Origin of the sequence: Pelatocladus sp. BLCC-F211, assembly GCF_041928655.1 — a bacterium.
GTDB lineage: Bacteria > Cyanobacteriota > Cyanobacteriia > Cyanobacteriales > Nostocaceae > Pelatocladus.
The window spans coordinates 1-57,671 of the sequence record NZ_JBHFLM010000050.1 but is presented as its reverse complement, the minus strand read 5'-3'; the positions used below and the strand labels follow the sequence as shown (position 1 = coordinate 57,671).

The 57,671-nt window shown below is 40.5% G+C and carries 47 protein-coding genes (1 of these 47 running past the window's edge); 20 read left to right on the top strand and 27 right to left on the bottom strand.

What is annotated here, in order from left to right; all coding sequences use genetic code 11:
• Positions 1-733: the beginning of a SulP family inorganic anion transporter gene (locus ACE1AT_RS05235; protein WP_374866240.1), read on the bottom strand. Its footprint begins 806 nt before the window's first position; only the first 733 of its 1,539 coding nucleotides appear in the window; the start codon lies at positions 731-733; its stop codon lies beyond the left edge, outside the window.
• A 404-nt stretch (positions 734-1,137) separates the two neighbouring features.
• Here ACE1AT_RS05235 and ACE1AT_RS05230 point away from each other — a divergent pair, with 404 nt between their 5' ends.
• From ACE1AT_RS05230 to petJ, 4 genes are all read left to right on the top strand, one after another.
• Positions 1,138-1,968, top strand: a complete 831-nt coding sequence (locus ACE1AT_RS05230) for a carbohydrate ABC transporter permease (protein WP_374866239.1) — start codon at positions 1,138-1,140, stop codon at positions 1,966-1,968.
• 538 nt (positions 1,969-2,506) lie between these two features.
• Complete coding sequence (gene psbV, locus ACE1AT_RS05225) at positions 2,507-2,998, top strand: photosystem II cytochrome c-550 (protein ID WP_374866238.1); 492 nt, start codon at positions 2,507-2,509, stop codon at positions 2,996-2,998.
• Positions 2,999-3,223: 225 nt separating this feature from the next.
• Positions 3,224-3,634, top strand: a complete 411-nt coding sequence (gene petE / locus ACE1AT_RS05220) for a plastocyanin (RefSeq protein ID WP_096675218.1) — start codon at positions 3,224-3,226, stop codon at positions 3,632-3,634.
• 386 nt (positions 3,635-4,020) lie between these two features.
• On the top strand, positions 4,021-4,365 hold the full coding sequence (gene petJ, locus ACE1AT_RS05215) for a cytochrome c6 PetJ (RefSeq protein WP_374866237.1): 345 nt from the start codon (positions 4,021-4,023) through the stop codon (positions 4,363-4,365).
• A 61-nt stretch (positions 4,366-4,426) separates the two neighbouring features.
• Here the strand turns inward: petJ and ACE1AT_RS05210 are convergent, their stop codons facing one another.
• A complete protein-coding gene (locus tag ACE1AT_RS05210; RefSeq protein WP_374866236.1) occupies positions 4,427-5,953 on the bottom strand; it encodes a hypothetical protein in 1,527 nt (508 codons plus the stop codon).
• A gap of 1,002 nt (positions 5,954-6,955) precedes the next feature.
• Between ACE1AT_RS05210 and ACE1AT_RS05205 the strand changes: the two genes are divergently transcribed.
• Together ACE1AT_RS05205 and ACE1AT_RS05200 are read left to right on the top strand one after the other, a co-directional pair.
• A complete protein-coding gene (locus ACE1AT_RS05205) occupies positions 6,956-8,995 on the top strand; it encodes a protein kinase (protein WP_374866235.1) in 2,040 nt (679 codons plus the stop codon).
• A 169-nt stretch (positions 8,996-9,164) separates the two neighbouring features.
• A complete protein-coding gene (locus ACE1AT_RS05200; RefSeq protein ID WP_374866234.1) occupies positions 9,165-10,205 on the top strand; it encodes a WD40 repeat domain-containing protein in 1,041 nt (346 codons plus the stop codon).
• A 90-nt stretch (positions 10,206-10,295) separates the two neighbouring features.
• On the opposite strand, the gene ACE1AT_RS05195 is transcribed toward ACE1AT_RS05200, so the two are convergent.
• Positions 10,296-11,639, bottom strand: a complete 1,344-nt coding sequence (locus ACE1AT_RS05195) for a peptidase (protein ID WP_374866233.1) — start codon at positions 11,637-11,639, stop codon at positions 10,296-10,298.
• A gap of 564 nt (positions 11,640-12,203) precedes the next feature.
• On the opposite strand from ACE1AT_RS05195, the gene ACE1AT_RS05190 reads away from it, so the two are divergent.
• Positions 12,204-14,276, top strand: a complete 2,073-nt coding sequence (locus ACE1AT_RS05190; RefSeq protein ID WP_374866232.1) for a protein kinase — start codon at positions 12,204-12,206, stop codon at positions 14,274-14,276.
• Positions 14,277-14,479: 203 nt separating this feature from the next.
• Here ACE1AT_RS05190 and ACE1AT_RS05185 read toward each other — a convergent pair whose 3' ends face one another.
• From ACE1AT_RS05185 to petB, 9 genes are all read right to left on the bottom strand, one after another.
• A complete protein-coding gene (locus ACE1AT_RS05185) occupies positions 14,480-14,956 on the bottom strand; it encodes a hypothetical protein (protein ID WP_374866231.1) in 477 nt (158 codons plus the stop codon).
• Positions 14,957-14,965: 9 nt separating this feature from the next.
• Positions 14,966-15,895, bottom strand: coding sequence for a hypothetical protein (locus tag ACE1AT_RS05180; protein WP_374866230.1), 930 nt, complete (start codon positions 15,893-15,895; stop codon positions 14,966-14,968).
• Between the two features lie 70 nt (positions 15,896-15,965).
• Positions 15,966-16,652, bottom strand: a complete 687-nt coding sequence (locus ACE1AT_RS05175) for a Uma2 family endonuclease (RefSeq protein WP_374866229.1) — start codon at positions 16,650-16,652, stop codon at positions 15,966-15,968.
• A 255-nt stretch (positions 16,653-16,907) separates the two neighbouring features.
• Entirely contained in the window at positions 16,908-18,137 is a 1,230-nt protein-coding gene (gene glp, locus ACE1AT_RS05170) for a gephyrin-like molybdotransferase Glp (RefSeq protein ID WP_374866228.1), read from the bottom strand.
• A 39-nt stretch (positions 18,138-18,176) separates the two neighbouring features.
• The gene (locus tag ACE1AT_RS05165; RefSeq protein WP_374866227.1) at positions 18,177-18,314 is read right to left on the bottom strand and encodes a hypothetical protein; all 138 of its coding nucleotides are present in this window, start codon (positions 18,312-18,314) and stop codon (positions 18,177-18,179) included.
• Complete coding sequence (locus ACE1AT_RS05160) at positions 18,314-18,889, bottom strand: hypothetical protein (protein ID WP_374866226.1); 576 nt, start codon at positions 18,887-18,889, stop codon at positions 18,314-18,316. Before ACE1AT_RS05160 ends, ACE1AT_RS05165 begins: the two co-directional genes overlap by 1 nt.
• Before the next feature lie 162 nt (positions 18,890-19,051).
• A complete protein-coding gene (locus ACE1AT_RS05155) occupies positions 19,052-19,495 on the bottom strand; it encodes an ATP-binding protein (RefSeq protein WP_374866225.1) in 444 nt (147 codons plus the stop codon).
• A 649-nt stretch (positions 19,496-20,144) separates the two neighbouring features.
• Positions 20,145-20,627: a cytochrome b6-f complex subunit IV gene (gene petD, locus ACE1AT_RS05150; protein WP_374866224.1), complete on the bottom strand. Its 483-nt coding sequence runs from the start codon at positions 20,625-20,627 to the stop codon at positions 20,145-20,147.
• 270 nt (positions 20,628-20,897) lie between these two features.
• Positions 20,898-21,545, bottom strand: a complete 648-nt coding sequence (petB, locus tag ACE1AT_RS05145; protein WP_374866223.1) for a cytochrome b6 — start codon at positions 21,543-21,545, stop codon at positions 20,898-20,900.
• Positions 21,546-22,317: 772 nt separating this feature from the next.
• Between petB and ctpA the strand changes: the two genes are divergently transcribed.
• On the top strand, positions 22,318-23,565 hold the full coding sequence (gene ctpA, locus ACE1AT_RS05140; protein ID WP_374866222.1) for a carboxyl-terminal processing protease CtpA: 1,248 nt from the start codon (positions 22,318-22,320) through the stop codon (positions 23,563-23,565).
• A gap of 169 nt (positions 23,566-23,734) precedes the next feature.
• Here the strand turns inward: ctpA and ACE1AT_RS05135 are convergent, their stop codons facing one another.
• On the bottom strand, positions 23,735-24,394 hold the full coding sequence (locus tag ACE1AT_RS05135) for an MBL fold metallo-hydrolase (RefSeq protein ID WP_374866221.1): 660 nt from the start codon (positions 24,392-24,394) through the stop codon (positions 23,735-23,737).
• A gap of 154 nt (positions 24,395-24,548) precedes the next feature.
• Here ACE1AT_RS05135 and ACE1AT_RS05130 point away from each other — a divergent pair, with 154 nt between their 5' ends.
• Positions 24,549-26,036 (top strand): site-2 protease family protein, encoded by a 1,488-nt coding sequence (locus ACE1AT_RS05130; RefSeq protein WP_374866220.1) that lies wholly within the window; start codon positions 24,549-24,551, stop codon positions 26,034-26,036.
• A 1-nt stretch (position 26,037) separates the two neighbouring features.
• Here ACE1AT_RS05130 and ACE1AT_RS05125 read toward each other — a convergent pair whose 3' ends face one another.
• Complete coding sequence (locus ACE1AT_RS05125; RefSeq protein WP_374866219.1) at positions 26,038-26,541, bottom strand: zinc ribbon domain-containing protein; 504 nt, start codon at positions 26,539-26,541, stop codon at positions 26,038-26,040.
• Between the two features lie 45 nt (positions 26,542-26,586).
• Here ACE1AT_RS05125 and tnpA point away from each other — a divergent pair, with 45 nt between their 5' ends.
• Positions 26,587-26,922, top strand: a complete 336-nt coding sequence (gene tnpA, locus ACE1AT_RS05120; protein ID WP_374866275.1) for an IS200/IS605 family transposase — start codon at positions 26,587-26,589, stop codon at positions 26,920-26,922.
• 123 nt (positions 26,923-27,045) lie between these two features.
• On the opposite strand, the gene ACE1AT_RS05115 is transcribed toward tnpA, so the two are convergent.
• From ACE1AT_RS05115 to ACE1AT_RS05105, 3 genes are all read right to left on the bottom strand, one after another.
• Positions 27,046-27,609, bottom strand: coding sequence for a phycobiliprotein lyase (locus ACE1AT_RS05115; protein WP_374866218.1), 564 nt, complete (start codon positions 27,607-27,609; stop codon positions 27,046-27,048).
• A 225-nt stretch (positions 27,610-27,834) separates the two neighbouring features.
• The gene (locus ACE1AT_RS05110; RefSeq protein ID WP_374866217.1) at positions 27,835-28,515 is read right to left on the bottom strand and encodes a HEAT repeat domain-containing protein; all 681 of its coding nucleotides are present in this window, start codon (positions 28,513-28,515) and stop codon (positions 27,835-27,837) included.
• Positions 28,516-28,677: 162 nt separating this feature from the next.
• Positions 28,678-30,138, bottom strand: coding sequence for an MFS transporter (locus ACE1AT_RS05105; protein ID WP_374866216.1), 1,461 nt, complete (start codon positions 30,136-30,138; stop codon positions 28,678-28,680).
• A gap of 90 nt (positions 30,139-30,228) precedes the next feature.
• Between ACE1AT_RS05105 and ACE1AT_RS05100 the strand changes: the two genes are divergently transcribed.
• Positions 30,229-30,741: a phosphoribosyltransferase gene (locus ACE1AT_RS05100; protein WP_374866215.1), complete on the top strand. Its 513-nt coding sequence runs from the start codon at positions 30,229-30,231 to the stop codon at positions 30,739-30,741.
• Between the two features lie 156 nt (positions 30,742-30,897).
• A complete protein-coding gene (locus ACE1AT_RS05095) occupies positions 30,898-31,695 on the top strand; it encodes a D-alanyl-D-alanine carboxypeptidase family protein (RefSeq protein ID WP_374866214.1) in 798 nt (265 codons plus the stop codon).
• A 94-nt stretch (positions 31,696-31,789) separates the two neighbouring features.
• On the opposite strand, the gene ACE1AT_RS05090 is transcribed toward ACE1AT_RS05095, so the two are convergent.
• The 4 genes from ACE1AT_RS05090 to ACE1AT_RS05075 all read right to left on the bottom strand — a co-directional run bounded on the left by ACE1AT_RS05090 (position 31,790) and on the right by ACE1AT_RS05075 (position 45,120).
• The gene (locus ACE1AT_RS05090) at positions 31,790-32,278 is read right to left on the bottom strand and encodes a GNAT family N-acetyltransferase (protein ID WP_374866213.1); all 489 of its coding nucleotides are present in this window, start codon (positions 32,276-32,278) and stop codon (positions 31,790-31,792) included.
• A 221-nt stretch (positions 32,279-32,499) separates the two neighbouring features.
• A complete protein-coding gene (locus ACE1AT_RS05085) occupies positions 32,500-37,992 on the bottom strand; it encodes an AAA family ATPase (protein WP_374866212.1) in 5,493 nt (1,830 codons plus the stop codon).
• A gap of 131 nt (positions 37,993-38,123) precedes the next feature.
• Positions 38,124-43,703: a translocation/assembly module TamB domain-containing protein gene (locus tag ACE1AT_RS05080; RefSeq protein WP_374866211.1), complete on the bottom strand. Its 5,580-nt coding sequence runs from the start codon at positions 43,701-43,703 to the stop codon at positions 38,124-38,126.
• A 589-nt stretch (positions 43,704-44,292) separates the two neighbouring features.
• Positions 44,293-45,120, bottom strand: coding sequence for a carbohydrate ABC transporter permease (locus ACE1AT_RS05075; protein ID WP_374866210.1), 828 nt, complete (start codon positions 45,118-45,120; stop codon positions 44,293-44,295).
• A 409-nt stretch (positions 45,121-45,529) separates the two neighbouring features.
• On the opposite strand from ACE1AT_RS05075, the gene ACE1AT_RS05070 reads away from it, so the two are divergent.
• The 5 genes from ACE1AT_RS05070 (at position 45,530) to folE (ending at position 50,821) form a co-directional block, all read left to right on the top strand.
• Positions 45,530-46,225, top strand: a complete 696-nt coding sequence (locus ACE1AT_RS05070; RefSeq protein ID WP_374866209.1) for an aldehyde oxygenase (deformylating) — start codon at positions 45,530-45,532, stop codon at positions 46,223-46,225.
• A gap of 419 nt (positions 46,226-46,644) precedes the next feature.
• Positions 46,645-47,664 (top strand): long-chain acyl-[acyl-carrier-protein] reductase, encoded by a 1,020-nt coding sequence (locus tag ACE1AT_RS05065; protein ID WP_374866208.1) that lies wholly within the window; start codon positions 46,645-46,647, stop codon positions 47,662-47,664.
• A 288-nt stretch (positions 47,665-47,952) separates the two neighbouring features.
• The gene (locus ACE1AT_RS05060; RefSeq protein ID WP_374866207.1) at positions 47,953-48,933 is read left to right on the top strand and encodes an acetyl-CoA carboxylase carboxyltransferase subunit alpha; all 981 of its coding nucleotides are present in this window, start codon (positions 47,953-47,955) and stop codon (positions 48,931-48,933) included.
• 361 nt (positions 48,934-49,294) lie between these two features.
• Complete coding sequence (locus tag ACE1AT_RS05055; protein ID WP_374866274.1) at positions 49,295-50,017, top strand: SDR family oxidoreductase; 723 nt, start codon at positions 49,295-49,297, stop codon at positions 50,015-50,017.
• Between the two features lie 96 nt (positions 50,018-50,113).
• On the top strand, positions 50,114-50,821 hold the full coding sequence (gene folE / locus ACE1AT_RS05050; protein ID WP_374866206.1) for a GTP cyclohydrolase I FolE: 708 nt from the start codon (positions 50,114-50,116) through the stop codon (positions 50,819-50,821).
• Positions 50,822-50,981: 160 nt separating this feature from the next.
• Here folE and ACE1AT_RS05045 read toward each other — a convergent pair whose 3' ends face one another.
• On the bottom strand, positions 50,982-51,611 hold the full coding sequence (locus ACE1AT_RS05045; RefSeq protein ID WP_374866205.1) for a phosphoribosylanthranilate isomerase: 630 nt from the start codon (positions 51,609-51,611) through the stop codon (positions 50,982-50,984).
• A 105-nt stretch (positions 51,612-51,716) separates the two neighbouring features.
• Between ACE1AT_RS05045 and psaK the strand changes: the two genes are divergently transcribed.
• The 3 genes from psaK (at position 51,717) to ACE1AT_RS05030 (ending at position 53,994) form a co-directional block, all read left to right on the top strand.
• Positions 51,717-51,968 carry a photosystem I reaction center subunit PsaK gene (gene psaK / locus ACE1AT_RS05040; RefSeq protein ID WP_374866204.1) on the top strand — a complete coding sequence of 84 codons (252 nt, stop codon included), beginning with the start codon at positions 51,717-51,719 and terminating at the stop codon, positions 51,966-51,968.
• 376 nt (positions 51,969-52,344) lie between these two features.
• Complete coding sequence (locus ACE1AT_RS05035; protein ID WP_374866273.1) at positions 52,345-52,623, top strand: photosystem I reaction center subunit PsaK; 279 nt, start codon at positions 52,345-52,347, stop codon at positions 52,621-52,623.
• Positions 52,624-52,785: 162 nt separating this feature from the next.
• On the top strand, positions 52,786-53,994 hold the full coding sequence (locus ACE1AT_RS05030; RefSeq protein WP_374866203.1) for a site-2 protease family protein: 1,209 nt from the start codon (positions 52,786-52,788) through the stop codon (positions 53,992-53,994).
• Positions 53,995-54,014: 20 nt separating this feature from the next.
• Here ACE1AT_RS05030 and hypB read toward each other — a convergent pair whose 3' ends face one another.
• From hypB to ACE1AT_RS05005, 5 genes are all read right to left on the bottom strand, one after another.
• Positions 54,015-54,875: a hydrogenase nickel incorporation protein HypB gene (gene hypB / locus ACE1AT_RS05025; protein ID WP_374866202.1), complete on the bottom strand. Its 861-nt coding sequence runs from the start codon at positions 54,873-54,875 to the stop codon at positions 54,015-54,017.
• Positions 54,866-55,207, bottom strand: a complete 342-nt coding sequence (hypA, locus tag ACE1AT_RS05020; protein ID WP_374866201.1) for a hydrogenase maturation nickel metallochaperone HypA — start codon at positions 55,205-55,207, stop codon at positions 54,866-54,868. Before hypA ends, hypB begins: the two co-directional genes overlap by 10 nt.
• A 106-nt stretch (positions 55,208-55,313) precedes the next feature.
• Positions 55,314-56,399, bottom strand: coding sequence for a hydrogenase expression/formation protein HypE (hypE, locus tag ACE1AT_RS05015; RefSeq protein ID WP_374866200.1), 1,086 nt, complete (start codon positions 56,397-56,399; stop codon positions 55,314-55,316).
• 125 nt (positions 56,400-56,524) lie between these two features.
• Positions 56,525-57,298 carry an SDR family NAD(P)-dependent oxidoreductase gene (locus ACE1AT_RS05010; protein ID WP_374866199.1) on the bottom strand — a complete coding sequence of 258 codons (774 nt, stop codon included), beginning with the start codon at positions 57,296-57,298 and terminating at the stop codon, positions 56,525-56,527.
• 73 nt (positions 57,299-57,371) lie between these two features.
• Positions 57,372-57,584, bottom strand: coding sequence for a 4-oxalocrotonate tautomerase family protein (locus ACE1AT_RS05005; RefSeq protein WP_374866198.1), 213 nt, complete (start codon positions 57,582-57,584; stop codon positions 57,372-57,374).
• Between the last annotated feature and the right edge of the window lie 87 nt (positions 57,585-57,671).

The window sequence follows — 57,671 nt, the reverse complement described above, 5'->3', positions numbered from 1 at the left end:
TTAGTGAGTAAGGTAGGATAATCATGAGTGTTTCTAGGGAGAAACTAACCTGGGGTATGTGTAACACAGGTAAGTTGCGTGTAATTTCTCCAATGTCTCCGACTCGACGAATATCTAAATCCATTGCGATCGCGACAATGGTCATAGCAATAATTGCTATAAGTGGTGAAGGAATGCTCTTTGTCAGACGTGGGAATAAGTAGACAATCGCCAGTGTGACAGCTACCATCACATACATTTGCCAAGGTTCCCCAGCAAATAACCTTAACTGAGCGGTAAAAATCAAAATTCCTAAAGCATTAACAAATCCAGCAATAGCAGATTGAGGAATAAAACTGAAGCATCTTTCTAACTTCAAAACCCCAATTGAAAATTGAATAATTCCTGTCAAGATGGTAGCAGCAAATAAATATTCTACTCCATGCTTTTCAACCAATTTTGTCATCAGTAACGCCATTGAGCCAGTCGCGGCTGAAATCATGCCTGGGCGTCCTCCTACTAAGGAAATGACCACTGCCATACAAAAAGATGTATAGAGTGCTACCATTGGGTTAACTTTGGCGATCGCAGCAAATGCCAAAGATTCTGGAATCAGCGCTAATGCTACTGTTACACCTGCAAGTACCTCGGTTTTAATTTTAGATATATGCAGATTACTCGTTATTTTTTTCTGTAAGAATTGAATTTTATTCCTCTGTTTTTTGTTAGCGTTTTCTCGTCGATTGAAAAGCATGTTTAACCCTGCTACTGTGGTATTGTTGTGTAGCTATTTACTGGCAAACTAAAAATTAATTGCTTCAAAAATGCAATTAATGCAGATATCTTCATCAAGTGTCTGATAGACCTGCATGAAGCTATAGAAAACAAATGCATTAGTATTAGATAAAAATCAAAACTAAGCTATTTTTACACCATTAAAGTCATATATTTCAGATATATTTGTCAAGCAATTATGATTTTGATTTCATCTTCATACTGTTATGAATATGTATAAAGTTTAGATAAAGATATTGATATTGACCGTATAAACCCTAAGAAAGTGTCTTCTCAACTCACAAACGCTATATAGTCTGTCAAACTAGTTTTGAGGGTTTGTAGTTGACCAATAACAAGTGACGACTCTCTCTAGTTAGCTTTATGAAACTTTCTTTACCAATAAGAAAGGGACTTTTGTATGTCCTGTTGACACTGTACGCTGTTATTACCATCATTCCGTTTTTGTGGGCGCTTTCGGCATCCTTTAAGCCCCTGTCTGAAATAGTTAGCAGCGAAGCAAATTTTTTGCCCAAAAACTTTACTCTTGACAATTACAAGCTAATTTTCCTGCAAGAACCACTATTTCTGCGTTGGTTATTCAATAGTGTAGTTATTGCCGTTTGCGTCACTATTTTAAACTTGCTGTTCAATTCAATGGCTGGTTACGCCCTCGCAAGATTGCGATTTCGGGGTAGACATTTTTGGTTTTTACTGATTTTGGCAGTACTCGCAGTACCAGCACAAATCACACTAATTCCAACATTTTTGATTTTAAAAGCTTTCGGCTGGCTGAATTCCTATCAAGGTATGATTGTCCCCAGTATGGTGAATGCCACTTTCATTTTTATGATGCGGCAGTTTTTTGTTAACTTTCCTAAAGAATTAGAGGAAGCTGCTGCGCTTGATGGTTTAAGTTCTTTGGGGATTTTCTGGCGTATTGTTTTACCCTTGGCAAAACCAGCATTAGCAGCGCAGGCAGTTTTTGTTTTTATGGGTAGTTGGAATAATTTTTTGCTGCCTGTGGTGATACTGTTTGATCCGGAAATGTTTACTCTGCCTTTGGGTTTAAATTCTTTCAAAGGTCAGTATATCAGCTATTGGAACTATATCATGGCTGCTTCAATGGTGTTTACTCTGCCAGCTTTAGCTATTTATGCTTTTTTCAATCGGTACTTTATTCAAAGTGTGACTTTTACAGGAGGGAAGGGGTAGGAATTGGAAGGGAGACAAAACAAGTCAAAAGTCATAGACGCGCAAGCGGCTTCCCGTTCGACAAAGTCGTTCCCGCAGGGTAGGGTAAGTCAAAAGTCAAAATTAAGAACTTGTTGCCCAATGCCCAATGCCGAATTGCGATCGCAACTTCTTTACAGTAAAAATACTCATACTTCTATTTGTCTGTTTTCCTGTTTCCCTAGCCAGTAGTTAGGGCAACAAATTGGCCTCTTAACGTGATATTTGTATAACAGCGACTTTATCTATATCTGTCAGTTAACATACTTTATGGGTTGTGCAAACCTATTTATCACAAAGATACCAGCAGATAACATCCATCCTGTAGGAGAGGTTTTATCTGTATGCAACCGATTGCAACCAATATAGTTTAGTTCGTTGTTAGTGGTTGGTGGAACAAACAACAAACAACAAACAACAAACAAAAAACAAAAAACAATTGACAACTGGCAGTTAACAACAAAAGATTGAGTATCGCGAGATTTAGCTGTGTTGAGCGTCAAAATCTTTAAGGGGAAAGATGTTAAAAAGACTAATTGGCATTTTTGTAGCTACTGTGTTGCTGACTTTTCAGTTTGTTGTTGGTAGTGCAACAGCAGTGGAAATAGATCAAGCTTCACGCACAGTACAGTTAAATGAAAAGGGTGATACAGTTGTAATCAGCCTGAAAGAGCTTACAGAAGGCAAGCGCTTGTTTAACAGTACTTGCTCTCAGTGTCACCCTGGTGGAATTACCAAAACCAATCAGAACGTCGGGCTTGATCCTGAAGCTTTGGCATTGGCAACACCACCCCGTAATAACATTGAAGGACTAGTGGATTACATGAAAAACCCCACTACCTACGATGGAGAATATGAAATTTCTGAGTTACATCCCAGCATCAAGAGTGCTGATATTTTCACAGAAATGAGAAATCTCACTGATGATGATTTGAAGGCGATCGCTGGTTATATCTTAGTACAACCGAAAGTAATTGGTATCAAGTGGGGCGGTGGTAAAATTTATTACTAAACTCCCGGTCACTAACATAGTCATCATTTCTTAGTCATCAGTTTTTAGTCATTAGTCTTTTGGTAAGTAGTCCGAGATGATTGGGTCTACTTACGAGAGATTAATGACTATATTTTTGATCATTTTTCCAAAAAAAATCTTACATCTACGACATCTTGTCATATTTGGCCTTAATTTTATCTAAAATGAATAGAGGAAAATAAAACTTGTTGATTGGAGAAGGCTATGAAATTAATTGCGGCCGGCTTGCGTCGCTTTGGTCTAGCGGTGTTAACAATTCTTTTAGTTGTTGGTAGCTTTGCTGTTTTCACTCCTAGTGCTGCTGCTGATACATATACAGTAAAACTTGGCAGTGATAAGGGAATGCTGGCGTTTGAGCCTGCAAAGTTGACTGTCAAGCCAGGTGACACAATTAAATGGGTAAACAACAAAGTTCCTCCCCACAATGTTGTATTTGATCCTGGTCAGTCAAAAAGTGCTGATTTAGCGAAAGCTTGGACTCACAAGCAGTTGCTGATGAGTCCTGGTCAAGAGTATGAAACCACAATCCCCGCAGATGCTCCCAAGGGTGACTATACCTTCTACTGCGAGCCTCACCGTGGTGCTGGCATGGCTGGTAAACTAACTGTTGAATAATTAGGCACTCCACTTGAGTTTTAGCAGAGGTTTCTGTGGAAAACTAGACTTGGCATACTCTTCGAGTGATGCTTCGCCACACTAAACGAGAATGCACACATAACTCAAATGCGATGACGAGTCTGATTCCTACTGTTGATGGTACTAGAAGCCAAATGGCAAACTAGAGAATAGACTCGTCATCCGATTTTGGATTTTAGATTTTAGATTTTAGATTTTAGAAGACGCAACTGATTCCAGGGATAAATCCACTTTTTACACTGCTCGGAATTATCGTTATTCCGCAAAGTCGTGCCTGTTGAATACGCCTTGAAAGCTTTGAACAGCCATAGAATATTACTGAAAGGATTTTTCAATGGCTGGAAGCTTATTGCGAGGTCAAGACTTTGAGATTACTATTATTAATTTTGCTATTTGCGATCGCTCTGTTTATTTTTATATTTATCAGTCCAGCACAGGCGGCTGAAATTCCTCCTGCTGCCAAAATATTTGCTTCTAACTGTGCTTCTTGTCATATTGGTGGTGGGAATATTCTCATCGCTGAAAAAACTTTGAGAAAGGAAGCCTTACAAAAGTATCTGGAAAATTATAACGCTAACTCACTTACAGCAATTATTCACCAAGTACAAAACGGTAAAAATGCTATGCCTGCTTTTAAAAGCAAGTTAAGCGAAGATGAAATTATTGAAGTAGCTACCTACGTTTTTCAGAAAGCAGAACAGGGTTGGTAATCAGTTATCAGTTATCAGTAATCAGTTATCAGTGAACAAATTACTGATAACTGATTACTGTTTACTGTTGATTAGGGTTTTGTCTTTCCTGTTTAACTTGGCGCAGCTGTTGTATTAGTTTTTGGTTGGGGTTTTGAGTGTTTTGATTAACTTGTGGTTGGGATAGTTTTGGTATGGGTTGAGCTTGATTTGTCCCCACTTGTACTGATTGTATGGGTTGCTGCTGTTGGGGTGATGATTGATTTTGGGGAAGCGATCGCAAACGCTGTTTTAAATCCTGCTGTCCATTGGGAGATGGCTGTGTTTTAGTTGTTTCCAAAATCGGCAATTTTTGAGGAACTAGTGCAGGTAATTTTGATGGAGTAGCTGTTGCGGGAGCAATATTATTATTCGGTAAGAAAGAGAGTCGAAATGGATAATACTGGGGTTTGCCATTAGCCTGCACAGGATTTTTCTGGAAATACTCTCTAAAATATTCCCGTGCTGCTACTTGGAGGCTAGATGAAGCTGAATTGTCCAGAAATTCTATAGATTCTACCTTGCCATCGGTGTATACCAAACCACCCTCTATTTTACCTTCCTGACCTCTTTGACCACTAACGGTTTCGGAGATGAGTTTCTTGGTTTCAATGTTGGGGTATTGATCTCTTACTTTTCGCAATTGATCATTTAAAGAATTTATTTTGGCGATTTGCTGTGCTGTCGTCTGGGATGTTGTTGCTGTTGATGGCAAATTGGATGTCTGAGGTGTTGTAGGCTGTTGTGATTGCCATTGTGGTAAGTTTGTACCTCCCATCGCTAGGTTACTTCCTGGTTGTGGAGTACTTGTAGCAACAGGGAATTCCTGATTTGACAACCCATTTGGAGTACTAGAATTAGGAGTACTAGAGTTATTGGAATAAACGGAAGTCGGCGTGTTAGGTAAATTAGTGGGAATGTTAGCAGCTTGTAAATCCGGTAAGTTTGTGGGGTATTGGGAGTTAGGCGTATTGACAGAAGAAGGTAGTGGCTGCGGTTTTCCTAAGTCAATTTCATCTTGCAAACGAGCTACTTTCCGATCATTTACACGCGGAACAGTTGTTGTATTGTTCTGGCTGCTGTCAAAATTTGATTGAAGTGGGAAATTTGGGTTCTGTTGTACCTGCAACTGGCTCCTCCTCGGTAGAGGTAGGATGCTAACTCGATTTGGAGATACGGGAATAGAGGTTAGTGGCGGCTCAACCAGAGAAGTTGGTGATTGCTGCGTGGGTAAGGGTGTTGATTTGAACGCAAAGTTGGGAAATGGGGGAACTTGCGCTTGTAGAGGAACTTGTCCAGCTTGGGGAAGTTTTCCTTGTAAGGAAATCCCTGGTTGCTTGGGAAGCGCAGATGTAGTTGTCTGTGGCAAACGACTTTGATCAGCCTGGTTTAATTCAACAAGTCCGACGCCTGTTTTTGGTGATTTTGTCTGTTTTGGTTGAGTTTCCATCTGCATCCACGGCAGAAATAATGCGATTACACCGTGGATACCAACAGAAGCTAATACTGCTATTCCTGTTGGCTGACTAATTATTTCTGGTATGCTTTTTAATACGGAAACGTATGACATAGTTGTTATCGTTCACTCGGCTTGATTAAAGTAAGCTGACAAACCTAAATCTTTGACTCAAGTAATCTCTCTTTTGTAACTGCGTTCCTCTACAAATAATAACTTCCTGCGTCATCAGTCAAAACAGGAAAACTCCAAAACCTTAAAACTATTTTATTAAAATTGATATTATATTGTACTAAAAATTGACTTTGGTCAATCCTAATCTTCAACAATAGTTAATTTTGTTAGCATTGCACAATTATCACAATTATCAAGATTGCAACAGTGAAAAGAAAAGCTCAAGCTGATGTTTTGCATACAATAGCTCTAGATTAGGCAGAGGAAAAATTTTCTACTTTGTAATTCTAAGTGCAAACATACAAAGCTTCCTCAATGCTAAAACTTTTGAGCGGTACTTAAGTATAACTTAATCTATTGAGATTAGCTAAGGCAAATCAATAGACAATTAAGAGAAATTCAAAATCTGATACCATTTCACAAAGATCCTGATACATATTAGATGTATTGTAGGGGCGTGCAGCCATACACCCCTACCGATATATTTGTATCATCCAAAAAGTTAAAACCCTTGATTTTCCGTTGCGTCTATGGTAACTCAATCAATTAATACCAATTTGAAAAATGAATGCGACAGATAGACTTACAAAACTCTTATGCACAAAGAGTTTCCCAATCCAAAATCTATAGACGCACGAAGTGCGGCTACTCGACAGAGTAATCTAAAATCCAAAATCGTATAAGCTTGATTACTGACTACTATTCAGTTTCTATAAATAATTCGATAAATAAAGTCCTGATGTATCCAATACATCAAATTTTCATAATTCAAGATGATATAGCTTGATACTTACTGATTAATTCATTTACTAGCTTGTATTCAAAAGAATTACAAAAATTTCATAGGAATTTAGTATAATACAAGAGAATATTAATCATATAGAAAAATTTTTCGGGGCATCCTTAGCGTCATTTGTCACGCAGTTGTACCTTTTGTAATCAATGATCTGCTGCTTAAATCCTGATTGCCCACATCCCCTAAATCCTGATGGAAAGGAGTTCTGCCAAACTTGTAACAGTCCCCTCGTACAACTGTTACGGAAACGTTTTCGTGTCATCCGCGTGCTTTCAGATGAGGGTGGATTTGGTAGAACTTACTTGGCAGAAGATAAAGATAAACTTAACGAACGCTGCGTTATCAAGCAATTAGCACCTAAATTCCAAGAAAGCTGGGCCCTTTCTAAAGCAATGGATTTATTTCAAAGAGAGGCGCAGCGTTTGCAACAACTCGGAGAACATCCGCAAATCCCAACTTTATTGGCTTATTTTGAAGAAAACACATACCTCTATTTGGTGCAGCAGTTTATAGATGGAGAGAATTTGTTAAAGGAGTTGCAACAAAAAAGAGGGTATAGTGCTAAAGAAATTCGAGAAATTTTGTTAGATTTACTACCTGTTTTAAGATTTATTCATGAACGAGGAGTTATTCATAGAGATATCAAGCCACAGAATATTATCCGCCGTAAAAATGATGGGCGTCTATGCTTGATTGATTTTGGTTCTTCCAAGCAATTAACAGCGAAAGTACATATACAAATGGGTACTTCGATTGGTTCACATGGCTATTCCGCGATCGAACAAATCAGAGATGGGAAAGCCTACCCAGCCAGCGATTTATTCAGTTTAGGAGCTACTTGCTTTCATCTGTTGACAGGAGTTTCTCCTTTTAAATTGTGGACAGAACATGGCTATGCTTGGGTGCAAGATTGGCAACACTATTTAAAGAGTCCGATCGCCACTGAACTGGCTGAAGTTATTGACAAACTATTAGCAAAAGATACTCACCAGCGTTATCAATCAGCTGAACAAGTTCTGAAAGCTTTGATGTCTAAGCAGCTATCAGAACGAAAAACAGAAGTAGCTAACTCATCGGTAATACTACCACCAACTCAGCCGCCATTTGTACCTAAAAAATACACGTTGGTAAGAAATTTATTCTTGCTGAGTTCTTTTGTCATGTTGATCGTCTTGGGTGAATTCTTCTATCGCCAATCTCATCACTTTGACATGTCTGTTTCTTCTCGTTTTGGTCAATCAGAGAACACAGCAACAAATACTGAAGCAATTCTTCCCCAATCGTCTAAACTGCCTATGGGGAATTTTTATTTGGCGCATACTTTCAAATCACCCTCCAAATCGGTTTTGTCTGTTGCGATTAGCCCAGATGGTAAAACAATTGTCAGCAACAGTGGGGACACGATTAAACTTTGGAGTTTAATCACCGGACAGGAAATCATTACTTTGAAAGGGCATAGCGATCGCGTTAATGTTGTTAGCATCACCCCAGATGGGCAAACCTTGGTCAGTGGTAGTGAAGACAAAACCATCAAGCTCTGGAACCTGTCCAGAGGACAGGAAATCCGAACTTTTGAGGGACATACAAACTCAGTTCATACCCTGGTTATTAGCCCGGATGGTAATCTTGTAGCCAACGGTAGCGACGATAACACGATTAAATTATGGGATTTAGCAACTGGCCAGGAAATTCGCACTTTTAATGGTCATACCTCTTGGGTGCGATCTATCGTCTTCAGTCCTGATCAAAAAACATTGATCAGTGCTAGTCGTGATCAAACTATCAAAATTTGGGATGTGACAACCGGAAACGAGATTCGTACTCTTACAGGACATACCCAAGCTGTAACATCCATCGCCATTACGCCAGATGGGAAAACCCTGATCAGTGGAAGTGATGATAAAACCATCAAAATTTGGGATTTGACAACTGGAAAAGAAATTCGTACCCTTTTGGGCCATTCTGGAGGAGTTCGAGCGATCGCCCTGAGTCCAGATGGTCAAACTCTTGCTAGCGGTAGTAGCGATAAGACTATTAAATTGTGGAATATAAAAACGGGCGAACAAATTCGCACCCTAGCAGGACACGGCGACGGAGTCCAGTCTCTAGCTTTTAGTCACAATGGCAACATCCTAGTCAGTTGCGGTTTTGACAACGTCATCAAAATTTGGCGAGTCTCAACTTAATCATTTTTTTACATATAAAAAGTAATGTTAAATCTTGACCAATAAATCTGAAAAGTCATTCATCCAATGGGTAAATAAATTTATCCCCAAGAAAATATATCAAATCTCTGGTTTGTGAATTTCACAGCGTGAGACTTAAGCAACTGCTGAATTTGCAATATCTGTACAAATGAGCTACTCAAAAATCAAAATCTTAACGGGTGCGGCGATTATACTTTTAGGTTCTGGAGGAACTTGGCTGTGGCAATCTGCTCCAGGTGCCACCAGCTTGTCTCCTGAAAGCCTTAGTCAGCCGAATAAAGCAGCATGGGCAAATGTTGGGGTCGGCGACGCTCTCACCCTCAAAGGACATGCCTACCCCGTTTGGTCTGTGGCGATTAGTCCAGATGGTAAGAAACTTGCTTCTGCAAGCACAGACAAAACTATCAAAATTTGGGATGTGACAACAGGCTCGGAATTACACACCTTGAAAGGGCATTCTGAATGGATCAACTCTGTTGCTATCAGTCCAGATGGCAAAATGCTTGCGTCTGCCAGTGCAGATAATACCATAAAACTTTGGGATTTGCAAACAGGAAAATTACTTCAGACTTTAAAAGGACATCTTGCCTCAGTTCAGTCTATTGCCTTCAGTTCAGATAACCAAACTTTAGTTAGTGGCAGTTGGGATCAAAGCATTAAACTCTGGGATGTAGCCACAAGCAAACAGATTCGTACCCTCAAAGGAGATTGTGACGTAGTAGATGCGATCGCTATTAGCCCCGATGGAAATACAGTTGCAAGTAGTAGTTATTTTGACAGCAGTGTGAAACTGTGGAATTTACACACAGGAAAACAAATTCGCGTCTTGAGAGGTCACACACAGGCCGTTCATTCCCTTGCTTTTACTCCTGATAGCAATACTTTAGCAACTGGTAGCTGGGACAACACGATCAAACTATGGAATTTGAAAACAGGTAAAGAAAGTTACACATTTACAGGTCATACCAATAAGGTTTGGTCTATCAGCTTTAGTCCAGATGGGAAGACTTTGGCTAGTGGTAGTTGGGACAAGACCATCAAACTTTGGAATGTGAACACAGGAGAAGAAATTCGCACTCTCACAGGACATGACGACAAAGTTTGGTCTGTCGCTTTTAGTGCTGATGGTAATTCTGTTGCAAGTAGTAGTCTAGATAAAACGATCAAGATTTGGCGGGTATCGCAGTAAAGATTAGTGGTATAGCAATCGGTGTAGGAGTTGTGAAAATTAAGATAGCCAAATCCCCGATTTCTGCGAAGTCGGGGATTTTGTTGTTTACTAAAAAATAGTCAATCGATATGTACCTGTTCGTTGAGGGACAGAGGAAATGACCACAACATAATAAGCTCCATCTTCAGGTAACTTAGCTCGATCAATCAGAGCGGTGTATCTACCATCTTTTTCATTATCCGCAGCAATGACTTGACCTTTGGAGTTGAGCAGAACGATGTAGGGGGAAAACTGTTCTAGAACACTATCTACACGTATACTCACAAGTTGGTCTTTTTTACCCTCAAACCTAGAAACATTGTAAGGACTACCATTGTTTTTAAGTTTAGAGCCGTTTGCTGTCAATTGGTCTGATTCATCGAGAGTGTAACTAGCTCTGTCGTTCCTTAAAGCTAAACTATAGCGACCTATTTCTCCAGGATTGCGACTAGTGACTGCGATGGTATAAACACCTCTAGCAGGTAATCTGACAAATAGAAATGCGTCTTTGACTTCCCCATTACTACCTGTTTCCCCACTGCTTCTTTTAGCAAGAACGTTATTGTTGGGGTCAAGCAAAATCATGAATGGATTTAGATTCAGATTGTTAGAACGGCGTTGGTCAGCACTACCAATCAGTCTGATTTGAATTAATTGATTTTCTCTGCCTTCAAACTGATAAAAGTGAAAATACCTACCTTGAGATTTAAAATCACCTGGAGCTAAGACACCCAATTGAATGTCTACAAAGTTAATTGGTTTGGCGTTAGGTATTTTGCTACCAGAAACAGGTGAGCCACCAGAATTCCTATTATTATTTGTAGGCTGAGTCCTAGAAGGTGAAGAATTAACAGGACGAGAAGTTGGCTGTGGCGCTGGTTGGGTATAAGTCGGTTTCGGCGTATTTGGTTTAGAAGGACGAGAAGTTGGCTGTGGTACTGGTTGGGTACTGGGAGTAGAACCAGTACCAGAAGGTTGGGGTTTTGGAGTAGATGTTGGTGTTGGTGTTGGAGTAGAACCAGTACCAGAAGGTTGGGGTTTTGGAGTAGATGTTGGTGTTGGTGTTGGTGTTGGTGTTGGAGTAGAACCAGTACCAGAAGGTTGAGGTTTTGGAGTAGATGTTGGTGTTGGAGAGGGTGTAGGTGTGGGGCGGATGGGAGATTCTATCGGTTGATTAGTTTGAGCCGCTGGGGATGGTTGCGTAACAGGAATTTGCTCAATCGCTTGTTTGACTGCTTCTGGTTGTCTCTCATCTGGTGTTTTAGCAATTGTGAATTCTTCAGACTGTTTGGGAATTTCCAACGCAGCTATAGGTAGAGCATAATTTGTGATTAACAAACTACTACTCAGAGAAATAATTAAAGCTAAATCAAATTTATTCCAAAAGTTTTTGTTATTTCTTCCTACGAACATATCAATCCTCACAATTTTGATGCATAGATAATATATGAAACACAAAAAGTTTAGTTTAATAATCCTAAAAATACCCTAAAAATCATCTTGATTGTAATGAGATTTTTAAGTATAAATAATTTTAGTGATTTTGAAATTAGGCATTACTTATAAATCAAATTTTCATTGTAGGTAGTAATAGGCTCCTGCTTTTATTACTTTAGATAGTTGTTTTTATTAGATATTGGATATATTCACTAGCCACAAAATATTGTATCTGCTTTGCATGGTATTTACTAAACACAAGTATTATTGATGAATTTTTGATTCCTAACCGTACAAGTTTGTAAAAAAATGTTGTTTCCCTGCTTATTTGGTAATATATAAAATGTGGACATAGACATACTAATATCAGCACCTGTGCTGCTGGCAACCACGATTATAGAAAAAATCCCATACTTTAATTTTAAATTGCCTAGTTACCAATAGATTGATTCTGGAGTCAGAAACTTTGTTTTGGCAAATTAATAGCAAAATGATACGTCATGAATTAACATATACTCAAGCTGCAAATTTCTTGCTAGTATGATTTGCTGCCTAAATCCCGATTGCCAAGATCCTTTAAATCCTGATGATAGCCAATATTGTCAGAATTGTGGAACCCTACTAATACCTCTGCTTAGAGGTCACTACCGTGTTATCGACAGATTGTCTGTAGAAGGTGGATTTAGTATCACCTATCTAGCGGAAGATATCGACAAACTAAATGCAAAATGTGTTGTTAAGCAACTCGCCCCAAAAGTCAAAGACACAGGGGCTTTAAAGAAGGCTGTCCAGCTTTTTGAACAGGAAGCCCAACGCCTACAAGAGTTGGGAGAACACCCACAAATACCCCATCTGCTAGCTTACTTTGAGCAAGATAACTATTTATATTTAGTACAACAATATATAGATGGACAAAATTTATTAAAAGAATTGCAGCAGCAAGGTAGATTTAGCGAGAGAAAAATCCGAGAACTTTTATTGGATTTACTACCAGTTCTGAAATTTGTTCATGATCACGATGTAGTTCACCGAGATATCAAGCCTCAAAATATTATTCGTCGTAAATCCTTGCATCCTTCTGTAGAAAGAGATTCCAAAGGAGAGCTAGTATTAATTGATTTTGGAGCCTCAAAGCTGCTAACGACAACAGTGCAGCCGAAAATGGGAACAACTATTGGTTCACATGGGTATACTCCCGTTGAACAAATGCAGGATGGAGAGGCTTATCCAGCTAGTGATTTATTTAGTTTGGGCGCCACTTGTTTTTACCTGCTAACTGGAACTTCCCCATCAAAATTGTGGATGCAACAAGGCTATGGTTGGGTGTCATCTTGGTGGCAATATTTTAGTACTCCTAGTAGAGGTGGACTCGCCCTTTCTATGGAGTTGGGTAGGGTTTTGGACAAGCTGCTCAAGATAGAGATTCAAGAACGCTATCAATCAGCCGATGATGTAATTAGAGATTTATCACGTCAACCATCACCATTACCAGAACTTGATGAAACTGTATTGTCAGGTTCGTCAGAAAATAGAGGCGGATTTTTTGCACAATCAACTAAAAATTTTAAAAATAGATTATTCATTAATGCTGTAATTGTCATATTGGCATTAGTAGGGGTTTGGTATTTTCAGTCTCGCCCACAGGTAACTCAGTCTGCTGATCCTGTTCCACCTCAAGAGACTGTGACTGTAACTCAAAAATCTGACGAACCCATCACTTTAAAAGGACATGCTAGCGATGTTAATTCTGTCGCTTTTGACTTTGATGGTCAAAAACTGGCTAGTGGTAGTGACGACAAAACTATTAAAATTTGGGATTTAGCAACTCAAAAAGAAATTCAGACTTTACGAGGACATTCTGAATGGGTTTGGGGTGTCGTGTTTAGTCCTGATGGACAAACTCTTGCGAGTGCAAGTGCAGACAAAACAGTTAAATTATGGGATTTAGCAACCGGAAGGGAAATTTTCACCCTCAAGGGACATAAAGCTGGTGTCACTTCTGTAGCTTTTAGTCCTGATGGGCAAACTCTTGCTAGTGCTAGTTTAGATAAGACGCTCAAACTGTGGAATGTCAAAACCGGCAAAGAAATTTGCACTCTTGCGGGACATTCTGGGGCGATCGCTTCTGTAGCTTTTAGTCCCGATGGACAAACTGTTGCTAGCGGTAGCTGGGATAAAACTATTAGACTGTGGAATGTCAATACTGCTAAGAATATCCGTACCTTAAAAGGACATTCTGATTTAATTGTTTCTGTAGCTTTTAGTCCCGATGGTGCTAGCCTGGCTAGTGGTAGTAAGGACAAAACTATCAAACTGTGGAACTTGGCAACAGGAAAAGCAACTCTGACTTTAAAAGCCCATACTGATAAAGTCAATTCCGTTGCTTTTATATCTAATACTGCTAACAATAAATCTTTAGATAAAGTGAGTCTTGTCAGTGGTAGTAGTGACAATACGATTAAACTGTGGAATCTGAAAACAGGAAAAGAAATTCGTACTCTCAAAAGAGACTCTGGTTATATCTATTCTGTTGCCATTAGTTCAGATGGACAGACTGTTGCTAGTGGGGGTAGTGCAGAGAATATTATTAAGATTTGGCGAGTGCAGGATTGAGTTTGGGAATTGGGGATTGGGGATTGGGGATTGCATCTAGTGGTGATGTATCTTGTTGTCGGACAATGGTGTATTCCTTAAACTGACGTTATGTGCTACGACAAGCTTGGCGATCGCACTTGCGGAGTAAAGAGGACTAATTAATATAACATTCTACTATCAAATATTTCACCTAGTATTTTCTTAGTTTTCAATGAAATTATCTATTTTTTGACAGGTAATTGCACTGGTTGTGTAATATTAGAATTGCATGATTTCAACTTGACAGATACAATCCCAATAGACGCTATTACGGTCACGCAAGCGATAGCAAAAGCCATTGCTATTAAAGGTATAGGATCTCTACTCGAACCATGTTCGACAACAGATTGTTGCACTGGTTCGATAACAGATATTGGTGTCTGCTCAATTGAGGTTTTTGGTGCAATACCTAAAACGTTTTCAACATAGTCTAGAGCAAGGGTTAACGAATCTACATTAATATTGCGCCATGTTGTTTGACAAATTGATTTGTGAGTAATGCAAGCTTCGTATTCACCAGAATCAGGGTCAGAATAAAATTTCAGGTAATAATCATTTGGTAGCTTCACTCTGGGAGTCTTGAAAAGTTGTAACTCTTTAGGATCTACTGTAAAGTTACGACTTTGGAGTAAGCTAACAATCTCGTCTATTGTAATCATGGGTTGAGCTTACTTGCTTTTAGGAACACAGCTAATAAAAATATCTAGCGACTCATAGAGATAATTTCTCCTATACTTTTCGACTATATGAGAGTCTTGGGTAACATTAAACAACTCGTGAATAATTTTATCAGTAGCGTCTCCTTGGGCTTTTCGTCTTCCTATATCTTGCTTAATTTTGTTGAAAGATTCTGATTTTTCACTATCAACTTTTTTCTTGATATTATCCCGCCACTCTCCATTAGTATTAGACAGATAATCTGTGACCAAGGGTTCAATGATCGCAAACTCATGAGGTTCAAAAATATTCTTGGATTCGTCTTTTTCTGGTCTTGTCCCACTGGTTGCTCTGAAAGTAAGGCTTATTACAGTTCTAAATTTCATCACTACCCAATTAAGAATCCAATGGATCTCTAACTTATACGTGCGCTCTAACCAAGTTCTTAGTTTTATTTTGCCAGATTCGTTTACAACTTCATTCCAGTACTCGTTGGTAATCTGGATAGCTGCTTTTCTCCATTCAGGGATGAGAAACGCGGTTTTACCTAAGATCACCAGGTCTTTTTCTAATATCTCTGTCATTCGACCAGCTAACAACTCAGCTAACTCTCCAAATTCTGTAGAGTCATTAGCGTTAGAAATATCATCACACTCCAAGTAGAAATCGAGCATGGAGTCTGTACTAACTAAATGAAACCCATCATATTCAGTGGTTTCAATTTTGATCTGCCGCAATTTTTCACGGGTAACTTCTTGAGGATTTCTACTATCATTTGATAATTCTAGTAGGATACTAACAATATCCTCTAAAACTAGTCTTCCATTTTTTCCATTTTTATCACAGTAAGCTCGAAATCTTAAGCCTTTATACGAGTACTCGCGACTAGTAAAGTCCACTCTTTTTCTCCGATGCACCTGCAAAATCACTGATACTTGCATACTACCACTTTCAGAACGGAGTCTCAGCAAGTACTAGCGTACTACTAGGAAACACATTTTAGGAGATTAGCTAAATTTTGTCTGGATCAATTCCTAATTCCCGCAACTTTTGGGCTAGTTGTTCCGCACGCTGTTGTTGTTGTTGTGCTAATTCCTCTGGTGTTGGTAACTTTCGACCTTCTTGGTCATACCAGTATAACCACTCTCGTGTACGTCCTTGATAGGTTCCCTGTTCTCGCCCAATTGCTAAACCAATTTCTGACATCCAGACACGCGCACCTGGTTGTAATACGTAATTTCCCTCAACTAAACGATACACCTCTAGAGGTTCTCGCTTGCGTCGATAGCGGCGAGTCGGTACGTAAATCGCGTAATATAAAATTCCTAAGCTGGCATAATCAAGCTTTTTCTGTTCGTACTCACCACCGTAAGTTTTGGAAACAACTTCTAACGCAAAAATGGGGACAATACCATCTTCTTCCCACAGCACATAACTTAAACGCCCATCTTCGTCAACAAACCGTTCTACTCCCAAGCTGAGAAACCCATCTGGTACTAATGGTGATTTACTGGGTGCATAGTAAATACCCATATCAATACCAAAAAACCAATCACTACGCTGACTCCATGCTAAAGCCAGAATTCCTGCTAACAAATTCGGAATCAGATTTTGTAGTTCGTTATCCACTGGGGTGTCATCAGAATCGGGAAGTTCTGCTGAGGATGGCAGACAGTCTAAGGGATTGTACTGTAGCATGACAGCCTTCGTCTAGGTTGCTAAGTCTATTTTAGGTTAGTCAAATGGGTGTTGAGAGCGATCGCACTATAATCCTAATCTCATCCTATCTGCTTTGTGAGAATCGTAATTGAGAGTGGGGTTTGCACCCTACAGTTAATTTATATTTCTTCATATACATTGAATTTTTCCCGCCGACTTACTTAGGTAAATTAAAATTAGCGAAAAACCACCAGTATAAAAAGCTGGTAGTTTTAACTGTAAGAAAAAGTTGTTTTAATTAAGTAAAACTTGCACTTTTTCTCCTGGTGAAACTAATGTTTGTCCCACTGATAGCACAGCTAAAGCGTTGGTCTGGGCGAGATTAATTAAATTGCCAGAACTTTGATTTCCACCAGCCAGATGAAACTTGTAAATTCCGTTTTGTAAATCTAATTTGCCCCAAATATAAGTTTCCCGCTTCCCATCAGATCGTAATTCCTGACGGGTGGAGGCTTTGATAAACTTTGGTTGCCAACCTTCTACTAATCCAGAAAGTTTTTTGATCGTTGGTTGGACAAATCGCCAAAATGTTACCAATGTTGAAGCTGGATTTCCTGGTAAACCGAAGTAAATCACTTGATTTCTAAATGTTGCAACGGTGAGGGGTTTACCGGGTTTCATCGCCACTGCTTGAATATGAATTTTTCCCTCTAAAAACTTGACAATTTGCTCAACATAGTCATAGTCTCCCACAGAAACACCACCAGAAGAAATTACTATATCGGCGTTGGATACTGCATAGGCGATCGCTTTTTCTAAAACACCTGGTTCATCTGGGACTATACCTAAAATTAGTGGTTCTCCCCCACTCTGCCGAACTAAAGCTGCTAAAGCATACTGGTTAGAATCGACGATTTGCCCTGGTTGCAGGGGTTGATCTGGAGCTACAAGTTCATTACCTGTAGAGAAAATTGCTACTCGTGGACGCCGGTAAACACTGACTTGCGTACACTGGGCAGTTGCTAATACAGCAATTTCTGACCCATGTAACATAATTCCTGGTGGTAACAATTGTGTCCCAGATTGATAGTAAGCTGCACGCTGTCTGACAAATTCTTGTGGTTTTGTGGGTGGTGTCAGGATGAGTACACGATTTTCCTCTCGCTGTGTATATTCCTGCATGATCACTGTATCAGCACCTGCTGGCATTACCGCACCTGTGAAAATCCGCGCTGCTTGCCCTTTTTGGATGGTAGATTGGGGCTGATATCCGGCAGGTATTTCTTCAATAATTTCTAAAATCGCTGGCTGTTGTTGAGTAGCTTGCTGGACATCAGCGTAACGTACTGCGTAACCATCCATCGCAGAATTATCCCAATGGGGAAAGTCCAACTGACTCGTAACCACAGAAGCAAGAATACGACTATCCGCTGCGAACAAATCGACAATTTCTGTATCGTACTGATTGTTCAGAGGTTGTACCAAATTAAAGATAATTGCTTCTGCTTCGGTGACTGACAGCATTAAGGATAGTTCCAACTAAATAGGGTTTGCTGAAAGTTTCTAGGGCTTACGACCCAACGTAAAAAATATAGTTATATCATTCCAGATTCCTTGTTCTGTAACTAATGCTTCTAGTTCTGAATTGTGGCTTCTACGACTATATAAATCAGCAGTTTTTTGCTTGTACTCGTCTAGCATCAGCTATTCACATCTATTTCTGGCCAAAGTCGTTCTAACTGGCGTCGCCAAGCAGCTAAAGTTTCTTCTCTTGCTTGTGGAGTTTGGTTTTCATCCCCCATTAATCCTTCAGCGTAGAAGCGTTCCAGATTTTGCATTGTGGATTGGAGGGATTGGCCTTGTAGTTTTGCTGCTATAATCACCTGGCGGATGCGACTTTCTACTAGTCGATTAAAGACATCATCTAAACCGACTGCGTGTAAAGCAACGAGTCTAGCGATCGCATCTCGAAAATCTTCTACAACTAAACTGTTGCAGCTATGTTGAAATACGCCCCAGACTACACCTTGCTGTAAGGCGTAGCGTATTTGTTGAGTATCATCAAAATTCGCTTCTAAAAACTGTTCAAAAAAAGGTTGAGCTTGTTGTGCTGGTACGATTGGTATCATAACTCGCAACCAGCTTTTATCTTCTGAAAGCATTACCAGTAGACGAAAGGTAGAAGTTTCTACTTGCCAAGAACCGGATGCGATCGCTTTGACATCTGCTTCACCAAATAATTCTGTCAGCGTAGCTGCTATTTCTGAAGGTGTCATAGTGTTTTTTTTGATCCACCCTCTAGACTAGCGCAGCTTTGGTATTAATTGGGTCTTGGGGGTTGGGAAAAAGGGACAAGGGAAGGGGGACAAGGGGAACCACTGCGTCCTTGCGGGTTAATAGCGTTGTAGCACGTGGCGTGGACAAGGAGGAGAATTTGGTCAATGCTGTGTTTGTAAACCATACTTGACGATCAGCAAACAATTTCTCCCATCTGCACCACGTTCGTAGACGACATGATCAACTAGGCGTCGCAGCAGAAACCATCCATACCCACCTACTTGTAGAGTACCTGGTTCTGGTTCGGCGATCGCATCCGGATTAAAAGGTTTACCATAATCCCAAATTCTAATCTCTAGTCGATCCATCCATAGAGAAACGTCTATATCAATCGCTGTTTCTGGGGGAAGAGTATGATGAGCATGGCGAACAGCATTAGTAAAACCTTCTGCTAACGCCAGGTTCAGGCGATAAAGTTGACCTTCTGACCAATCAAGTTTAGATAAATGTTGCAGGCAGAATTGCTCAAACCACTGTTGTACTCGGTTTAGAAGCTTGAGTTCGCTTTTCACAGTCAGATGGTCTTGCTGCACTATGCTAAACATTGACCTTGACATGTAGGTGTATGGGTGAAAAATGTTTGTAAGTAGATCAGCATAAACATGTTTTGTTGTTTGTTGTTGGAAATAACCACCAATCACCAACAAAATTGGTTGTTATGTCTTGTTTGGAGTACTCACCAACTACTAAATACTATAAGGGCAGGTTTTACCATGATATTATTTAGACCTAGTGACAGGATATAACTTGAAACCCTCGCCTATCAATTGCCTCCAGACTTATATTCATTTAGATTCAGTTATTTATACAAGTAAGTCGGCGTCACAAATTCTGTATTTGTAGTAAGCGCTACTCTGCCTTGAAGCCGCTAGCTAACGCAACGCCTTACGGCGAACGCGTCTACAGCGCTTCATAAATTACCAGGAGCTAATTTTCAAGTTTTACTTTTCTTTACATAGTTTTGTGGATTTGCGCCAACTTACTTAATCTATGTCATTTTTTGATTATAGATTTCGTTGATTATAGATTTTGGAATAATATTTTAATCCAAAATTGAAATCAGAAAAACTTAAGATTTCAAACGCCAACTAAATTATTAAAATTAACGCCTGTAGAGTTCTCAAAGAAAGTACACTTCGCTTGCACTTGTTGAGAAATCTACAGGCGTCAAATAGGTTTATGGTGACGTGGTATTTAGAACAATCCCAAAGTCAAAGATTTATCCAATGGGAAGGTAGCACCAATTCCTAAGTAGAGGGTAACAAGAGTACCGAAAAGAAAAACTGCTGTTGCTACAGGACGGCGGAAGGGATTTTGAAACTTGTTGACGTTCTCAATAAAGGGAACAAGAATCAAACCCATGGGTACAGCGCTCATCAGTAATACTCCTAAGAGTTTGTTGGGAACTGAGCGCAAAATTTGGAATACAGGATACAAGTACCACTCTGGCAAAATTTCTAGTGGTGTTGCAAAGGGATTTGCTGGTTCTCCGACCAAAGCCGGGTCTAGTACTGCTAGAGCCACAATGCAAGCGAAACTTCCCATAATTACAACTGGAAAGACGTAGAGTAGGTCATTGGGCCAAGCGGGTTCGCCATAGTAGTTATGACCCATCCCTTTAGCCAGTTTGGCTCTTAAGGCTGGATCGCTTAGGTCTGGTTTCTTTACTGTTGCCATTTTTAAATGTTCTCTCCTGCTGACATCGAGTTAAAGCGTTTGTTTAAGCCTCGAGCTTCAGGCACTAGCTTTCAGCTTAAGATGTAACTGTTTGTTTTTTTGTCTTCTATTTGTCAATAAGTTTGTGATTTTTTATTCAGTTTAAAACAAACAGCTGAATCTGAAAACTGAAAGTCAGTGCCTGATGACTCTTTGGGAGAAGCATTTATGCTTTTAAGCTCTGTGACTGGTGAGCTAACTGCCACAAAGAATGCTTCACCCCCATCTCAATTACAATGGGCCGGAAATTCCTTGCTTGCGAATCATCAAGAAGTGGAACAACATGAAGACGGCAATTAGCCAAGGCAATACAAAGGTGTGGGCGCTGTAGTAACGAGTTAGTGTTCCTTGTCCAACGCTGGAACCGCCACGCAGTAGTTCAGAAATCAAGGTACCAACTACAGGAATTGCTTCTGGTACACCGCTAACGATTTTCACCGCCCAGTAACCCATTTGATCCCAAGGCAGAGAATAACCAGTTACACCGAAAGAAACGGTTATGACTGCTAGGATGACTCCACTAATCCAGGTCAACTCACGGGGCTTTTTAAAGCCACCGGTGAGATAAATCCGGAATACGTGCAGAATCATCATCAGCACCATCATACTGGCAGACCATTTGTGGACGGAGCGAATTAGCCAACCAAAGCTCACATCATTCATGATGTGCTGCACAGAAGCATAAGCTTCCGTGACAGTTGGCTTGTAATAGAAGGTCATAGCAAATCCAGTGGCAAACTGGATTAAAAAGCAAGTGAGGGTAATTCCACCCAGGCAGTAGAAGATGTTGACATGGGGAGGGACGTACTTGCTGGTGACGTCTTCTGCGATCGCTTGAATCTCCAAGCGTTCCTCGAACCAGTCATAAACGTTGGCCATACAATCTCAAGTTCCTAGAAATCGATCGCGGTTGATAAATCTCCGACTTACCGGGGATTGGTGATTGGGAGCGAGGATTGGGGATTGGGGATAGGTGGGGGACAAGTGAAGAGGGACAAGGGAGACAACTTCTCAGTTATCAGTGATCAAATTAAACTGGTAACTGTTAACTGTTAACTGTTAACTGATTCATGCCCAATGCCCGATTCCCGATTCCCGATTCCCGATTCCCGATCCCCTATCTTTAGTCCCCGCAAAGAGAGGATAAGCTCGTTTGTTGATGAGCCTCATGAGTGTTAATAATTTAAAAAAAACTTAACACTCTGCAAAGATAGAATATATTGCGTTCTCTTTGCACCCAATCAAAAAATATTGGACACAAAGTAGATTTTATCGTTTGTGGAGGGGCTTTTGCACCGAATCAGGAGATTAAACCTCTTGATTTCCAAATCCACCACTTCTATAAAAAAAGTAACATAGTCGAGAGATAGATTTCATATACCAATTACAAAAGTAATTTTTGTAATTGGTGGTAAAGAGCAAAAAGTAAAGGTTAAAGGGTAAAGATTCTTTCTCTTTCTCCCTTTCCGCTGAAGGCTCTTTTCCCTCTTACTTAACCTGAAAATGGGTGTGGGGGTGTAGGGGTGTATGAGGAGTTCTATTTTTATGTTTGGTTGTGGGATTTTCCCGTGATTGACTGACTTCTTACAGAAGTCTAAATTTAGGTAAATGCATCAAACTAGACAATTTTGGCTAGAAAATGGGATTAAACATGGGGTTAATGCATAAACGGGTTTTTCGGGTTGGGTTGTCACTGTTCGTAGCGTTTTGGCTAGGATTTTGCAACTTTTGTCAACCAGCAATGGCTTTGACTCAGGAACAAAGGCTGGTGTCAGAAGTATGGCGAATTGTTAACCGTACTTATTTAGACGACACGTTTAATCATCAAAATTGGGCAGCTGTGAGGCAGAAAATTCTTTCCACATCTGTGTCAGATCAAAAATCAGCCTACACAGCAATTCAAAAAATGCTCAAAAGCCTTGATGACCCCTTTACCCGTTTTTTAGATCCAGAGCAATACCGCAGTTTACAGGTAAATACGTCTGGAGAACTGACTGGGGTGGGCTTGCAAATCGCTTTGAATCAACAGACAGGTGGTTTGGAAGTAGTGACTCCCATTGCAGGCTCACCAGCAGAAAAAGCCGGAATCCGACCACGCGATCGCATCATCAAAATAGAAGGGATGGTGACACAAAACCTTACCCTTGATGAAGCCGCTGCTAAAATGCGTGGTCCAATTGGCAGTTTCGTCACCTTGCTTATCGAACGGGATAGAGAAGGACAAAAAGAGTTTCGAGTGATGCGCGATCGCATTTCCCTTAACCCTGTGGTGGCAGAGTTACATAATACTCCTTCAGGACAGCCCTTTGGATATATTCGCCTCACTCAATTTAACGCTAATGCTGCTATGGAGTTGGCACACGCCATTAACAGTTTAGAAAAAAAAGGTGCATCCGCATATATTCTAGATTTGCGAAATAATCCGGGTGGCTTACTACAAGCAGGAATTGAAGTTGCACGTCTGTGGTTAAACTCTGGTGTCATAGTTTACACAGCTAATCGCCAAGGAATTCAAGGTAGCTTTGAATCATTTGGCCCAGCACTCACAAACGATCCGTTAGTTGTTCTGGTCAATGAAGGAACAGCTAGTGCTAGTGAAATTCTCGCTGGTGCATTGCAAGATAATGGTCGTGCCACACTTGTAGGGGAAACAACCTTTGGTAAAGGCTTAATCCAATCCTTGTTTGAATTGTCAGATGGTTCTGGTTTAGCAGTAACAATTGCCAAGTACGAAACCCCAAACCATAAAGATATTAATAAATTAGGTATAAAACCAGACAAAATAATTTCCTCTGCACCAATCACCCGCGAACAAATTGCTACAGAAGCCGATCAGCAATATCAAGCAGCTATGAAAGTGCTAACAGAAAATTCAGTGATCGCAGGTAGGGCGGCTTAATTGGGCATTGGGCATTGGGCATTGGGCATTGGGCATTGGGCATTGGGCATTGGGAAGAGACTTGTTAACAATTCTTAATTTTAACTTTTGACTTACCCTACCCTGCGGGAACGACTTTGTCGAACGGGAAGCCGCTTGCGCGTCTATGACTTTTGACTTGTTTTGTCCCCTATCCCCTATCCCCACTCGCTAGGCGTTGATATGCATTATCTATTACACGCTTGCCTCTGAGAAAACCCGTATTCGCTCCAGGACAAATATATTTTAATGTTTCTGGAGTAAAGTATTCTAGAAGCATTTTTATGTTTTTTATTTGTCTATGCCAGTGGAAAGTCTTAGCTGTTTTTTGTGGAACTGGTTCGCCTTGCAGGTTAGGAACTAAGTGACGTCCAGAAAACAGCACGCCTCCAGACTCACTATAATAAAGGCAAGACGAGCCGGGAGAATATCCACACGTCCAAATCACTTTTGTGATGGAATCAAGGACAAATTCTTGACTAAAAGTAGTTACAGATAATTCAGGTAAGAGATATGCTTCTTGCTCTTGAATTAAAACTTCACAATTGAAGATTTGCTGGTATTCTACTGTCTTACCAATAGCCCCTCTGTGGGTGAGAAATAACCAACGTACACCACCATGCGATCGCATGAAATCCTGGTAAGTTTGATCAAAAGCTGGACAGTCAATAAGGATGTTACCTTCTTTTCTGACAATAAAATAAGCGGTTCCCCCTAGTGTGTCCCGATTTGGTGGAAATGCAAAAATAGTATCGAGAACTTCTTGTGGTGGCTTGGCTAAATGATTTGATTCTTGAGACAAGGGACACATGAGAAAAACAATTTCCTTGAGGAGTTTTGACAAACCCGGTTTAAGTATAAAACTTCTCGGAGGCAAAAAGGGGGATAGTGTCTATCTTGTGGCAATAATAGTGGTGCGGTTGACCACAAGTTAGGACTGACGTTTCAAAATAAACTAAAATCACATGACAGTTTGGTTTCTAATTCTACTGGGACTAATTACTTATCTAATGGTGCAGCGTAGTGTGGCTCGCCTGACCCGGACTCCTGTCTGGTTATTGTGGTTAGTATTAATGACTCCAGCAATGTTGTGGACGGGATGGACGGTAATGCATGGAGACAAACAACCACTACCGCGATCGCTTATGATCTGGCCATTAGTAATTTGTCCTATTTTATACTGGGTGCTATTTCAGTCGGGACGCCAACCGCAAAAAGACAAACCAACTGAAGATCAAGCATCACAAGCCGAATCTTCTACACCCCCTACAGAACCAAATTCTGTGCGTCCGATTCAGCCCGACGAAGAACAAAAACTGCGAGATTGTTTTCCTTGGTCTGTATATTACATTCAAAATATAGAATATAGACCCCAAGCTGTAATTTGCCGAGGTCAGTTAAGAAGCAAACCAAACGAAGCTTATCAAAAGATTAAAGAAAATATAGAAACAAAATTTGCGGGTCGATTTTTGGTGTTCTTTCAAGAAGGCGTCAATGGTAAACCCTTCTTTGTGTTAATTCCTAATACTCAAGCTAACCAAGGTAATGCGCCCAGAAAAGAAGAACAACTCAAACAATTTGCTTGGGCATTTTTGTTATTATTAGCGACCTTGGTAACAACTACCAAAGTTGGAGTTGGAATAGCTGGTGTTGAATTAACAATCCGCCAATTTCAATCTAATCCAAGCCTATTTTTGCAAGGATTACCCTACGCCCTAGCTTTAATGTTGATTTTGGGTATCCACGAACTTGGTCACTATTTAATGGCGACGAGACGCTACAGAATTCGCTCAACTCCACCTTACTTTATTCCCATGCCATTTTTCTTGGGAACTTTTGGTGCATTTATTAAGATGCGTAGTCCTGTACCTAACCGTAAAGCTTTATTTGATGTGAGCATTGCTGGGCCTTTGGCAGGTTTTGTAGTGACATTACCCTTATTAATTTGGGGATTAGCTCACTCTACGATTGTCAGTTTGCCAGATGACAAAACAGGACTATTAAATCCGGATGCGCTTAATCCTAAATATTCTATTTTATTAGCATTGCTGTCAAAACTGGCTTTGGGTAGTCAATTAACACCACAATCTGCGATTGATTTACATCCAGTAGCTGTCGCTGCTTGTTTGGGATTAATAGTGACTGCGTTAAATTTAATGCCAGTGGGACAATTGGATGGAGGACATATTGTCCATGCCATGTTTGGACAAAGAAATGCTATTGTAATTGGTCAAATTGCTCGTCTGTTATTGTTGTTGTTGTCTTTAGTCCAGCCAGGATTTTTCTTGTGGGCATTGATTTTGTTGTTCATACCTTTAATGGATGAACCTGCTTTAAACGACGTCACTGACCTGGATAACCAACGTGATGTTTGGGGATTGTTCGCAATGGCTTTATTAGTGATGATTATCCTACCATTGCCGCAGGCGATCGCCAGTTGGTTACATATATGAACTACCCCGCCGTATAGACGGACGGGGTTTCTAATTCCCCGTCTGGCAAAGGCGTGAGTTTTTGACGCTTCATCTGTCCAAGTTGGTTCATCGAGCCAATATGCTTACGCTTTTTGGTCGAATCAGTAGAGCTTAGACATCCACAGTCTACGAGGCTAGTTCCTAACCCCGGTTGCGTATTTGTTGCAACGTTGTACATGACCATCACAGAACCTCTATCACGTGGGATCTCAAACCCACACGCATCGCAAATATGATATCGGTTTGACAATTCTGCCCAGTATTTATGGATTTTCCCACAATTAGGACAGCGTTGTGATGGTTTGATTTGTTTGGTAGGTAGCGTCAACATCAAGCCACCCTTCTGTTCAATTTTGTAAGCAATCATTTTATTGAGCGTTCCAAAACCAACTGAAAGGATGGATTTATTCAACCCGGCTTTTTGTTTTTTACGTTTACTACCTTTTTTAGCTTTGCGCGTCATCCCCTTTCTATTCACTTGCATATTGTTTTTGTGACCAAATACAGACGCAAAGTGCTAACAGAATCAATGATTCAAGATATGAAAGAAGTTTTTGAGAGAGTGCTATCAGCAAATAACTCAAAACTTGAAGATTGTAACGGGGAACCAGATCATGTTCATTTGCTGGTGGATCTGCACCCTGATAACAATATTTCTGACCTGATAGCATCTCTCAAATCGGCTAGTAGCAGGATTTTGAGGGAAAAATATAAGTCAGAAATTGATAAATATTATTGGGGTAAGGCTAAATTATGGCACGATTCCAAATGTGTCGTTTCTTATGGAGGTGCGCCTTTGCAAATAGTCAAGGATTACATTCAAAATCAATCGGGTGGGAGATTGGAAAAGTTAGGGGCGTCGTAGACGCGGAGCGGCTTCTCGCAGAGTACCCCTAACTTTTTCCCCGCTATCCATCCCCACCGCATAGGCGGATGGGGAATTCCGCCGAATCCGTTAATGCGTCTTTGCGGTTCAATATTGTTTTGACTAACTTGATGCTGAATTGGCCGCTTCAGACGCTTTCGCTGGTACAGTACCACCCATGCGAATTTCAGAAGTGAACGAAGCCATGCTAAAACCACCGAAGCGCTTTAGGACGCCGACTCGCATCCGTAAATTGGGGCTAGCAAACCAGAGGCGCTCTTCAGACCACATTGTTTCGTATTCTGTAATTAAGGTCAACGCCTCATCATCACCGATCTTGTAACTGCCAGCAACAGGCATTTTTTCAGCATAACCCATTTCCCGCAATAACTTGCCTTCATTGGGATTATCTGGATTCGGCACTGGTACTAATACCGTGGAACCTTTGTGATCTTCTTCATCCCATTGCATCGTACCTTTCCAAGTGACTCTCGCACCACAGGAAGCACGTTTGGGGTCAATTTCATTTTGTTCGCACAGTTTGATCACCTCTGGGTGATCTACTGCCACCATTTCAATAATAATATCTGATTTGCCAGACTCTGATTGCTTAAAAGCTAAGTGGTGACTAGTACGATGGGAAAACCATTTACCAGCACTTAACTCAAAAAATTCTTTAATATTCATGAATCAAATTACCTTGCGTCAAAATCTTGATGATCCCACTTATTACAAGGTAGCAGGAAGGGGGAGATAGGGGACAAGGAGGACAAGGGAGACAAGGGAGACAAGGGAGACAAGGGAGACAAGGGAGACAAGGGAGACAAGGGAGACAAGGGAGAATGTAAATGAAATCTCTCCCTTTTATTGACATATTTACGTCTTTGTGTTTTTGTCTACCTATTTGTGTCCTCAAGCTTGATAGCCTGCTTCCTCTAATCGTTTGAGAGAGATTCTTGCAGATTCAGCGACGTTTTTGTTACTGTCTTTTTCTAAATATTTTAGTGCGGAGACACTTTTAACAGTGGGAAGTTGACCGAGAGTTTCGGCTAAACGTTGTCGCACCAACCAGTCATCAGATTGAGCAAAACGTAAAACGCGATCTACTGCGTCGATATCTTTAATTTCTCCTAGTGCGGCGATCGCTGCTTGTTGTAGTACGATTTCTTCTCCGTCTAGGGCTTGGTAAAGGAGTTCACGGGCGCGGGAGTCTTTGAGATTACCTAGTGAAACAGCTGCACTAAAACGGACTAGCCAGTCAGTATCTTCGTAAAATGCCCTTGACAGAGGCTCAAAGGCCCTACCATCACCCAAGTATCCCAGCGCACCAGCAGCACCTGCACGAATGCTATAGTCTGGATCAGTTTCCAGAATTTTTACCAAAAGAGAGTAGCACTCTGAAGTTGGTTTAATCCCCAAGGCAAATATTGCCATCGATCGCAATTGCAGAGACTCATCATCCAACACTTTTTTAATTAAAGGTACAGCATCCTCTGCTGGTACATCTTTCAACGAAGCAAGGGCTACCATGCGATCGCGCAGATTCGGACTGTCTAACTGAGTGGAAATTTCCTCTAAGCTTGGAACTGCCATTTGGTTTAATTGGCTTTTGCTACTTAATACATATTAAGTATTATTACGTTTTTTTCAGATACATTCACCATCTTTAGGTTGATTGTTGGGGATAAGGGATAGGGGATAGGGGATCAGGGATCGGGATTAGTGTTTGTTCTTCCCTTGTCTTCCTTGTCCCGATCACCGATCCCCTATCCCCTGTCTCTTCCTCCTTTCCTCAAGCTGGAGTAAGATTTCAGCGTGCATCTCGCGGGTAATGGGATAAAAGTACGCCAAAATTAAGCCACAAATCAAAGCTACTGCTGGTAATGGGCCAATTGAAACACGAATTACTTCTAATACTGCATCTGGTTGGATTGGTACAGGTATCTCTGGTGTGGGTTTAACATATCCGGCCGCACCTAATCTTTGCAAAACCAAGTTCACAGCTAACCCTAAACAAATTTTTTGCAAAAAAACTATGAAACTATAAAAGATACCTTCCCGACGTTGTCCAGTTTGTAATTCATCAAGTTCGATCACGTCTGGTAGCATTGACCAGGGAACTAAATAAGCTGTGGATACCCCAAAACCGGCTAAAACTGCTAAACAATACATCAACACGATTTGCTCAGGCTTGACGAAAAACAGTCCAGCCTGAGCGATAATCCATAAACTCATACCCATGTAGTATACAGCTTGTTTGCCGACACGCTGACTAATCGCGCTCCAGACAAACATCATACTCATCGCAGTTCCTTGCACTGCCAGCAGTACTAAGCTAATGTGCCATTGGGGAAGACGCATCCAACTAATCACAAAATAAGGAATAATCCCAGCTGTTAGTTGTACAGCTAACCAAGAACAAAGATATATCCCGATTACAAACAAAAAAGGGCGATTAGTAAAAGCTATTTTGAGTTGTTGCAGAAAGGGAATGGAAACTGTTTGTTCTATCTGGGGGTGTAAATTTGCCACAGCTTGAGCGCGTTTTTTTGTTCCCCAGACACACCAATATATGGGAAAAACAGAAATAATCGCACAAATTAATCCTATTAATAAAAATTGTAAGCTGCGATTATTAGGAATTATTAGAGAAATGACTAACCCAATAATTAAAGCTAGAATGCTTCCACCAATTGAAAAAGTAAAACGAAAGCTGTTGAGGCTGGTACGTTCATCGTAGTCTTGGGTTAGTTCTGCGGTCAGAGCTGTATATGGTAAATTAACAATTGTATAGAAGGCATTAAACAAAATTGAAATCGCAGTGTAATACCAAAATAAACCCCACTGATTTGCATTTTCGTTATTACTAAAGTGAGGTACAATCCACTGCAAAAAAAAGAAAACTCCAAAGGGAATTGCTCCCCAAATCATCCAAGGATAGCGTCTCCCCTGACTGCTTTGAGTGCGATCGCTCAACACCCCCACCATCGGATCGTTGACTGCATCCCAGACTTTACCGACTAGTTGAGTCTGTCCTGCTAGCTGGGGATTCAAGCCAGCTACATCTGTCAGGAAGGGTGACAAATAAGAAATCCCAATCATGGCGGTAATTGCTGTACCCAAATCTCCAGCACCAAAAGCCAGCTTAGTACTAAGGTCTAGTTTTTCATTCTCAGCGCTTTGCTGGAAATTACCATCAGGGACAGAATCGCTCATATTACACTACGCTCATATTAAGATAAAAACTTTGGTTTGCCATTTTTTGGTTTGCCATTTATTTATAGCTATAATTAACTTCCCCTACTTATGTCAGACCTTTACATTTCTTGGTCAGATTATCACCGCAAAATTGAACAACTGGCTGCTCAAATCTATCAATCCGGTTGGGAGTTCAATCAGATTATTTGTCTTGCTAGAGGAGGACTACGGGTAGGAGACATTCTCTCCCGTATATATAAGCAGCCATTGGCAATTTTAGCAACATCATCTTACAGTGGCCCAGGCAAGCAAGAAAGGGGATGTTTAAACTTTGCTCGCCATTTGACAATGACTACAGAAAAGTTAGGTTCGCGTATTCTTTTAGTAGATGATTTGGTAGATTCTGGAGTGACTCTCAAAGAGACTACACCTTGGTTAAAGATGTATTCTGATGCTCCGATAGAAGAAATCCGCTCTGCGGTAATTTGGTATAAAGCTTGTTCAGTAATCAAACCTGATTACTACGTTGATTATTTGTGTGACAATCCTTGGATTCATCAACCGTTTGAACATTATGAGTTTATGAAGCCGGCGGAATTGTTGGAAGTGGTTAGTGGCTAGGACTTTTCAACTGATGCGATCGCACCTCGTGCTGCTCGATTGTCAAATCCATAACCGTATAGACCCTCGGTAATGGAACCGCTAGAATTCTTTGCGCTTTCGCCAAAGGAGTGTCAAAATCTGTTATGAATACTCGACAAAAGCAGGAGTTAACCCTTGAAGAACGCTGAGTTTTCTGGAAAACCGCGAAACTCATCACCTCTGTCTGGTGAAGATATTCCAGCAGCTTTACGCGATACTCCTGATACAGTACCCAGGAGGCGTCTGCCCCTCTTGGTTTTGGGAATTGGCGGATTAATTGGTTTTACGGTGCTGGCAATAATTAGTGGTTTTTTGTTCGCCTCGACTGCGCCGAAAAAAGATGCAGTTTCTCAGCCTTCGCCTACTAATTCAACTCCTGCAACTACACAAAATAATAATACCGACCAAGTTCTTGGACATTTAGTATACACAGAAGCACCAGAATCAGAACTAGTAGCAATTTCCGCAGATGGACGGCAAAGAATGCGAAAAGTAGCCGCCCAAAAATATCAGGAAATGATCGCCGCAGCTAGAAGTGCTGGTGTAATTTTGACACCGATTTCTGGTTTTCGTTCAGTTAAAGAGCAAGAACAATTATTTTTTGGAGTAAGTTCTCAACGCAATCAAACCCCAGCTCAGAGAGCGGCTTTAAGCGCTCCTCCTGGTCATAGCGAGCATCATACAGGTTACGCTGTGGATATTGGGGATGGAGCAGTCCCAGCCACTAACTTGAATGAGAATTTTGAAAACACCAAAGCTTTTCAATGGCTACAAGCAAATGCTGCTCGTTTTGGCTTTGAGATGTCCTTTCCCAAAAATAATCCTCAAGGTGTAAGTTATGAACCTTGGCATTGGCGTTTTGTAGGCGATCGCGACAGCCTAGAAACTTTCTACAAAGCCAAAAATATCAAGCCGACTCAAACACCGCAATGAGAGAAGGCAAAACATGGAGGACAAGGGAGACAAGGGAGACAAAGGAGACAAGGGAAGCGAGAAAAACAAATGACAAATGACAAATGACAAATATTTAAATATGTCGTCCCATAATGACTAAATCCCTTTCTACACCATCCAATTCAGCAACTTTGGGTAAGTATCCCCAATTTTGAAAGCCGAATTTTTCAAACAGTTTTAAACTGGGATAGTTATGGGCAAAAATAAAGCAGACTAAATTTTTGATGCCTAAGCTAGGACTTTGGTTAATTGCTTGAGTTAGTAGTTGTTTTCCTAAACCGTGGCGATGATACTTAGGATCAATGTAAATACTAACCTCAGCAGTCGCGTGATAGGCTGGTCGCCCGTAAAAAGATTGTAGACTGATCCATCCAGCCACAACACCCTCGACTTCGATTACCCAAAGGGGACTTTTTGAGGGCGATCGCGCACTAAACCAAGTACGACGACTTTCGACTGACACTGGTTCTAAGTCAGCAGTTGCCATGCGGCCGGGAACTGCGGCGTTGTAAATTGCCACTACCTTTGGCAAGTCAGCTTCTGTCGCATGGCGGATAGTCATTCGATGTTTGGATTTTGGATTTTGGATTGACAGAACAAGGCAAAAGTTAAAAGTAGAGACGCCATTCATGGCGTCTGTACAAAGTCAAAAGAAGGAAAAAGAAAAATATTTAAAAAATCATACACTGAATTATTCCCGTGGGATTACTTCTGAGGGTTATAGATCCGCGATTTTTATAGACACTCATAGGGTGGCTTCCCGGAGGATAGAAGTCGAGGATCTCAACAATCGCTCTGAACTGGAATACTAATGAAAAACTCTGCTCCCATTCCTGGGGTGGAATTTACCTCCAGAGTACCTTGATGTTTTTCCTCAATAATTTGACGAGCGATAGATAATCCTAATCCAGTTCCCTTACCTACAGCTTTGGTAGTAAATAGGTGATCAAAGATTTTTTGCTTGACTTGTTCTGACATCCCCACGCCATTATCTTGAATGCGGATGAAAACAGAATTTTGCTCTTGGCTCATCTCAGTAGTAACTGTAATGCAATTGGGATTGGCTTGAATTTCCTGAAAGCTACGACCAGAATTTGACTCCTCTAAAGCATCTATGGCATTTGCTAGTAGATTCATGAATACTTGATTCAATTGACCAGCAAAACACGGAATTGGAGGTATATCGCCATAATTTTTTACAACTTCAATGGCGGGACGAGTTTCATTCGCTTTGAGACGATGTTTGAGAATCAAAATAGTACTGTTAATACCCTCATGAATATTAAAGGTGATTTTATTTTCAGTATCTGCTCTGGAAAAGGATCGCAAGCTATCACTAATACTACGAATGCGCTCTACACCTTCTTGCATTGACAAGATTAATTTAGGTAAATCTTCACGTACATATTCCAAATCTATAGCTTCAATTTCTGCTTGGATTTCTTCATCGGGATCGGGATATTTTCGCTGATACAGATTGATGAGGTGAAACAAATCCTGTGCATAATTTTGAGCTGGTTCCAAGTTACCAGCAATGAAACCAACAGGATTATTAATTTCGTGGGCGACTCCTGAAACCATATTACCCAGTGCGGACATTTTTTCATTTTGCACCAGTTGTAGTTGTGCTTGCTGGAGATGATTGAGAGACTCTTCTAGTTGTTGAGCATAATCTTGAGCTTGTTGATATAAGCGAGCATTTTCTAAAGAAATCGCCGCTTGGGAACACAACAGACTCAGCAATTCAATACGAGAACTAGTAAATGCCCCTGCTGTTAAGCTATTTTCCAAATAGAGGATACCGATTAATTTGCCTCGATTGAGAATTGGATGACACATGAGGCTCTTTGGCTGTTGGCGTTGGATATAAGGATCGTTTTGTAAATATAAAAATTGCTCAATACTTGTACTTGCACTTGTGATTGAGTCATCAATTACCAAGGTTTGATGGGTGCGAACTACATAGTAAATAAAGCTAATTGGTAATATTTGACTACCTTCTAAAGGAGTCGATTGAAGTACTTTAGCTCCCGCTTCTTCTATGCTACCAGTAGCTTCAATTACCCATTTTTCAGCTTTGGATAAAATCAAAGCGCATTTAGTAGCCCCAGCATTCTCCAGAACCACTCGCATTAAAGTAGAAAGCAATTGCTCTAATTGAATTTCTACTGATATCGCTTGAGCAGCTTTCATCACTCCTGCTAAGTCAAGTATTGTTGATGTTTCTTGACTAGTAGAATGGATTGTTTTTGTAGAGATGAGGGAAATGGTTTCACCTAACTTGCTAGGTTTTCTTTCTGTTTGGAGGATAAAAGTCAGTAATTGGGGATAGTTAGATTCTAAGTGAGCGACTTTAGCTTTAGCTCCCCAACGAGCATAGGCGTAGTAAGCGTCTGTCATATAGACAGAGGCTATTTTGTTTTTGCCCCATTCTAAATAGAATTTAGCGGCGAGTTCTTGAGCTAGGGCTTCTTCGTTGACGTATTCGTTTTCTTTTGCTAGGGCGATCGCTTGATCATATAATTCCATCGCCTCAAGATATTTACCGAGAATGCGATCGCATTCTGCTTCTACTAGATAGTACTTATGCAAAAAGTTCATGGGCGCATGTTCTGCCCATTGTTGCATTTTTTCCTGATTCCCTTGGACTTTCTGGAGGATATCTGCTTGCTCAACTTCCGATACATCAGAATATACAGCTAACCTCGCCAAAGAATCATAAAAATTAATCAAAGAAACAACTATTAACCCAGTAAGTCCACCTAAGCATTTTTCCGCCATTGTAGCATTTTCTACAGCTTGAGGATACTCCTCAAACAGATAGCAGAGCATCAGCTTATTAAGAAATAAATGACCCATTGTATAAAAATCATTCATTTGCTGATGGCGTGGTAAGATTTCTTGTTCATCAAGAGCCACACCAATTAAACAGCATACATTTTCCGCTTTTCCTTGCAAATTTAAAACAGTCTGCCAATAAATTTGATTCCAAGTTAGGGCTACTTGTTGCTTAATTTGGGTAAGTGCTGCACAATATGTCTCCACTGCTTTTTCTGTTTGATCGAGTTCCTTACCACTCCAGAATGAATGCACGGGATAAATATAGGCACAATAGCCAGCATATTCTGAATCCCCCATTTCCAAACCCATAGTATAGCCTTCTAAGGCTGGAGATAAGGTATTTGTGAGATGTTCTTTCCAAAACTTAATATGGGCATTTACAACTGTAAAAATCTTGGCTTTGAGTTCCTTTGCATCAAATTTCGCTAATATTTTTAATGATAGATTACCAAATTGATATCCAGAATCAATATTTCCGAAAACTCCACATAAAAGCAGTCCATAAAGACAATAACCATAGGCAGAAACTGCACAGTTACCATGATTTGCTGATAAATTTACCATTTTTAACGTAATTATCGGCATTAACTCAGGAACAGTCTGAAAAGCTGCGGGGAGTACTGCCATCAAAAGACGCATTGCTGCTATTTTCTCTGGATGATTCATAGCAGGTAAATTCACTAAATCAGCAATTTCTCTGTCTGCTAAATCAGCATTTACCTCTGCAATAGCTTGTTGAATTTGATTATTATCAGGTTTTTCTGGAATGCTAATATCTAAATTATGTAAAATAAATAGTGCAAGTTGAATCGCTTGTTTTTGTTGAGATTGGATTATATAAGCGGTAACTTTAATTTCATAAATTTTGATTTTATCTAAAAGTGTTTGAGCTTGTTGTAGAGCAATTTCTGCAAACATTTCCATTTGCTCAAAATTACTGCTAAAGTAAGCTGCTTCAGTTGCCTCTGTATACAGACATAATGTTAATTCATACTGACTCTGCCAACAATCTTTTCTGAGTAAGTTTATCCCTCGTTTTAGATAATCAATAGCAGCAATAAAAGCCGTAGTATTTTTAGCTTTTTGACCAGCAATTAAATTTAAACTTACCAGTTCATCTCGCTGATATTGCTGAGTAATTAACTCGGCTCCGATATTCAATTGATTAACAATTGCAAAAATCTTTTTTCGCCATTCTGTTTGAGGAGTATTCTGTAACAACAGTTGTCCAATCTGAAGATGGGTAGATTTTTTATGATCTGCTGCAATCAGAGAATATGCTGCCTGCTGTACACGATCATGTAAAAATTTATAAATTGGTAATTGCTCAAAATTTTCCCTGTTATCTATTACTAATGAATCATTAATATCATCCTGGAAAAACTTATAAATCTCACTTTGAGGTACAATCAAACCTGATTGTAGTGCTTTCCACAAATCAGTTGCTGTTTTTTCAAGAGATTGTTCACAGACAATTGCCAGTGTGTTTAAATCAAATTGGTTCCCAATACAGGCTGCAAATTGTAATACTTTTTGAGTAGACCCAGGCAGTTTTTGCAGTTGTAATGCCATGAAATCCACAACATCATCTTTGAGAGTTAGTAAGCGAATTTGTGAAATATCGCATTGCCAATATCCGCAATTGTAATTAAAATTAATTAAAGCATCTTCATATAAAGACTTAAGCAATTGGTTGGTAAAAAAAGGATTTCCTTGAGTATTTTGGTAAACCAGTTCAGTTAAAGGTAATGCTAATTCGAGAGAACAATTAAGAGTATCAGCAATTAGATAATTAACGTCTGATTGTCTGAGGGGAGATAGATTAATTGTATTGATAGATAAACCTTTTTTGCTGATTTCTGCTAGAGTTAGCATCAATGGATGAGCGTTTGTGACTTCATTATCTCGATAGGCTCCTATCAGTAATAAATGTCTTGTTTCACTTTCACTGATGAGCAATTTGATTAATTTCAGAGAAGCCAAATCAGCCCATTGTAAATCATCCAAGAAGATTACAAGAGGATGTTCTTTATCGGCGAAGACTTGAATAAATTTTTGAAATACTAAATTGAAGCGATTTTGAGAAGCAGTTCCAAAAAGTTCAGGAACAGGTGGTTGAGAACCGATAACTTTTGCTAGTTCGGGAATTACGTCAATAATTACCTGTGCGTTATCACCTATATTTGCAAGAATTTTGGTTTTCCACTGTTGTAAATTTTTATCACTTTCACTCAACAATTGCCTAATTAAATCACGGAATGCTTGTACAAAGGCAGAAAAAGGAATGTTACGTTGAAATTGATCATATTTTCCTTTGATAAAGTAACCACGTTGTCGCACAATTGGTTTGTTGACTTCGTTAACAACCACAGTTTTGCCAATACCAGAGAATCCTGCTACTAAAATAATTTCTCCTCCCTTGCAGAGTTCGGGAGGGTTAGCAACTCGGTCAAAAGCTTGCAATAACATTGCAACTTCAGCTTCACGACCATAGAGTTTTTCAGGAATCAGAAAGCGATCGCAAATATCACGATTTCCTAATTCAAAGGGAATAATTTGTTTGGTCTTTTCCCATTGTTGCAGACACAATTCTAAGTCATGCCTCAAACCAAAAGCACTTTGATAGCGATTTTCGGCATTTTTTGCCATTAGTTTGATCACAATATCTGACAAAACTTGCGGAATTTCTTCTCTATCCCCTATCCCCTGTCCGCTATCCCTTAAAACTGGTGGTTGTTTAGCAATATGACAATGCACTAACTCTAATGGATCATTGGATTCAAAAGGTAATTGTCCAGTGAGAAGTTCAAAGAAGGTGACGCCTAGAGAGTAAAAATCACTGCGGTAGTCAATTCCTCGGTTCATGCGTCCAGTTTGTTCTGGAGATAAATAGGCTAGAGTTCCTTCTATAACTTTGAGATTTTGAATTTCTTGGGTTTCTCTAGGAAGTAAAGAAGCAATGCTAAAATCGATAATCTTTATTTGTTTGGTTGTAGGATGAATGAGGATATTGGCTGGTTTAATATCTTTATGAATAATGCGATCGCGATGTAGTTTTTCTAGAATCAGGCTAATTTCAATCGCAATGTGGAGAAATTCTTCTATTGAAACGATGTTTTGCTTCATCCATTCCAGAAGAGAGATACCCCCAAAGTCTTCCATTACCAAAGCATAACGATTACCGTAGGTTTCCAAACTTAGTGGTTGAATAATACCAGGAATATCAAGATTTTTGGCGATCGCGTACTGATTACGAAATTGCACAAGTTCACTGAAGCTAGGATATTCATTCCGCATCAGTTTAATCACAACAGGTTTTTGATCTTGGTTTCTCCAACCTCGATAAACAAGGGTTCTAGTACCTGTGTAGATTTGTTCTAAAATACGATAACCTCGAATCTTAACTGTAGTTTCTACCATGTTGATTTCAACCACTGATGCTTTGTTCTATAAGATAGTTTTCCCGTCAGTGTAGTTTTTGTATCAACTAATGCTGGAAATTATGTATTTTACTAAAAAAGTTGGTCTAGCAGGAGTATGCTAGACCAGCTAAAGACTTTATCAATTTAAAACCTATTTTCATACTCAAATACTGCTTGAGTATCACCAGATAAATCAGTGGAAGTACGTAGACGTAATTCCGAATTAAAACGGTAATTCAAACCAAATTGTGGTGGTTCGTCACTCGTCAGAACTTTGAGAGCAGAAAAAGAAATATTACGCGAAACGTCAATCCCTGCTTCCGCAGCCAGATCCATCGAAAAATTTCTCTTTGTTGCTTGTGGATTATCAGGATCATCGGCAGCGACAGTGGGAAACACACGTAGTTCACTTAAACCAAAAGCGTTTCCGATTTGGTTAAAAGTTCGTTGAATATTCAAAGCCGAACCTGCTAAATTCACAAGTCCTAAAGTGCTATCGCCACGTCCCAATGTTTGTACAAAACCACCCCCAAGTAAAGCAACTAATTCTGTTTGATTGCGGGGAGGATTGCTGGTGAGTTCGAGATTTTGGTTGAGTTGGTTAGCTGGGCCATCGATTCTGGCTTCGACACGGACTGTATTTACAGGTTCAAAGGATGTAATGATTTCATCACTGATTTCAGAGGAAAAGGGTGAAGTAGTTACTTGGGAAGGATTGACATCTAAGACGTTAGCAAAAAGGCGAATATCTAAATCAGGGTTTTGATTTCCTCTAAAAGTCGCTTTATTTTGATAACCACGGGTGAGGTTAAATTGAGTAGTAAATAAATTTACATCTCCGCCCCGTAGCTGAATAGTTCCTTCTGGTTCTGGTTCATTAAATGAACCATTGACTTTCAAAGAACCGGTAGCGCCGAAACTGAGAATTGGTGGTAAGGCAATTTCTACATTTTTGCCTAATACCAACTCTAAGTCATTAAATCGCGTGGCTGTATTGTTATTTTCAGATTTTTCTGGCTTATTTGTTTTGGCATAAGTAATTTCTTGACCATTATTGCCCGCATTTATGGCGTTGTTAGCTGATTCTGTAATGAGAACCTGACCATCAGCTAGTTTGAGATTACCGCCAATCACTGGACTTAAAGCAGAACCAGTAATCTGCAATTTACCACTAACTCCTCCTTGATAGCGTCCCTTCAAATTCACTGCTAACTTATTCAAAGACACAGTAAAGGGATTATCAATTTGTTTTTGTGAGTTAATGAAAATGGGAATTTCCCCTTTAGCCACCACATTACCCTGACTAAAATTGCCGTAGAGGTTTTCAACTCTAATCCGGTCAAAATCAAACTGAGCCTTTCCTGTGACATTAGTCAATTTTTCTGGTAAAGCCTGCGCGGAAAATGTGGCATTTTTGACAGCAGCAATACCATTAACGATTGGCTGTTCTCTTGTACCGCGTACAGTCAGATTGACTTGTCCTTCTCCGTTTTCAAAAGCGACCTGATCGGTAAACAAGTTTAAAATTGCTAGACCTTGGTTTTTCACCTGCACATCCAGATTGATTTGATTACTATCTGGTGCTGCACTAGCAAAAGGTAGTTTAGCAGGAACACTCCCGGTAATGGTAACAGGTTCAGAACCAGCAACCATGAGGCTACTGCCAAAATTTAAGCGTCCATCGTTATAACTAAAACTAGCAGCAGCCGATTCTATACCTTTTCGATTCAGAGTTCCTTGTGTAACTTGCAATTCTCCTTTGGCTTGAGGATTTTTGACACTGCCTGCTAATGTTGCTGTAGCGTTGATATTACCTGTTGCACCCACTGGTAAATTGACATAATTACTTAAAATTTCTACAGGGAAATTTTTCACCCGTAACTGGCCAGATTGTTCTGTACCGCCAATGTTACCTGTAAAGGCAAGCAGTTTATCTTCAGATTCCAGCCGCAAAGGTAATAACCTGAGAACACCATTTTCAAATTTACCGCGAGCAATGATTTGCTCTACTGTATATCTCCGATTGGGTTCGCTTTTTTGTCCCCAGACAAAGTTTTGGCCGTCTAATTTAAAGTCTGCTGCTAGTCCGTTTGCTGTCGCAGTATCAAGATTAATCTCACCGTTAAAAGTCCCTTGTAAATCTGCTAAATCTGGTACTAAGGAAGCATCACGCCGTTGTTGTTGCTGTTGGGCGATGAGTGCTTTAATTTCGGAAAAGCGTCGGATTTGATCTAATACAGGTTGATCTGCAAAACCTACTGACACGGTGTTGAGGTCACTAGCACTACCGTAGGTTGGCGTAGATGTCCCCCGCTGAAAATCTTGTAGTTCAAAAAACTGGAGTGTTGTTAATATATCTTGGATTTCACCTTGGCTAATATTGAGTTTGCCTTTGATTTGCGGAGTTGTCGTTGTAGGTGTAAATTCACCAGTAAAAGCATAGCGACTGTTACCTTTGATTAAGGCGCTATCAGTCAAGCTTACCTTACCAGCTTCATAGCGGAATTGAGCTTGTAAGCGATCGCCTTTAATCCTACCAACTTGTGGTTGTGCGATCGCCGCATTTCCGACTACTGCTAATGTGTTTTGATTAATCTGAAAATCTCCACTCAGTGAACCTGTTACTTCCCCTTTACCCAAATAAGTATTCGCAGGTACTGGCAAATTCAATATATTTAAGGGAAAATTTACGACTTTTGTGACTAAATTTTCACCCTGTGCTTGACCAGTTGCCAAAGCTTGTTGCCATTGTACAGTGAAGGAATGAGGACGATTATTGGCATCAAGATTGAGAGCAATTTTGTCACGCTTGCCAGTAACATCCAAATTTACACCACGTCCTACCACTGATTGAATGTTACCATTTAACGCTGACTCAAAAGCCAATTTGTTAACCTTCAAGTCTCGCAGCGCTAGTTTTCCTATCAAATTTGGTACAGGTAAATTACCAGTGATTTGCCCATTAAAATCAGCTTTTCCAGCCAAATCTACAGATTCAGGCAACTTTAACGGCAAATTTTGCAGATTGTAATTTTGGGCTTGGACATCAAGATTTAACTCCGTAATTTCCGGTATGTCACCTGGATTGGTATTGGCTAATATGTAACCACTGGCATTTAACCCAGGGGCTGTTGCTCGTTCAACGAGCAACTTTTCTCCATTCCAACCGACAACCGCCGTCAGTGGTCGATCAATCCCCGCTAGACCTTGAGAAAAGCTTACCTTACCTGTTGCCCGGACATCTGCGAAGTTAGAACTTGCTAAATTCCCAGTCACTTGGGCTTTACCGCCAAATTCACCCTCTAACTCCTGCTGAAACCGATTTAATGCCACACCCGCCGCGTTCACTACAGCCTGATAACGACCGTTAGCGACTTGGATATTTGTGGCTGTGAAAGTGCCATTAGCAACATTGAGTTTTGCTTGACCTTGAGCTTGGATTGTCTGTGGTTCAAAGGATTCAACAGAACCAATTACGTTGAGTTCACCAGTAACTGGACCGTGTAATTGCGTAATTAACGGTGTTAAATCTTGTAGCGGAGCGTTCTTGGCTTGCAATTGTGCCTGATAAACACCGTTAGCTACTTGAATATTTGTAGCAGTTACTTTCCCACTGCTAACAGCTAAACTGGCTGAACCATTTCCACGTAGGGTTTTGAGGTCAAAATTATTTGTATTACCCGATATTTGGAATGTACCCGCCATCGCAGCTTGTAATGCTGGTTTTAAGGCGGGGGCTGGTTTTTTCAGCAAACGCGCCAACCTTACACCATTGGCTACCAGTTTGGCAGAAAAAATATTTTCCCCCAGCTGGATGTTAGAAACTGCTACCGTACCATTTGCGACTTTAACTTTGGCATTCTCGGTGCGAATTTTAGCCAGTTTCAAGGGTGCAGAACTGCCAGAGAGAAACAGACGACCGTTGAAGCGGGCATCATCAAGATTTATATTTTCTAGTTGTTTGGGGTTGACAAAAGGTTCTACTTGTACATCATTAGCATCAGCCACTGCTTGCCAATTCTGATTATTCCAACTGCCGACAGCTTGAACTTTACCACCAGCGACACTCAAAGCAACATTACGAAAATTGAGGGTGCGATCGCTATTGACCACAACTTCACCTGTGGCTGGATATTGGGCTTGAGGGGCTTGGAATTGGACTGTTGTTTGCACATTGTCGGTATTACCAGTCATCTGGGCTGTACCAGAAACAGTACCGACTTTTAAAGTGGATTGAGAGTTGTAAAGAACAGCGATCGCATCACCAGGAACATTCTTCGCAGATAAATTAAAATCTAAACGGGGAACTGTCCCCAACTCAACCTTTCCAGTACCGATTAGTTCACCACCAACTTTAGCTTTACCTTGAATGTCTTTAAAGACAATCACTTCCTCTTTTGGTGCAAACTCAAACTTACCACTCGCACTTTCAAAATCAACTTTATCAATCTGGGCTGTCTTGTTAGTATTAACAATACCTGTAATAATCGGTTCGGTCGTTTTTCCTGTAAACTGCAAATCTGCTTGCACTTCCCCTGCTACAGGTACAGGTAGTTTGAGTTTAAGAGTTTCTTGCACATTAGCGACATTGACACCATTGACACGCCCTGCCAATTTGTAACCAGCTTTAGTGTCAATAATACCGTTAGCGATTAATGGGATTTTGCCGTAGCTGCCGATCACATTGTCAAGTTTAATTTCTGTGCCTTGAAACCGCAGCCTTCCTTGAGAATTGAGAAACGGTTGTGGAACTTTCGGAACTTGAAACTGAACCGTTTGCAAATCAACGCTACCAAATAACATCGGCGGCTGAATTTGCCCAATTTGAAACTGCATCTGCAAATCGCCATTGACTCGACCAGCTTCTAGCACGAGTGGTAACTTAACCAAGCGCGTCACATCAGAGGCTAGCAACTCTTGTCCACGTATTTGTAAATTTGTAGCCCATGTTTTTGGACGAATATCTCCTTTCAAGCCAACATTACCACCACTGTTTGGTTTTCCTGTCAAGTCCAACCTAATTACTTGGTTGTTTTCTAACAGTTGGGCAGTTCCGCTTATTTGTGAAAATGAGACTGGGGAGGAGAGGGGAGGAGACAAAGGAGAACTGGGATTACCAGACGCTGGGAATATTTGATTTATATTCCCCTTGTCTCCCTTGTCTCCCTTCTCCCCCGTATCTTGTATATCTCTCTTGCGTGGTACTAATACCAATTGGGCATTGCGGAACCGTATTTTATCTAAATCTGTTTGAATTAGTTCGCCCTGACCTCGTTTTTTGATAGTGGTTGTCAGCCAACGCCCTTGTTGATCCTGTTCTACGTAAACGTCTGGGTTAACTAGGGTGACATCCAATTTCAGGTGATGCTTAAAAACTAACTGTAATGGTTCAAAACCAACTTCTACAGCTTCGACTACCACATGATCTGCATCTGTGGGTGTCGCAGGAATAGTTGAAGCTCCAAACTTTACTCCCGTCAGCGAAAATCCTTTAACTTCTCCAAGGTTGACTGGACGGTTGAGTGTAGTAGTAAGATTTTTTTCTGCTAACGGTGTTAAATCTTTCTGGATAAAATTCCATAACCGCCAAGTACCACCTACAAGTCCTATTAGTAAAATGCCACCTATAGCGATGCCACTACGACCCAACACCAGCAACCATAAATGCTTGTTGCTAAGGCTAAGGATTGGAGATTTACAATTTTGCTGGGGAGATTTACTCATGAGGTTTTCGTTTATTAGTTAGCCGAGTTGGAGAGGCACACTAGTCGTTCATCATCTTAAACATTGATGGGTGTAAGTCGGTAAAAGTTTAAAGGTGAAAGGCTAAGTTCCTTGACCCTTTGTTTCACACTTACCTCTTAAACTTTTCGCGATCGCTCTGTTGGCTGACAATGCTATTACTGAGATGCATAACCAATTTTGGCTTTGGAGTTTGAGAATGGCGATGATTTGAGAAAAGCAAAAAGAAGAATTATCATGCGTTTTGTAACACGCAGTTCGTTATGGCTAGCTAAATATTTAATATTCTTTAGTATTCGAGTTATTCGCGATAGTTTCACATTCCAAGCTGGAATTGTTGAGATTTGCTGACAAGCAAACCTGAATCCTAGCAACAATTTGTTAATGATTAACAAACTATGTGGATTATATGGATTATCGCTGTTAAGTCAAGAAAAAAGGCATTAATCTATACCATCTAATTTAATTTCTAAAATTTAAAATCGGTATACCTAGTAATACTGATATAGCTAGCACAATTTGAGACGCTTATTTTGTATAAATTTATATAAGTATACAAAATTATATCAATTCACTTTTTAATTCCTGTTGTGGCAATACCTTGAATCAGTTGACGCTGACCAAGGAGAAATAACAATAAAATCGGTACAGTGGCTATAGTTACTGCCGCCATTAGCAAAGGCCAGTTATTGGTAAATTGCTCTTGAAACTCAGCCAAAGCTAGCTGTACAGTTCTCAATTCTGGTTTTGTAGTAAATACTAACGGCTTAAATAGATCATTCCATTCACCGATAAAGGTGAACAAAAACAACGTTACCAAGGCTGGACGTGCTAGAGGTAAGATGATTTGCCACAAGATTTGTAAGCGGTTGGCCCCGTCTATTGCTGCTGCTTCTTCCAACTCTACAGGAATTGTTAAGAAGTATTGCCGTAACAAGAAGATACCAAAACCATTAGCTGCTGTTGGTAAAATCAAAGCCCAGTAAGTGTTAATTAGATGTCCCCATTTCAATACCAAAAATATCGGAATCACGAGTAATTGAAAGGGAATCACTAGTGTTGCTAACACAAACAGTAGCAATGCTTGTCTACCGCGAAATTTCAGCCTTGCTAGGGCATAACCTGCCAATGCAGAAGTCACAATCTGAAAACCTGTGACAGCCAATGCTACTAAACTAGAATTAGCAAATGCCAGCAATAATTTACCTTGTTGCCAAGCTTCACGGTAGTTAGCTAAAGACCAACCGTTTTGAGGGAACAGAGTCGGAGTAGTGCCAGACGGTGTAAAAGATGTTAAGAAAACTACAAAAAGTGGTAATAAGACAATCAAGACCCCTAACAAAAGTATTCCCAAACTCCATAAAGAGGAAGATTTAAGATTCCATAGTGGCTTGGACATGAATTGAATTCAGATTCAACCATTTGTTTTTTGTTACTAGAGCGAGGCTCATTCCACAGGAGCTACGCTAACGCTCCCGGCAACAGCTAATCTAAACTATAGTGACTTGTTAAGTTAAATTAAACCACAGTGAGTAAAAATAAGGATGTGTAGGTAAACGATGAAAGATGAAGGCAGATTCAGTTATCAGTCACCAGTTATCAGTTATCAATTGCTAACTGGTGACTTAGCCTGCGGTAAACCACCCAAAGGGGGTCTACACTGATTTCATCCTTCATTAGTTGACACATACCCTCCGGGAATTCACCCTCTGGGTGTTTTACACCCTGAGATCACCATTGCCCTACTTTCATAGGGTTAAATACAATTTTGGTATCCAATGTATCATATGTTCAGGAGTGAACGTACAATGCAGCAGCTAGCAGATCAAGCTGAAATCGATTTCAAGAGCGAAACCTATAAAGACGCCTATAGTCGGGTGAATGCAATCGTGATTGAAGGGGAACAAGAAGCGTATGAAAATTATTTGAAACTTGCTGAACTGCTGAGTGAACACAAAGATGATCTAATTCGTCTTTCCAAAATGGAAAGTCGCCACAAAAAGGGATTTGAAGCCTGTGGACGCAATCTCCAAGTAACGCCAGATAGGTCGTTTGCTAAACAATTTTTTGCCCAATTGCATCAAAATTTTCAAATAGCAGCACAAGAAGGCAAAATCGTTACTTGCTTGCTAATTCAATCTTTAATTATCGAATGTTTTGCGATCGCAGCATACAACATCTATATACCTGTTGCTGATGATTTTGCCCGTAAAATTACTGAAGGTGTTGTTAAGGATGAATACAGTCACCTAAATTTCGGAGAAGTTTGGTTAAAAGAACACTTTGAAGAATCAAAAGCTGAATTAGAAGAAGCAAATCGCCAAAATCTTCCTATTGTTTGGCAAATGCTTAACCAAGTCGCTGATGATGCTGAAGTATTGGGAATGGAAAAAGAAGCGTTGGTAGAAGATTTTATGATTCAGTACGGTGAAGCCTTAAGTAATATTGGCTTCAATACCCGTGATATCATGCGTCTTTCTGCTTACGGACTCAGAGCCGCGTAATCCCAAGGTAAAAGTTAAAAGGAAAAAGGTTAAGACTTTGACCGTGCCAATTTGAGATTTTGGAGCCACTGCGTTGCTCTTCCAGAGTTGTAGCACGTAGCGTGATTTTGGACATGTGGATTTTGGATTGAATTCAATCTAAAATCGCAAATCTAAAATCTAAAATATTGATTTTGATTGGCCTTTTAACTTTTATCTGCTCATGGTATGAATCACTATCCAGAATTTTTAAGGGTTAGTAATTTCTTTTCCACTAACCGCTCTGATTTTAGATGACAGATTGAAGATTGTTTTTTTGGTATGAGACCATTGCTGTTTCCAATTTAGGTCATAAATTCCAAATCTAAAATCCAAAATCCAAAATCCAAAATCCACTGCCACCACGCTTTTAAAAAAGCATACGCCTAATAGAACAGTTCATGTTTGGTCTAATCGGACATCTTACTAGTTTGGAACACGCACAAGCGGTAGCCAGAGACTTAGGCTATCCAGAGTACGCAGATCAAGGTCTAGATTTTTGGTGCAGCGCCCCGCCTCAGATTGTTGATCACATCACTGTAACCAGCGTCACTGGTCAGAAAATAGAGGGAAAGTACCTAGAATCGTGCTTTTTGCCGGAAATGCTGGCAACCCGTCGGATCAAAGCAGCTACACGTAAAGTCCTTAATGCTATGGCTCTTGCTCAAAAGCATGATATAGATATTACGGCTTTGGGCGGATTCTCCTCGATAATTTTTGAAAATTTTAATTTAGAGCAGTTCAAACAAGTCCGCAACATCGAACTAGAGTTTGAACGCTTCACCACAGGAAATACACACACTGCTTACATTATTTGTAGACAAGTAGAACAGGCATCAAAACAATTAGGGATTGAACTGTCGAATGCTACTGTTGCTGTGTGTGGAGCCACTGGAGATATTGGTAGTGCCGTTTGTCGCTGGTTAGACACAAAAACAGATGTCAAGGACTTACTGCTAATTGCCCGTAACCAAGAACGCCTCACAAATTTGCAAGCAGAATTAGGACGGGGAAAAATCCTAGCTTTGGAAGAAGCATTACCCTTTGCTGACATTATAGTTTGGGTTGCTAGTATGCCCAAAGGTATGGATATCGATCCGACAGAGTTGAAAAAGCCCTGTTTGTTGATTGATGGCGGCTATCCAAAAAATTTAGCTACTAAGATCCAGCATCCTGATGTGTATGTTCTCAATGGTGGCATTGTGGAACATTCTCTTGATATTGACTGGAAAATCATGAAAATTGTCAACATGGATGTTCCAGAACGGCAGTTGTTTGCTTGTTTTGCAGAATCAATGCTGTTGGAATTTGAGAAGTTGCATACGAACTTCTCTTGGGGACGTAATCAGATTACCGTAGAAAAGATGGAGCAGATTGGTCAAGTATCGGTAAAACACGGATTTAGACCGCTTTTGGTGTAGGGATGGGGGAAGGTGGGGCCCCCTCTGGGGAACTCGGGGCCCCCACTCCCCCAAGGGAGTGGGGATTAGGGGCGAAGGGGCAACGGGGATCAGGGATCAGGGATCGGGGATTGGAAAGGAGGACAAGGAGGACAAGGAGGACAAGGGAGAATAATTTAACAAGTCTCTTACCAATGCCCAATTCCCAATTCCCAATGCCCAATGCCCAATTCCCAATCCCCAATGCCCAATTCCCAATTCCCAATCCCCAATCCCCAATCCCCAATCTCTATTCTCTATTCCTAAAATATGGCAACTACTGAACGCAAACCATTACTGTTGGATTTTGAAAAGCCTTTAGCAGAATTAGCAAATCGGATTGATCAGATCCGTCAACTTGCGGAAGAAAATGGCGTCGATGTTTCTAGTCAAATTCGTCAACTGGAAACACGTGCTATGCAATTACGTGAGGAGATTTTTACTAGTCTATCGCCATCGCAGCGCCTGCAAGTTGCTCGTCATCCTCGTCGCCCTAGTACTCTTGATTATATTCAGGCTATTACTGATGAGTGGATGGAGTTGCATGGCGATCGCTGTGGTTCTGATGATCCAGCTTTAATTGGTGGTGTTGCTCGTTTGGGAGGGCAACCTGTGGTGATGTTGGGTCATCAAAAAGGACGTGATACCAAGGATAATATTGCCCGTAATTTTGGTATGGCAACCCCTGGAGGCTATCGCAAGGCGATGCGATTAATGGAACACGCCAATAAGTTTGGGATGCCTATTCTAACTTTTATTGATACACCAGGAGCTTTACCCACTGTGGTAGCTGAACGACAGGGAGCCGGAGAAGCGATCGCTTATAATTTGCGCGAGATGTTTAGTCTGGATGTACCAATTATCTGTACAGTGATTGGTGAAGGTGGCTCTGGTGGAGCGCTCGGTATTGGTGTTGGCGATCGCGTACTCATGTTTGAACACTCGGTTTATACCGTGATCACCCCAGAAGCTTGTGCTGCTATTCTTTGGAAAGACGCCAGCAAAGCTCCCCAAGCAGCAGCAGTTCTCAAAATGACTTCTCACGATCTAAAAAACTTGGGCATTATTGACCAAATTTTGTCAGAACCCATTGGCGGCGCTCATTCTGACCCCCTCAAGACTGCTCAAATTCTCAAAAGTGCTTTATTAGATAATCTAGATGAATTGGGGCGTCTCAGTGCTGCTGAACGTCGGCAACTACGTTATGATAAATTCCGCAAAATTGGTGTTTTTACTGAACTTTCCCACTAAGGATACTGAAATTCTTGATTAGCATAACAGCAATGCTATAATTGCCTATGGTTCTTAAAGATTTTTAACAATCTTTTTAACCATAGGCATTTACGTTATTGGCAAATCAACTCAGTTTCAAAGAGTGATTTGTGTTGCTTGTGCTGTTGCCAATAACCAAACTTAAGGGTGCAACCTTGATTACCAAACAAAAATCCCGATTTTGTCTGGTAAAACAGATTAAGTATATGCCCGTACTGGCATTTGTCAGGCATAATTAATCAATTTTTTAGATTTGCTTAATCTTAGGAGTAAATTTAAAGATTTGAATAAAGTAATTGGCAATGTGATTTTATCTGCCAAAGAATTTGGAATTTATAGCATGAGTTTTGAGCAGAAACAACGCGCCCTGATTACCGGGGCAAGTAGTGGTATTGGTAAAGCGACTGCTTTGGCCTTTGCAAAAGCAGGAGTTGATGTTGCCTTGGTGAGCCGTTCTATTGATAAGTTAGCAGTAGTAGCAGAAGCAGTGCAGCACACGGGAGGAGTGAATGCAAAAGCTTATTCCGTGGATTTGGCTTGTGTAGACCAAGTGCAAGCACAAATTCAGGCGATCGCTCATGACTTTGGTGATATAGATATTTTGGTAAATAATGCTGGCATGGGTTATGTTGCTAGTCTGACCCAAACTTCCCTATCTGACTGGCAAAGGGTGTTAGATTTAAATCTCACCAGTGTGTTTCAGTGTATTATGGGAATCTTGCCGGGAATGCGCGATCGCCAAACAGGCACCATCATCAACGTTGTATCAATTGCCGGCAAACAAGCGTTTCCCAATTGGGGAGCATACTGCGTTAGTAAAGCAGGTCTTCTAGCTCTTTCTCAAACTTTGGCACAAGAAGAGCGCCCCCACGGTATCCGTGTTACTGCTGTATGTCCTGGTGCAGTCAATACCGAACTCTGGGATACTGTCGGCGCTGACTTTGATCGCTCAAAAATGCTATCTCCAGAAATTGTAGCCCAGTCGATTGTACACACTGCATTGTTGCCACAGCAAGCAGTGATTGAGGAGTTGACCCTGATGCCTAGTGCTGGCGTCCTTTAACACTTATCAGTTATCGGTAAACACTGATGACTATTCGCTGTTCACTGTTTTTATCACACAGTCATTCATATTTCAAACTTATTCAAGACTCATACCATGACTATTGCTAGCTCCAACGGTTCCAATCGTTTTCAATCTCCTTTGGTTCCCGACTTAACAGAAGCCATTACCACTAGACCCGACCGCAACACTCATGATGGGCGAGAACCAGACTTGCACCCACCGCAAGAAGAACAAATGGATGAGATGGTGGAAGCTGTACGGACACTACTGTTGGGTGTAGGAGAAGATCCAGAACGCGAAGGATTACTGAAAACACCAAAGCGAGTGGCAGAAGCCATGCGGTTTTTAACCAGTGGCTACAACCAGTCCTTGGAAGAAATCGTCAATGGAGCGATTTTTGACGAGGGACATAGCGAGATGGTGCTAGTCCGAGATATTAATGTTTTTAGCTTGTGCGAACACCATATGTTGCCATTTATGGGCAAAGCTCATGTTGCTTATATCCCGAATCAAAAAGTCGTAGGATTGAGTAAGCTTGCTCGGATTGTCGAGATGTATTCTCGTCGCTTGCAAGTACAAGAAAGATTAACTCGCCAAATAGCTGAAGCGGTTCAGACGATCTTAGAACCGCAAGGTGTTGCTGTTGTCATTGAAGCCACTCATATGTGCATGGTGATGCGGGGTGTGCAAAAGCCAGGTTCATGGACTGTCACTAGTGCAATGGTTGGTGTATTCCAGGAAGAACACAAAACCCGTGAAGAATTCTTCAATTTGATTCGTCACCAAGCGGCGATATTTTAGGGATCGGGGATCGGGGACAAGGGAGCAGGGTGCAGGGTGCAGGGTGCAGGGAGACAAAGGAGAATAACCAATCCCCGTTCCCCGTGTCCCCGTGTCCCCGTGTCCTCGCGTCCCCGCGTCTGGTGTGTCCCCGTGTCTCCTATCCCCTATCCCCATTCCCCTATCCCCGATCCAATTTCTCAAATAATTCAGCGACTTTCTCCAAATCTTTGTCTCCAGGTGCGCGTTCTACTCCACTGGATAAATCAATGCCATTGGGATTTATTTGACTTAGAGCTTCTAAAATATTGTTGGGTGTCAGTCCTCCTGCTAAAAACCAAGGGCAACTGGGCTGAAATTGTTGTAATATCTGCCAATCTAAAGTTTTACCAGTACCACCTAACTGCTGAGGATGATAGGCATCAAGTAACAGTGTATTTACGCAGAGATTGTAGATAGCTGCTTTGTCTAAATCTGTGGCTGTGCGTATCCTCAAGGCTTTAATAATTTCTACCTGGAGTAGAGACTCACGCAATTGTTGACAAAATTCTGGTGATTCATCTCCATGCAACTGCACTCCTGTTAAACCACCATCAACAACAGTCTGCCTGATTTGCTCAACGGACGTGTTAGCAAATACACCTATGGTGTCGATTTGCTTTGGCAGGTTTTCTACTACGGCCCGAATTTGATCGCTATTAACATAACGGGGTGAAGTGTTAACACAAATAAATCCCAATGCTGTCGCACCCAAATCAGCGATCGCTTTTCCTTGTTGTGGTTGAATGATACCGCAAATTTTAATCCGCATAAAAATTTCCGAGATTTTTTCCAATAGAAAAAATTAGTTTTTCCCTAGCAATCTTATAATTTGTGTGGTCTACATCAATTTTTTCCTATAGGAGACAAAAGCTTGATGTCATCAATCTTACTAGCAGCCGCAGCCGTAGTTCCTCCAACACCCGAATGGAGTCCTAAAGTGGCACTGATTATTAGCATCACCTGTTTAGTGGTTGTTTTGCTAAGTTTCAGAATTGAAAAGCCCAAAGTTGGCCCAAAAATGCCTGGACTACCTTTGAGTGTTCCTGCCTTCATCGCTGCTATGGCTTTTGGTCATGTGATCGGCGTTGCTATTGTTTTGGGATTGACAAATATCGGTAGGATCTAGACTAAATTCGGAATTTCCAATTCCAAATTTACAATTGTTTCGGTCATCCTAATACTCGACCACAGGAATGATGCTGGGTTCGTAGTGTAGACGCGCCTTCTTCGGCTACCTTTGGAAGCCACTCCGTGTCTACCCATACGCCGTAAGGCGTTCCTGTAGGGTAGGGTACGCTACCGCGCTCATAGAGGACTAAAGTCCTTACTACAAACCCCTGTGTGGTGGACTACTAACCCAGGAAAGAGGATCTAACCTCTCTCAGGAATGAGGATAGACCACTTGATTGGATAGAGCATGGAATGGCTGTGGAGATGCGAGGTTTCATCAGAAATTTCGTGTTTCTACAGCTAAATCATTTATTCAAACAGGAAAAACAATTGTGATTTCATCAATTTTATTAGCCGTTCAAAGCACTGTCCCCAATACTTACACCACATGGGGTTTTACGGAATTTTTGTATATTACCGGCGCTTGTCTGTTGTGTCTTTTGATTATTCCCCGCGTCGTTTGGTATCCTCACGTGGGTCCGAAAATGCCATTACCTTTCCCTTCAGTTTTCAATAATCCTAGTGTTGCTACATTCTTAGCTGCGATGGCTGCGGGTCACATTCTTGGTGTTGGTGCTGTTTTGGGATTGACCAACTTGGGTGTTATTTGATCAGAAATTTTGGTGTAATACAAAAGCAGCAGATGTTTAAACCTTGGGATGGGCTGTGTCTGCTGTTTTTGTTTTGTGAGTTTATTGTGCTTGGCTGTAATTGTCTATTCTAGAAATATATATAGTTTGGCTTGACAAAATTTAATATTTTAGGAAATAAAAATGCAAACAAATACAAATTGGCGAATAGGGTCTTTATTTGGCATTCCTCTATTTTTAGATCCCTTGTGGTTTGTGATCTTAGGGTTGGCAACCCTTAACTTTGGTGTAGCTTACCAGGAATTAGGGACTGTCTGGGCTTGGAGTGCAGGAGTAGCCATGGCACTACTGCTGTTTGCTTCAGTGTTGTTACACGAGTTGGGTCACAGCTTGGTGGCGCGATCGCAAGGTATTAAAGTTAATTCTATTACTTTGTTTTTGTTTGGTGGGATTGCTGCGATTGAAGAAGAATCGAAAACTCCTGGTAAAGCCTTTCAAGTGGCGATCGCTGGCCCAGCAGTTAGTATTGCCCTATTTTTGCTGTTACGGCTGGGGGCTGATGTATTACCTGATACTAGCTCGCTGCGAATCATGATTGGAGATTTAGCGAGAATTAATTTAGTCTTAGCCTTATTTAATTTGATTCCTGGCTTACCTTTAGATGGAGGACAGGTGTTAAAAGCAGCAGTATGGAAAGCTACAGGTGATCGCTTTCAAGCCGTACACTGGGCAGCAAAAACAGGACAAATTTTAGGTTATGCTGCGATCGCTCTGGGCTTGGCAGTAGACTATTTTACAGGTGAACTAGTTACGGGTTTGTGGATTGCTTTATTGGGTTGGTTTGGTATCCGCAACGCCACGACTTATGATCGCGTCACGATTTTACAAGAAACCTTGTTAAAGTTAAAAGCTAGTGACACCATGACTCGCAATTTTCGCATAGTCGATGCTAACCAGACTTTACGTTCATTCGCCGATTTATATTTATTAGAAACAACTCCTGTACAGGTTTATTTTGCTGAATCCGATGGACGTTATCGGGGTATGGTTGCCATTGATGACTTGCGAACAGTAGAAAGAAGTGAATGGGAAACCAAGACTGTGAATGCGATCGTGCATCCCTTGACGGAAATTCCTAGTGTTGAAGAATCAACTAATATCGCGGAAATTATTAACAAGCTGGAAAACGAACATTTACCCCGCGTTACCGTGCTTTCGCCTGCGGGTGCTGTTGCGGGTATCATTGACCGAGGGGATATTGTCCGAACACTGGCGCAAAATCTGGGTTTGCGGATCACTGATGCTGAGATTAAGCGAATTAAAGAGGAAGGAAGTTATCCACAGGGTTTGCAGTTACAGGCGATCGCAAAGTCAACTACAAACTCACAGTAATCACTATTCCCTGTTCCCTCTCAAAGATTAGCCGCTTTTTGAATTAGCCATTCATACCAATTTTCTAGCCCAGTTCCTGTTAATGCTGAAACTTGAAAAATCTGAATTTGGGGATTGACCTGCTGGGCATACTCTATACATTTTTGCACATCAAATTGGACATAAGGTAGCAAATCAATTTTAGTGAGAAGCATCACTTCACTAGCACGGAACATGTGAGGATATTTAATTGGTTTATCTTCCCCTTCTGTCACAGATAGAATCACGACTTTGAGGTTTTCTCCTAAATCAAATAAAGCCGGACAAACCAAATTACCAACGTTCTCAATCATCACAACTGAGTCTAGTGGCGGATTAAGTTGTTGTAGTCCTTTTTCGATCATGGTTGCATCAAGATGACAGCCTGTACCTGTGTTAATTTGAACAACTTTACAGCCTGTTTCTTGAATTTTTTTTGCATCGTTGATAGTTTCTTGATCGCCTTCTATCACACTAATATTTAACTGGGTTTTTAAATCATTGATGGTGCGAGTTAAGAGGGTAGTTTTACCAGCACCCGGAGAACTCATAAGATTTAATGCGAGGATATTTCTGCCTTTAAACCATCCTCGATTTTGAGCAGCTATTAAGTTATTTTTAGCTAAAATATCTTGTTCTAATGATATTGTTGTGCCATGGATTTTGGCATGAAGATGTGATGCTGTTTGGTGAGTATGATCGTGACTGTGAGAATGAGTAATGATAGTGCCATCCGGTAAAGTGTGGGTGTGATGAGCATGATGATAGTTATGCTCGTTGACATCCATTGACGTTACTGTACCTGTTTCTAAATTAGAGATTTTAGCGCCATTATCATCAGAACAACCACAAGTTACACACATATTTCCTCTATTTCAATTTCTTTAATTTTCAGTTCTTGACCAGCAATTAAATCTATGTGTTTGCTACCACATTTACATTCACCAAAGGGCTGTTCTAGAGGAATTTCAGCACCACATTGGCGACATTTACCTAAGCCTGCTATTTCTAAAATTTCTAATTTTGCTCCTTCTAAAACTGTTCCTTGGGAACAAATGTCAAAACAAAATCGGATTGCATCTGGCATGATGGCTGAAAGTTTGCCTATTTCTAATAGTACTCGTTTCACTTTTGAAGCGTGAGCATGTTCGGATACAATTGCTACGATATTTTGGGTAATTCCTAGTTCGTGCATTTTTATTTTGCTATTTTTTTTAATTATGATTTGTCAAAAATGTTTTTGCTGAACAAACCACAAAATTGTAGAGACGTTGCAGTGCAACGTTTCTACATAAATATTATTAACAAATTCGTGGGAGTTGATCGCCGACAAGCATATCAACAATTCGTTCAGCACCAAAAAGAGTTTTTAATAAGACAATTCCTGCTGGTGAGGGAATTACTTCCCCGATTATACAAGCATCTTTTCCGGCTGGGTGGGATTTCATGGCTGATAAAACTGTGTCAGCATGTTCATTTTTGACTACTACAACTAATTTTCCTTCATTTGCTAAATACAATGGATCTAAACCTAAAATTTCGCAAACTCCTTTTACTTCTTCTCGAATTGGAATTGATTGTTCATCAAGGCGAATTGCGACATTAGAACTGAGGGAAAATTCATTTAATATAGTAGCTAAACCGCCACGTGTAGCATCCCGCATTGCATGAATTTCAGGACAAATATCAAGAATTGTTTTGACTAAATCATGTAATGGCTGACAGTCACTTTCTATATTCGTTTCTAATGCTAATTCTCCACGAGCGATGAGAATGGCTGTACCATGATTACCAATTTCACCATTAACTATGACTACATCTCCAGGTTGAATATTATGAGCAGAAATAGAAATACCTGCACGAATTACGCCAATACCTGTTGTATTAATAAATAATTTATCAGCTGCGCCACGATGCACAACTTTGGTGTCACCAGTAACAATTTGTACGCCAGCTTTATTGGCTGCAATTTTCATACTAGTAACAACACGGCGTAATGTTTCTATTGATAAGCCTTCTTCTAAAATAACGCTACAGCTAAGATATAGAGGTTTAGCACCACTTACCGCTAAATCATTGATAGTACCATTAACGGCTAATTCTCCGATGTTACTTCCAGGAAAAAATAAAGGATCGACAACATAAGAATCAGTTGTAAAAGCCAGTTTATTTCCTTGTTGGGTAAGACTCGCTAAATCAAAAGTTGCTTGGTCTTCTAATTGTGAAAGAATTGGATTATCAAACTTGCTGACAAAAACATCATCAATTAAATCGCGCATTGCTTTCCCACCACTACCATGTGCGAGAGTGATGTGAGTATCCTGGATTTTGCTGCGACGACGAACTGATTCAATTTTTTGAAACAGAGAATTTTTATCATTTGTCATTGGTCATTTGTTATTGGTCATTGGTCATTGGTCATGAATCAGTTAACAGTTTAATTTGATAACTGATAACTGATAACTGATAACTGATAACTGATAACTGATAAGTCCCCCTTGTCTTCTTTACTTCAAGCTGCTGTGTATCCACCATCTACAAATAAAACAGCACCAGTAATATAAGAAGATGCATCGGAAGCTAAAAAAACTAATGGGCCAATTAATTCTTCTGGCTTTCCACGACGCGCCATTGGTGTAAAAGTGATAATTTGTTTTTGCTTTTCAAGTTTTTCATGTTCTGCATTTGCACCGAGCATGATATTTTCAAAGTAACCAGGTGCGATCGCATTCACGCGGATATTTTTCGAGGCCCATTCCACGGCCATTACACGTGTCAGTTGGTTAATTCCACCCTTCGCAGCACTATAAGCAACTAAACCAGGAATACCGACAACAGAAGCAATTGAGGAAATATTAATAATTGAACCACCCGTTTTTTGCTTCATCATCTGGACAGCAGCAAATTGCGAACATTGAAAATGTCCCTTCAAATTCACATTCAAAATTTCATCCCATTCAGACTCAGAAACTGCTTCTGCGGGTTTGATAATGTCAATTCCAGCATTATTCACCAGAATATTAACTTGTCCAAACTCATTAGCTGCAAACTGAATTAAATCATTACAACTGTCACTCTCAGAAATATCAACAAAAGTTGCACTTGCAACTCCTCCAGAAGCTGTGATAGTTTGGGCGGTTTGTTTTGCTTCCTCAAAATTGCGATCGCCAACAATCACTTTCACACCCAATTCAGCCAAACCCACAGCCATCACTTTTCCTAAACCCCGCCCAGAGCCAGTAACAATTGCTACTTTCTCAGACAAATCAAATAGATTTTTTTGCATATATTATTACCAAATAAAGCCAAAAGTGAATTATCTTACTTTTAACTTTTAAAATTTTACTTTTGATTTAACTTTATACACCCTTCTCCACATGTTTTTCAGCATCTTTATCAATATCTAAAACACCACCTACAGCCCAATTTTCTCTTTCAAACTCATCAATATGTACAGTCACCCATTCCGGTTTAGTACCCATAGTTGCAACCAAAGCATCAGTAATTGCTTGCGCGTCTAAGTAGAACGGCGGAAATAATTCAAGGTTTGTAGTGAGGACTTTAGTCCTCAAATAAGGACTGAAGTCCTTACTACGAACTTAATTCCCAATTTTTTACATTCCTTAACATAGTTCGATTTATTCCCACCGACTTACTTA

Excerpts from the sequence above, each read along its gene's own strand:
- ACE1AT_RS05230 (WP_374866239.1), top strand. The coding sequence starts at position 1,138 with ATGAAACTTTCTTTACCAATAAGAAAGGGACTTTTGTATGTCCTGTTG.
- psbV (WP_374866238.1), top strand. The coding sequence starts at position 2,507 with ATGTTAAAAAGACTAATTGGCATTTTTGTAGCTACTGTGTTGCTGACT.
- petE (WP_096675218.1), top strand. The coding sequence starts at position 3,224 with ATGAAATTAATTGCGGCCGGCTTGCGTCGCTTTGGTCTAGCGGTGTTA.
- ACE1AT_RS05210 (WP_374866236.1), bottom strand. The coding sequence starts at position 5,953 with ATGTCATACGTTTCCGTATTAAAAAGCATACCAGAAATAATTAGTCAG.
- ACE1AT_RS05205 (WP_374866235.1), top strand. The coding sequence starts at position 6,956 with ATGATCTGCTGCTTAAATCCTGATTGCCCACATCCCCTAAATCCTGAT.
- ACE1AT_RS05200 (WP_374866234.1), top strand. The coding sequence starts at position 9,165 with ATGAGCTACTCAAAAATCAAAATCTTAACGGGTGCGGCGATTATACTT.
- ACE1AT_RS05195 (WP_374866233.1), bottom strand. The coding sequence starts at position 11,639 with ATGTTCGTAGGAAGAAATAACAAAAACTTTTGGAATAAATTTGATTTA.
- ACE1AT_RS05190 (WP_374866232.1), top strand. The coding sequence starts at position 12,204 with ATGATTTGCTGCCTAAATCCCGATTGCCAAGATCCTTTAAATCCTGAT.
- ACE1AT_RS05185 (WP_374866231.1), bottom strand. The coding sequence starts at position 14,956 with ATGATTACAATAGACGAGATTGTTAGCTTACTCCAAAGTCGTAACTTT.
- ACE1AT_RS05180 (WP_374866230.1), bottom strand. The coding sequence starts at position 15,895 with ATGCAAGTATCAGTGATTTTGCAGGTGCATCGGAGAAAAAGAGTGGAC.
- ACE1AT_RS05175 (WP_374866229.1), bottom strand. The coding sequence starts at position 16,652 with ATGCTACAGTACAATCCCTTAGACTGTCTGCCATCCTCAGCAGAACTT.
- glp (WP_374866228.1), bottom strand. The coding sequence starts at position 18,137 with ATGCTGTCAGTCACCGAAGCAGAAGCAATTATCTTTAATTTGGTACAA.
- ACE1AT_RS05165 (WP_374866227.1), bottom strand. The coding sequence starts at position 18,314 with ATGCTAGACGAGTACAAGCAAAAAACTGCTGATTTATATAGTCGTAGA.
- ACE1AT_RS05160 (WP_374866226.1), bottom strand. The coding sequence starts at position 18,889 with ATGACACCTTCAGAAATAGCAGCTACGCTGACAGAATTATTTGGTGAA.
- ACE1AT_RS05155 (WP_374866225.1), bottom strand. The coding sequence starts at position 19,495 with ATGTTTAGCATAGTGCAGCAAGACCATCTGACTGTGAAAAGCGAACTC.
- petD (WP_374866224.1), bottom strand. The coding sequence starts at position 20,627 with ATGGCAACAGTAAAGAAACCAGACCTAAGCGATCCAGCCTTAAGAGCC.
- petB (WP_374866223.1), bottom strand. The coding sequence starts at position 21,545 with ATGGCCAACGTTTATGACTGGTTCGAGGAACGCTTGGAGATTCAAGCG.
- ctpA (WP_374866222.1), top strand. The coding sequence starts at position 22,318 with ATGGGGTTAATGCATAAACGGGTTTTTCGGGTTGGGTTGTCACTGTTC.
- ACE1AT_RS05135 (WP_374866221.1), bottom strand. The coding sequence starts at position 24,394 with ATGTGTCCCTTGTCTCAAGAATCAAATCATTTAGCCAAGCCACCACAA.
- ACE1AT_RS05130 (WP_374866220.1), top strand. The coding sequence starts at position 24,549 with ATGACAGTTTGGTTTCTAATTCTACTGGGACTAATTACTTATCTAATG.
- ACE1AT_RS05125 (WP_374866219.1), bottom strand. The coding sequence starts at position 26,541 with ATGCAAGTGAATAGAAAGGGGATGACGCGCAAAGCTAAAAAAGGTAGT.
- tnpA (WP_374866275.1), top strand. The coding sequence starts at position 26,587 with ATGATTCAAGATATGAAAGAAGTTTTTGAGAGAGTGCTATCAGCAAAT.
- ACE1AT_RS05115 (WP_374866218.1), bottom strand. The coding sequence starts at position 27,609 with ATGAATATTAAAGAATTTTTTGAGTTAAGTGCTGGTAAATGGTTTTCC.
- ACE1AT_RS05110 (WP_374866217.1), bottom strand. The coding sequence starts at position 28,515 with ATGGCAGTTCCAAGCTTAGAGGAAATTTCCACTCAGTTAGACAGTCCG.
- ACE1AT_RS05105 (WP_374866216.1), bottom strand. The coding sequence starts at position 30,138 with ATGAGCGATTCTGTCCCTGATGGTAATTTCCAGCAAAGCGCTGAGAAT.
- ACE1AT_RS05100 (WP_374866215.1), top strand. The coding sequence starts at position 30,229 with ATGTCAGACCTTTACATTTCTTGGTCAGATTATCACCGCAAAATTGAA.
- ACE1AT_RS05090 (WP_374866213.1), bottom strand. The coding sequence starts at position 32,278 with ATGACTATCCGCCATGCGACAGAAGCTGACTTGCCAAAGGTAGTGGCA.
- ACE1AT_RS05080 (WP_374866211.1), bottom strand. The coding sequence starts at position 43,703 with ATGAGTAAATCTCCCCAGCAAAATTGTAAATCTCCAATCCTTAGCCTT.
- ACE1AT_RS05075 (WP_374866210.1), bottom strand. The coding sequence starts at position 45,120 with ATGTCCAAGCCACTATGGAATCTTAAATCTTCCTCTTTATGGAGTTTG.
- ACE1AT_RS05070 (WP_374866209.1), top strand. The coding sequence starts at position 45,530 with ATGCAGCAGCTAGCAGATCAAGCTGAAATCGATTTCAAGAGCGAAACC.
- ACE1AT_RS05065 (WP_374866208.1), top strand. The coding sequence starts at position 46,645 with ATGTTTGGTCTAATCGGACATCTTACTAGTTTGGAACACGCACAAGCG.
- ACE1AT_RS05060 (WP_374866207.1), top strand. The coding sequence starts at position 47,953 with ATGGCAACTACTGAACGCAAACCATTACTGTTGGATTTTGAAAAGCCT.
- ACE1AT_RS05055 (WP_374866274.1), top strand. The coding sequence starts at position 49,295 with ATGAGTTTTGAGCAGAAACAACGCGCCCTGATTACCGGGGCAAGTAGT.
- folE (WP_374866206.1), top strand. The coding sequence starts at position 50,114 with ATGACTATTGCTAGCTCCAACGGTTCCAATCGTTTTCAATCTCCTTTG.
- ACE1AT_RS05045 (WP_374866205.1), bottom strand. The coding sequence starts at position 51,611 with ATGCGGATTAAAATTTGCGGTATCATTCAACCACAACAAGGAAAAGCG.
- psaK (WP_374866204.1), top strand. The coding sequence starts at position 51,717 with ATGTCATCAATCTTACTAGCAGCCGCAGCCGTAGTTCCTCCAACACCC.
- ACE1AT_RS05030 (WP_374866203.1), top strand. The coding sequence starts at position 52,786 with ATGCAAACAAATACAAATTGGCGAATAGGGTCTTTATTTGGCATTCCT.
- hypB (WP_374866202.1), bottom strand. The coding sequence starts at position 54,875 with ATGTGTGTAACTTGTGGTTGTTCTGATGATAATGGCGCTAAAATCTCT.
- hypA (WP_374866201.1), bottom strand. The coding sequence starts at position 55,207 with ATGCACGAACTAGGAATTACCCAAAATATCGTAGCAATTGTATCCGAA.
- hypE (WP_374866200.1), bottom strand. The coding sequence starts at position 56,399 with ATGACAAATGATAAAAATTCTCTGTTTCAAAAAATTGAATCAGTTCGT.
- ACE1AT_RS05010 (WP_374866199.1), bottom strand. The coding sequence starts at position 57,298 with ATGCAAAAAAATCTATTTGATTTGTCTGAGAAAGTAGCAATTGTTACT.